Below are 42,380 nucleotides of genomic sequence, written 5' to 3' on the forward strand. Positions count from 1 at the left end.
GTGCAGGGCAGGGCGGGCGCGGCCGATGCCGCCCGCGAGGGCGATGTCGCGGTGGTGCCGCTGGCGATGCCGATCATCGTCGGTCCGGCCACCACGGGCACGCTGCTCGTCATGGGGGCCGAGCTGAACACGGTGGCGGCCAAGGCCGTCGGCAGCCTGGCGCTGTTCGCCGCCGTGCTGTGCATGGCGGCGGTACTGCTCGCGGGTTCGTTTTTTCAGCGCCTGATGGGCGTCAGGGGTATCGCGGTCCTCAGCAAGCTGACCGGACTGATCCTGGCGGCACTGGCCGCGCAGATGATCATGACGGGGATCCAGGGATTCATCGGCGTTCAGCCGTGACATCACCTCGAATCAAGCATCCAGGATAAAACGGCTTTATTGCCCCGTCGACTCGGGCAGCGAAAAATCCAGCGCCGCGACGATCCGGTTCAGGCGCCCCTGCTCGCCGCCGCCCAGCATCAGCTCCGCGTTGGCGGCGCCCGCGTTGCGGATCGAGAGTTCGATTTTCTCGATGAACAGCCGGCTGCACTCCGCGACCTTATCCTTGAGCAGTGCCAGCAGTAACGGGATATCCTCCGGCTTCTTCACCCACGCCTCGATGAAAAGGCCCTCCTTGACCTTGATCTTTGCGTTGGAGGCGTGTTTTCCCAGCAGGACATTGAAGATGGAGCACCAGTCCCCGGGGGCCTGGTGCGATAACCTGAAAAAGAGATCGATATAGGGTTCCTTCCTGATCCTTGGCGGCCGTTTGTCATCGATGCCGACGATCTGAATGTCACTGATACCCTCCATTGCCTTGCCTCCATCGTGCGCCTGTGTGAATCAGGCCATCATCGTGCCGGATCGGCACCCATGCCATCGGGAAAACAACGAACAGTCGTGGAGAGGGGCGGGGTAGAGCCGGAGTGTCCATCGCCCCCATGTTAGCGGCCGCTGCGATGGGTTCAGCAGCGCTGTTTGCCGATATTCCGGGCCCGCCCAAAAGGCTCTTGCAGATGATAAGCATTGTTGCGTGGATCCCAAATCGGAGAATCCGGACAGGGGAATGTGCTTTCGCTATAATCCGACGAGCCTTGGCCGGAACATTCAAGGCGTCAGTACCCGTTTTTCTTCTGCGTTGATCAATCAAATCGAACCCGGGATCCAGATGAGCACCTTGCCCAAATGTCCGCAATGCAGTTCCGAATACACCTATGAAGACGCGGGCATGTATATCTGCCCCGAATGCGCCCATGAATGGTCGCCGCAGGCCGCGGCGGAGGCGGTGGATGAGAAGCGCGTCGTGCGCGATGCCTACGGCAACGAACTGAAGGACGGCGACTCGGTGACGGTGATCAAGGACCTGAAGGTGAAGGGATCCTCCGCCGTGGTCAAGGTCGGCACCAAGGTGAAGAACATCCGCCTCGTCGACGGCGACCACGACATCGACTGCCGCATCGACGGCGTCGGCGCGATGGGCCTGAAGTCGGAGTTCGTGAAGAAGGCCTAGGCTCCATTTATGTGTTAGGGGACAGATTTTAAATCTGTCCCCTTGTAGTCGTGTCCCCCTGTGGTCACGAATGATCTGGAGCGGAATTCAAGCGCGTAGGCATTGTGGGCAAGCGTTTGTTCGTGTTCCTGTCGGTCATGCTCCCGGTGGGGTGCTCTGCCCAGGCCGCTGAACAGGCATCCGGGCAAAGGCTCGATGAGGTCGCCGAACGCGGCGCAGCCGTGGCAGATCGACATCGCATATAGGGAACTGCCCGATGGCGCAGGCTCGACTACCCGGCCCGCGATGCGAAGCCGGTCGCCGCCATACACAAATCGCCGCTAACTGTTGTACCCGCGAGCCTGTGTTATCTGTGAAAAAAAAGCCCCTGCCACCGGGCGGTGACAGGGGCTCTGTTGCGGATGGACCCGCCGCCTACTTGAACTTCGCCAGCTTGTCGCGCCAGCCCGGGAAGAGCATGTCGGCGTCTTTCGGGAACGAGTAGAAGGCGCGCGCGAATTCGCGGTGCTCCTTGGCGTACTCGACCGGGTTGGCGCCGGCCTTCCAGCACTCATAGGACTGCCGCAGCGAGATGGCGCCGGCGGCCGGGCTGTCGATGTGGCCGTAGGAGCCGCCGCCGGCGGTGTTGACCAGGTTGCCGTGGCCGAGGTTCTGGAAGAAGCCCGGCAGGCGCAGCGCGTTCATGCCGCCGGAGATGATCGGCGTCGTGGGTTTCATTCCGTACCACTTCTGCAGGTACACCGGGCCGCGGCTCTCGTCGCGCTCGATCATGTAGGCAATGATCTTGTCGTCGCCTTCGCCTTCCATCTTGCCGTAGCCCATGGTGCCGACGTGGATGCCGGAGGCGCCCTGCAGACGGCTCATCTTTGCCAGTACGAACGCGGTGTAGCCGCGCTTGGACGAGGGCGAGGTGACGGCGCCGTGGCCGGCGCGGTGGTAGTGCAGGTACTGGTCGGGGTACTGGCGACGCGCTGTCGTCACCATGCCGGGGCCGCCGACATAGCCGTCCACCAGGAAGGCCAGCTTGTCCGCGTCGGAGCCGAAGGTCTCCAGCGCGAAGTCGGCGCGGGCGCACATCTCGTAGTGGTCGTCGGCCGTGATGTTGAGGGAGAACAGCTTGGCCTCGCCGGTCTTGTCCTGCGCACGCTTCAGCGAATCGTAGACCAGCGGCAGCGTCTTCTTCAGAGGAGAGAACACCTGGTTGCCCTGCGGCTCGTCGTTCTTGATGAAGTCGCCGCCGAGCCAGAACTCGTACGCAGCCTTCGCGAAGGGCTCGGGACGCAGGCCCAGCTTGGGCTTGATGATGGTGCCGGAGATGTAACCGCCGTCCTTGATCGGGCGGCCGAGGATGCGCCACAGGTCGGAGATGTCCTTGGACGGGCCGTCGAACAGCTGGATCGCGCGCGGCGGCACGTGGAAGTCGATCATTCTGCCGTATTCGATGTCGCCCATGCCCTGGTTGTTGCCGATGGTCAGGGTCAGGAAGGACACCATCATCATGCGGCCGTCGGTGACGTTGCGGTCGAACAGGTCCAGCGGATAGGCGATGCGCATGTCCTCGTTCTGCTCGTCGATGTAGTAGACGAGCGCGTCGACGCCCTTGGTGAAATCGTCGGTCGTGCTGACTTCCACGTTGGTGCCGGTGGACGATTCGGCGGCGAAATGCGCGGCGGCCTCCAGATAGCCATGGCCGGCCTTCGGCTTCATCTTGTAGGCGACCAGGATATGATTACCCTCGTTGATCAGGTCTTGTTCTTTGAGGGCAAGGTTTGCGTAACGTTTGGACTGGATCCATCTGATTCTCCCAATGACGATAAATGACCGACAAAATGTGCGATTATAGGCGATCGGGAAAATCCAAGGAAGTCTGTATGGTTATTTATACTTACTCCAGGTCCGGATATGGCAACTGGGGTATGCGCTAGCTGATTGATTTACAACGTACTCTTCATGCAGTTCGCCCCGAGCATAGGGGATGAATGAGCCGGATTGCGGGTACGTTAGCGCCGGACAGGGCGTGAGATGCCGACCGTGCGTACACGCTGATTCAAATCGTAAGGAGCAGTGTGAGCAGTCTGCCTGAATGCCCGCAGTGCAATTCCGGATACTCCTAATTAAGACTCGGGCAAATACATCTGCCCAGAATGTGCCCATGAATGTGGCCGCGGGGGGCGGTGAATGACAAGGGCGTGCGCGTGCCGCGGCAACAGCTGAAGGACGGCGACTCGGTGACAGTGATCAAGGTCCTGAAGGTGAAGGGCACGTCCACCGTGGACAAGGTCGGCACCAGGGAGAAGAACATCCGCCTCGTCGACGGCGATCACGACATCGACTGCCGCATCGACGGCATCGGCGGTATGGGCCTGATGTCGGAGTTCGTGAAGAAGGCCTGGCCGTAATATATTTGGGGTCAGAGTAAAAACCCCTTCCGGAGCTGCGTGGCTGAAGCCAGGCGCCGGGCTGGTGGGTGGCGAAGGTTTTTACTCTGACCCCAAATATGATTGGTAGATACCCTGTGAGGCAGCCATGAAACTCGGCGTCATCATCGAGACGAACGAACCCGAAACGGCCTGGAACGGCGTGCGCTTCTGCAACGCAGCGCTGAAGAAGGGTCATTCCGTGAAGCTGTTCCTGATGAGCGCAGGCGTCGAGATCGAGAATATCCGGGGCGGCAAGTACGACATTGTGCTCCAGCTCGAGGAGTTCTCCGTCAACGGCGGCAAAGTGCTCGCCTGCGGCACCTGCATGAAATCGCGCAACCAGTCCGAATCGGATGTCTGCCCGACCTCGACCATGAACGACTGCGTGGAAATGGCGGAGTGGGCGGACAAGGTAGTGACGTTCTGAGCTGCCCCGGGCATGGCCTGAGACATGTCCCCGTGATGCTCACTGTTCAGCCTCCGGATAAGCCATGACGTTTCCATGGATTCTGTTCCGCAGCGCGATGTTGCGCCGCCCGGCGCGCGGTATGGCAGGTTTTCCGGGCGGTCGATGATGCCTGTATAATCTGCCTCCGGTTCCTGTTATCACACGAGAGGCCGCATGATCGAGCTGTTGTCCGACCCGAATGCCTGGATCGCCTTTATTACGCTGACCGCCCTCGAGCTCGTGCTCGGGATCGACAACATCATCTTCATCTCGATCCTGGTCGACAAGCTGCCGGAGGCGCAGCGCGCGCTGGCACGCCGTCTCGGGCTGTTCTTCGCGATGTTCACGCGCATCGGCCTGCTGTTCCTGCTGGCGTGGATCGTCGGCCTGACGGCCCCGCTGTTCACCGCGCTTGAGGAGGAGATCTCCGGGCGCGACCTCATCCTGATCACCGGCGGCCTCTTCCTGCTGTGGAAGAGCACGATGGAGATCCACCAGTTGCTGGAGGGCGAGCCGGGCCATTCTTCCTCGGCGGTGCGCGCCACGTTCACGTCCGTCATCGTACAGATCGCGATCATCGACATCGTGTTCTCGCTCGATTCCATCATCACCGCCGTGGGCATGGTCGATCACGTCGAGATCATGGTCGCGGCGGTGGTTGCCTCGGTCGCCCTGATGATGTTCTTTGCCGGCCCCATCAGCCGCGTCGTCTCAGCGCATCCGACCATCAAGGTGCTGGCGCTCGCCTTCCTGTTCGTCATCGGCGTAGTGCTGGTTGCCGACGGTTTCGACCACCACATCCCGAAGGGCTACGTCTACTTCGCCATGGCCTTCGCGGTCGCGGTCGAGATCATCAACCTGCGCATGCGCAAGCGCGCCGCCAGGCCGGTCGAACTGCGCGAACCCTACACGCGGGACGGTGAATGAGGCGGGCGTGAGACATCCGCCGCCGGGAATGCGTCCGACATCGAGATAAGCACGGATGATGCGCCTGCTGCCGTTGATTCTGGCGCTGGTCTTTCCGGCGGCGGCCGTTCCGGCCCCCGTCTGTCATATCCACCCTCCGGCATCGGAGAGTGATGCCGCTCCGCCGGCCATCGTCGGACCGTACGGCTCGATCAATGCGTGCGAACAGGCAAACGCCCTGCTCTACTCAGGACAGGGCCGCTGCCATTGCGCATTCGACGGCGCGGGCTGGCAGGACCGGCCGATGCTGCCGGAACTGCCGCAGGACCCGGCGCAGGCCCCGTTTTTTGACCGGAATAATTGAGATCGGAAGGCGAGTACGGCCCGGTCAAGTTGCTGTGGCGTGGCGTGTCTCCGGTGGAGCCGGGCCAGGCAGCCGGAACAGGAATGGCAGTTGCTGCGGGCCTTCATCGGTTATTTCGACCGGCACACCGGCGAGCAGATCCAGACCGTCACCATCACAGAACTCTTATGCCGCCGTCACCCGGGGACCAGGCCGAGGTGCCCTGCGACATTATGTCGCAGGCGTACACAGACCCGGGCCGAATATACTGGCCGTGACTGTCGAGACCGGGGCCAGGCACCGTCCCCGCGTCCCGGACTTCGCTGCAATGACTCAACAAGGAAGGAGATATTCATGAAACTGATTTCCCGATGGGCGCTGCTGCTCGCCCTGCTGGCCGCGGCAGCCGTTTCCCCTGTCATGGCGGGAGACACGGACCCGCTGTTCATCAATCTGACGACCGATGACCCGCACCGTGCCGAGATGGCCATCTCTTTCGGCAAGAATCAGTTCGAGCGCGGCCATCCCCTGACGATCTTCCTGAATGACAAGGGCGTGCATATCGGATCCAGGGCCGACGCCGCCAAGTTCGCCAGCCATCAGAAGGTGCTGGGAGAGCTGATCGGCAAGGGCACCGTGGTGCTGATCTGTCCCATGTGCATGAAGCATTACGGCGTGGATGAGGGCGATCTGCTGCCGGGATTGAAGGTCAGCAATCCCGAGCTCAGCGGCGCCGCGCTGTTCGAGGACGACGCCCGGACACTCACCTGGTAGAGGGTGCCGGGGTCATTCCCCGGCGTGTACCGCGGGACCGGATAGTTGACCGGAGGCCTCGGTTTTTTCTGCATCACTGCCTGTCACCCGAATCGTTTTAACACCCGCCTGCGCCAGGCTCCCTGGCCTTGCCATGAGGTGGATACCTCCGGGTCCGCTGGACTATGCTTTATATGCGCCCGTCCGCGAGCGGCTTTTGTGGCGCAACTACCTGTCCAGTGGAGATCCGAGCATGAAAACAACAAAGCGATTCCGGGTGGTGTTGGCAGTGCTGGTTATCGGAGCGGTATTCCTCGGCATGTCGGCCTGCGGTGGCGACGACGACGGCCTGGGTGAAACGAATACGGAGACAAGGACCGCGACGCTGGGCAACGACATGAAAAATATCCCGCTCGTCGCGAATCAGCAGACGGAGATCAGTTTCACCTACCTGATCCCCGGGGCGATCACGTCCAAGGGCGATTACACGATCAATTTCACCGAGACGCTCAAGAACGTCTCCCTGAGTTCCGCGCCGATCGCGAAGAATACCAACAGGCTGGAGACGCTCAGGATGCTGGCCGCGGTGCTGATCAAGGACGCCTTTGCGCAGGAGGAGTCGCAGGTCACCGTGTTCGTCTCCTACCCGGACGATCCGGACGTCTGTTCCAGCCCCAATGTATTCGGGCCGTATACCATCCTCGGCGCGATCGGCACCGCGTTGACGAGCAACACCCAGACGGCCGCCCCGACGGATGCCGTGATCAATATCTCGAACCTGGGCAGTGTCGAGGTGTGCGTGGTGACCACGCCGCCCATCAACGCGTTCCTGACGGTGACGGGCGTGGCTGTCGACCTGGAGGACTGTGCCGCGCCGACTGTCACCATCGCCAACACCGACTGGTCCGGGACGTACACCTGCGACAATTTCGGCGCGGGAGACGAAGGGGGCGACGTCGACCTGACGATCACCCGGAACCAGGACGGCAGCTATCACTACACGGACGGATCGGCGGAATACGACGGCCACCTGTGCGGGAACAAATTCAAATTCAGCGGCGGCGTCGCCAGTTCCTACACGGAGAGCGGCACGCTGGTATTCAGCAGCAATACGGCGGCGACGAAGACCTCCACCTGGAACAGCATCCCGCCCGGATTCAGCGGCGGCAACTGTTCCGATACGCTGGAACGCCAGTAGGGAGTCGGTTCCGAAGCGGCGCCTCAGGCAGCATCGTCCCCGGGTTCTACGGCGGGGGCCGTGCGGCCATGCAGGTGCCGGATCGCCTGCACGCTGGCGAAGGTCGAGACGCAGTAGGGCACGAGGAAGGTCAGCCCGATCTTGACCCATTCCGTCAGCGTGACCGACCCGGACAGCAGCTTGTCGCCGTGGTTGATCAGGGCGAGGATGCAGCCGACGAAGGCCGCGACCTTCAGAGCACGCGCGGCGACCGAGCGTTGCAGTGCGATGTCGAACCAGTCGCGCATAATGAATGGGGACAGATTTCGGTGGTATCGGGGACAGATTTAAAATCTGTCCCCGTATTGCCGCAAGGGGACGGATTTGAAATCCGTCCCCATTCCTTTCCTAGAACTTCCAGGCGTAACTGGCCGCGAGCTCCCACTCGTCCATGCGCAGCGTGATGGTCTGGCCGGGGTCGAGCGGATTCGCGCCGCTGACCTCCTTCTCCGGCGCGTACATGGCGGCGAAGCTCCATTCGCCGGCATCGCCGAGACGCCGGGTGAATCCGGCGGTGAGATGCTGCTCCATCACGCCGGGCGCAAGGATGTTGAACAGCACTTCGCTGTCCGGGATCGGCTGGTCGCAGCGGCTGTAGCCGACGCGCCAGGTCCAGTCCTCGTCGCGCACCCACTGGTAGCCGAGTTTGAACACCGTGACGTCTTCCCAGCCGAAGCCGGCACCGCCGTCGTTGCCGAGCTGCGCGGTCTGCAGGTTCGGCAGCATCGGCGCGCCGACCGACTCGATGTCGCTGTACCAGATGCGCTGCACGTCGAGCAGCAGCATCGTGGCCGGGCTGGTCTCCCAGGCCAGGCCGAGAGCCATGGTCGCCGGGATATTGAAGCCGCCCTGCTCGGCGAACAGGCCGCGGTACTGGTCGAACTCGTCCATCCGCATCTCGGTCTGGTAGGCGGCGCCGAGCGTGAGCCCGGTCTGCACCTCGCTGGTGATTCCGATGCGGGCGCCGTAGCCGATCGAGGTGTCGTGGCCGTTGTCGGTCAGATTGTCCGGATCGCTGGAGAAGCCTTGCGCGCCGAAGGCGGCGAGGCCGGTGGCCTCGAAGCGCTGGTAGGCGAGGATCGGGCTGACGCCCCAGGCGGTCGAGTCGTTGAGCCGCTGAGCGTAGCTGACGTTGACGAAGAGCTGCGCGAGGTCGACGCCGGTCCCGGCCTCTCCGCCGAAGAAGCCGCCGAAGTACGTCCCGGCGCCGCCGCCGGCGCTGTCCGGCCAGTCGGTGTTCATGCCGCCGTTCGCATAGACGCTGACCCCGAGTGCACGGTCGTCGTCGAGCATGCGGTTCCAGCCAAAGTGCGGGATCAGGAAATATTCGCTGTCGCTGTCCACCGTTTCCGGCGTCAGGCCGAAGCTGTTCGGTGCACCCGAGGGCGCGCCACTCACGGTATACGAGCGGTGCGGGCTGAACAGCGCCACGCCGGCATCGATCCGGTTGCCGACATTGACCATGCCGGCCGGATTGGCGGCCGCGGCCAGGCTGTCCTGCGCCAGCGCGGTGCCCGCGCCGGCCAGTCCCTTTTCCTTCACGCTGTACGCGTGCGAGAAATAACCGTTGGTGGCCGCGGCGTCGCCCGCGGCGAACAGCGCGGTGAACGCGCCCGCCAGGGCGAGATTCCTGTTCTTGTGCATGTGCATCCCCTCGGTGTGTTGTTATGGTGGCGACCGGCTGCTCTCACGGCGTCCGGGTAAAGGTCCGGAGTATAACCTCTGGCGGCGGCACGGCCCTATCCCCCTCAGGCGGCGCTCCCCGGCCCATTAGTTGACCGGAACTGTAAGGTATTCGGCCGGCGCCTGACGGGTCAGGCGCGGCAGCATCGACTTCGGGCGGTTTCTGCGCCCAGGTTTTAATTGCCAATCCGGGGCGGGGTCTGGGCTGGCGGCTCCGGAGGGTGCGAATCCGATATAATCGGGAGTCCCGGCGGGTCGCGTTTCCGGTCGATCCCCGGGTTCCCAAGTGAAACTGTCGGAGCGGGGATGGATTTGAACGAAGTGTTTCCCAGCGGTTACCTGCACTATCTGGCGGGCGGACTGCTGATCGGCGGCGGGACGGCCCTGTTGTTCATCGGCGCCGGACTGATCGGCGGCATGAGCGGCATTTACTCGTCGGTCTGGTCCTGGTTTTCGCGCGCGCCCCATTTCCAGCAGGAGCGCATCCGGGGCAGCCGCGACTGGCGGCTGGTCTACTCGATCGGGCTGATCCTGGGGGCATTCCTCTGGCTCATTACCGGCGGTACGGCCTGGAGCACGGGCATCGGCGCGTGGCAACTGCTGCTCGGCGGGTTCGTCGCCGGATTCGGCGCGCGGCTCTCGAACGGCTGTACCTCCGGCCATGGCATCTGCGGTGTGGCCGCGCTGCAGCCGCCGTCCCTGCTGGCGGTGATCATCTTCATGGCGACCGCGATCGCGACCGCGAACATTATGCGCGCGATGGGTGGCGCATGAGCGGGGGATGCACAAACCTGAAGTCCTATGGTTGCCTGTTCGTGCTCGCCGGCGGCCTGATGGCGGGTTATGGGCTCAGCCTGTCGGGCATGGTGCGGCCCGAGGTCGTGCTGAGTTTTCTGCGCTTCGAGGATATGGGATTGCTATTGGTGCTGGCCGGGGCCTCCGGGACGGCGTTGCTGGCCTATCAGGTGGCGCCGCGCGTCATGCGCCAGCCGCTGGCCGCCCCGGTCTTCAGCGTATACTCATCGGTACTGAACGGGCGCACGCTCGGCGGCGCGGCCATCTTCGGCGTCGGCTGGGGCATCTGCGGCGTATGCCCGGGGCCCGCGATGGCCGGTCTCGGTGCGGGCGACGGGTCCCTGCTGTTCTCGCTGCTGGGCATGCTGGCGGGCGCCTATGTGCAGGGCCGCTATTTCGGCGAGGTGCCGCTGGAGGCTGCGCGAAACCGGAGTTGAACAGCTGACGGGCGCGGAGGTAAATGGGGACAGATTTACCTGCATGGGGACTACCTGCTGCTTGGGGACAGATTTGAAATCTGTCCCCGTCTGCCCGTGATAAATCTGTCCCGGCATCCCCGCCATGACCCCCCTCCCCATCGACGAAGTCCTTCCCGATCTCCGCGCGGCGCTGGCGCATCACCGCGCGGTGGTGCTGCAGGCGCCGCCGGGTGCGGGCAAGACCACCGGCGTGCCGCCGGCGCTGCTCGACGAGCCCTGGCTCGCGGGCGGGACCATCCTGATGCTGGAGCCGCGCCGGCTCGCGGCGCGCGCGGCGGCGGCGCGCATGGCAAAGCTGCGCGGCGAGGACATCGGCGGCACGGTCGGCTACCACATCCGCTTCGAGAGCCGGACGTCCAGGCGCACGCGCATCAAGGTGGTGACCGAAGGCATCCTCACCCGCCACCTGCAGACCGACCCCGGACTGAAGGACGTCGGGCTCGTAATCTTCGACGAATTCCATGAGCGCCACCTGCACGCGGACCTCGCGCTCGCGCTGTGCCTCGACGCCCAGCGCGGCCTGCGCGAGGACCTGAAGATCCTCGTCATGTCGGCGACGCTGGATGGCGAGGCGGTGTCGCGCCTGCTCGGCGGTGCGCCCATGGTCACCAGCCGCGGGCGCAGTTTCCCGGTGGACCTGCGCTATCTGCCGCGCGATCCGGCCGGACCGCTGCCGTCCGTCGTGGCCGATGCGATCGCGGGCGCGCTGGCGCGCGACGAGGGTGATGTGCTCGCCTTCCTGCCCGGTGCGTGGGAGATCCGCCGCGCGCAGGGACTGCTGGAGCAGCGGCTGAACGGGACCGCGGAGGTGTTTCCGCTCTACGGTGACCTGCCATGGGAGGCGCAGGACCGCGCCATCCAGCCGGCCGTCGGGCGGCGGCGCGTGGTGCTGGCGACGCCGATCGCCGAGACCAGCCTGACCATCGAGGGCATCCGCATCGTGGTGGATTCCGGCTTCGCGCGCGCGCCGCAATACGATCCCGCGACGGGACTGTCGCGCCTGACCACGCATCGCATCTCGCGCGCCTCGGCTGACCAGCGCACCGGGCGCGCCGGCCGCCTGGCGCCGGGCGTGTGCTACCGCCTGTGGGGCGAGGCGACGCAGCGCGGCCTGCTGGCGCACTCGCTGCCGGAGATCCGCACTGCCGACCTCGCGCCGCTCGCGCTGGAGCTTGCGGCCTGGGGCGTGCGCGACGCGAACGCGCTCGACTGGCTCGACCCGCCGCCCGCCGCCGCGTTCGATCAGGCGCGCACGCTGCTGACGGAACTCGACGCGCTGGACGGCGCCGGCCTGATCACCGGGGCGGGCCGCGCGATGGTGCGCCTGCCGCTGCATCCGCGCCTCGCGCACATGCTGTTCGCGGCCGAGCGGCTCGGCCTCGGCGCGCTGGCCTGCGCGGTCGCGGCGCTGCTCTCCGAACGCGACATCTTCACCGGCGAGGCACGGCGTGCGGCCGACTTTGCGCAGCGCCTCGATGCCTTGCGTGCATTCCAGCGCGGCGGGCGCCAGGCCGCGCTCGCGAGCGGGGCGGACGCCGGCGGCTGCGCGCGCGTCACGCAGGCCGCGCAGCAGTACCGGCGCCTGCTGTCCGCCGCCCAGGATGAGAACGCCGATGCCGCCCGGGCGGGCCTGCTGCTCGCGCTTGCCTACCCCGACCGCGTCGGCCTGCAGCGGGCGCCGGGCGACAACCGCTACCTGCTGGCCTCCGGCCGCGGTGCGCGCCTGCACGAGTCCGAGATGCGGCTGCGCCAGCCGTGCCTCGTCGCGGCGAGCCTCGACGCGGGCGAGATCGAAGGACTGATCCATCTGGCCGCGCCGCTCGATGTCGGCGTGCTGCGGGAGCACTTCGGCGCGCACATCCGCAGGGAAGACGTCGTGCGCTGGGACGCCCAGCAGCAGGCCGTGATCGCGCGCCGCGAGGAACGCTTCGGCGCGCTCGTGCTCGAGGCGCGGCCGCTGCAGCGGGAGGCGGACGCGGAACAGGTGCGCGCGGCGATGCTGGACGGCATCCGTCGCCTCGGCCTCGACGCGCTGCCCTGGACGCGCGAGGCGCGCGAGTGGCAGGCGCGCGTGCTGTCGCTGCGCGCATGGCTGCCGGACGAGGCGTGGCCGGACCTGTCCGATGCGGCGCTGCTCGCGACGCTCGGGGAGTGGCTCGGTCCGTACCTGGACGGCGTCACGCGCCGCGAGCATCTGGCGCGGCTCGACCTGTCGTCCATCCTGAAGGCCCGGCTCGACTGGGACGCCGCCCGGCGTCTCGAGGAGGGCGCGCCCACGCATATCGCGGTGCCGAGCGGTTCGCGCCTGCGTCTCGAGTACGCCGCCGGCGAACCGCCGGTGCTGCGCGTCAAGCTGCAGGAGATGTTCGGCTGCGCCGACACGCCGCGCGTCGCCTTCGGCCGCGTGCCGGTCACCCTGCACCTGCTCTCGCCCGCGCAGCGCCCGATCCAGGTCACGCAGGACCTGCGCGGCTTCTGGGAGCGCACCTACGCGGAGGTGAGGAAGGAGCTGAAGGGCCGCTACCCCAAGCACCCCTGGCCCGACGATCCCTGGAGCGCCACGCCCACCGCGCGCGCCAGGCCCCGCAAGTGACCGGGCAGGAACGCGGGGATGGATCGTTTGCCGATGACTGCTCATGGTTCGATGGGTCTGACAGCGGTGATCCCGGCAAGATTTACACGGCATGAGCACGCGCTATACAATTTTGCATCGCTGTACCATCCACACAGATGCCGCGAATGATCGCGGTAAATCCCATCCGCCTGCCCGGTTACGCACCCTTGCGGGCAAGGATCCAGGATCTTCATGCATCAGAAGCATCTGCAGATAGCCGCGCAGTTCCATCAGGCGGGCGAGCTCGAAAAGGCCGAGGCACTCTATCTCCAGATACTGCAGCAGTCGCCGCGCGACCCGGATGTCATGCAACTGCTCAGCCTGGTGGCGAGCCAGACCGGGCGGCACGGGCTCGCGGCTGAATATATAGAGCAGGCGATTGCAATAACGGGCGGAACCCCGGCGTCCTGCTTTCATCTCGCACAATCCTTCGAGGCGCTGGGTCGGCTCGATGATGCCGTGTCGGCGTACCGCCGGTCCCTCGCGCTGAAGCCGGACTTCATCGAAGCCTTGTCCAGGCTCGCCTGGCTGCAGGGAAGCCGGTCGGAAGACAGTCGTGAACTCCTTGGGCGCGGCCTGGCCGCGCATCAGGCCGGGCAGCGCGTGCAGGCGCTCCGGTATATCGGACAGGCCATCGAGACGGCGGGCGGGGCTCCCGCATCCCGCTATCACCTCGCCCGTGCCCTGGAATCGCTGGATCAGGTCGAGGAGGCCCTGTCATCGTATCGCATGGCTCTCGCGTCAGACCCGGGCCTTGCAGAGGCATTGTTCAGGCTCGCACTGCTGCTGGGGAAACAGGCGCGGGAAGGCCGCGAACTGCTCGAGTGCTACACGAATCTTGCACGACACTTCCTGGCGCAGGGAAAGCTGGCGGCGGCCGAGGTTTTTTGCCGGGAGGTGCTCGACAGGGACGGGAGCAATGCGGGCGCAACGGCGACCCTGGAGGCGATCTTCAGTAAGCTCGGCTTGTACGATGACGGGCATGGATCGAAGCCGGATCCCCGGGCAGGCGACGCGGCCGGCCCCCGCTACCTGCTGGTAAAAAGCTGGGGCAGCGGATTCTGGAGTGACGTCAGCTCCGTGCTTGGCGCATTGCTGCTCGCCGAGGTCACCGGACGGACTCCGGTTGTCCACTGGGGAAGCAACAGCCTGTTCAGGGACGACAGCGGCCGGGATGCCTTCGGGTTGTACTTCAGCCCCGTTTCCCGCTGCACCCTCGACGATCTGGTGCAACTCGGCGGCGCGGATGTCTTTCCGCCGAAATGGAACCAGGCGAACCTGTCCCGGGAAGACCTGTCCCGGTGGGTGGGCGCGTACTCCCGCCTGTCGCCCATGTACTACGTGAATCGGAAGGAGACGATCGTCGTCTGCGATTTCTACGTCAACGTCGCAGACGTGGTGCCATGGATACCCGTCCGGCATCCGATGCACGGCCGCAGCGTCCCCGACGTGTTTCGCTGGCTGATACAGAAGTATGTGGTCCCGCGCCAGCACATCGTCGAGCAGGCGGATGCGTTCTGTCGCGCGCACCTGGCCGGGCGCCCCTTTGTCGCGATACATCTGCGCGGCTCGGACAAGATCCGGGAGTTCGGGGAGCTGGAGGCCATCAATGAGTCACTGATCCGGCAACTTGACGCGATCGACCCCGGCTGGCCGATCTTCGTGTTGACGGATGACGAGCACTGGTTGCGGGCCCTGAGGGAGCGATTCGGTGAGCGGGTGGTGGCGACATCCTGCACGCGCTCCGGCACGACGCAGGGCGTGCACTTCGCCGCCGAGGGAAATGATCGGGTGAGGGTCGGAACGGAGGTCATGGTCGACTCCCTTATCGCTCTGCGCGCCACGCGGTTCATCGGCGCCGGGGCGTCCAATGTGTCGGGGTTTATCTCCCTGATGAAGGACTGGGCCGCAGCCGACTGCATGATGTCGAGCCTTCCCGTGATATTGCAGCGCAATCTGTACATCTATTCCTATTTTGAATGACCCGCCCGGCGCTTCGGGCTGCGACATGGCCTGCCGCCGGCCGTGTGTAAACCGCGCATCCCGTGTATACCCTTCTCCCGCGCCCGAAAATAAATCTGTCCCGGGTTTTGTAGTACAGTTTAGGGGCGTCCCGGCGTGGCAGGGGCGCGGAAGGGATGCTTTGATCACAACCGGTTCAGGGGGCGGCATCATGTACGGACGTTCGCGCGCGGCGGGTATCGCGCTTTGCATGGCGGCCATCGGCGCGCTCGCGGGTTGCGCGAGCGGTCATCCTGCGTTCCACGGGGCGCATTCGATGGCCGGCCACGCGGCGAAGCCGGCGGATTCCGGCCAGCCCGCCGCGGAGGTCCCGGTCCTGGACCTCAGTCACCTGTCCGCGCTGCAGGACATCCTCCCAGCGCTCGCGGACAGGCGCGTGGTCTATGTCGGCGAGACCCACGACCGCTACGCGCATCACCTGACCCAGCTCGAGATCATCAAGGCCATGCACGCGTCGAATCCTCGCCTCGCGATCGGCATGGAGATGTTCCAGCAGCCGTTCCAGGGTTACCTGAACGATTACATCGCCGGCGTGCTGAGCGAGAGCGAGATGCTGGTCGCGACGGAATACTTCCGGCGCTGGCGCTACGACTACCGCCTCTACGCCCCGATCCTGCGCTACGCGCGCGACAACGGGCTGCCGGTGGTGGCCCTGAACGTGGCGGGCGACCTGGTCGAGAAGGTGCGCGCGCAGGGCATCGACGGGCTGGACGCGGCGGATCGCGCCCGCCTGCCGGCGGACATCGAGCGCGGGAACGCGGAGTACGAGGCGCGCCTGCGGGCCATCTATGAACTGCATCCGCACACCGAGGGGCGCGGCTTCGAGCGCTTCCTCGACGGCCAGCTGGTGTGGGACGAAGGGATGGCCGAGCGGGCGGCGCGCTATCTGGAGGAGCATCCCGGTCACGCGATGGTGGTGCTGGCAGGCAGCGGCCACCTCGCCTACGGCGACGGCATCCCGCGGCGCCTCGAGCGCCGCGTGCCGGTGCAGGGTGCAATCGTATTGAACGGCTGGGAGGGAGAGATCGCGCCCGGGGTGGCGGATTACCTGCTCATGCCGGCGGAGCGGACCCCTGCCCGCCGCGGGCCGCATCGGCGCGCTGCTCGCCCCGGACGGCGACGGCCTGAAGGTGGACTCCTGCACCGCGGACAGCGCCTGCGCCGCGGCCGGCATCGAACGTGGCGACCGCCTGCTCACGATCGACGAGGTGCCGGTTGCGGATCTCGCCGACGTGAACGCCGTGATGTGGGACCGCAAGCCGGACGAGACGGTCACGCTGTCGCTGCGGCGCGAACGCTGGTTCGCCCCGGCGGAGGAGAGGACGGTCGAGTTGAAATTGCGTTGAGCGCGGCCCGCCTGCAGGCGCGGGACGGGGCCTTGCGCGCTCAGGGCTTGGGGAGCAGGAACTCCACGCCGATCCGGTAGTGCTCGTTGGCCTTGCGCACCCAGCGTACCTTGGCGTCGCGCGGCTCCGCCCAGTCGTCGTATCCTTCCAGGCGCAGCGTCTGGTTCAGGCTGAGCGGTTCCTCCAGCGACAGGCCGGCGCCGTTTCCGCTGACGTCGAGCAGGGTGCCCTTCTTGCCGCCGCCCGCCGCGTTCGCGGTGGTGTAGGTGATGTCCATGTTGATGCTGATGCGGAGATTCTTCCGCAGCTCGATGTGTTCGATCTGCACGGCACTTCCCCCCTGGCGGACTATATAGATCTGACTTGGGGCAGATTTATACATCTGTCCCCTTATTATGGGTTCAGCATAGCATCATCGGGGGGCGGGGGAGAAGCCGGGAGAGGCGGGGTGTAAGGCGTGAGGGGTGAGGAGGGAAGGTTAAAAGCCTTGTTTCCGCGGTAAGTCATTAGCCGGGGACAGATTTACAAATCTGTCCCCTTTGTGTCGTGTCTTGTCGCCTCGCCCCTCACGCCTTCAGGGTCTGCCGCAGCACGTAGGGCAGGATGCCGCCGTGGCGGTAGTACTCGATCTCGTTCGGGGTGTCGATGCGGACGAGGGCGCTGAACTCGTTGCGCCTGCCCCCGGCGTCCACGGCGATGATCGTGATCAGCATGCCGGGCGAGAGGCGGTCCAGTCCGTTGATGGTGTAGAGCTCCTCCCCGTTCAGGCCGAGCGATTCGCGGTCCTCGCCGGGCAGGAACTGCAGCGGGAGGATGCCCATGCCGACCAGGTTGGAACGGTGGATGCGCTCGAAGCTCTCCGCGATCACCGCCCGGATGCCGAGCAGCTTGGGGCCCTTGGCGGCCCAGTCGCGCGAGGAGCCGGTGCCGTATTCCTTGCCGGCGAGGACGATCAGCGGCACGTCTTCCTGCGCATACTGCATCGCGGCCTCGTAGATCGAGGTCTGCGCGCCGTCGGGCAGGTGGCGTGTGATGCCGCCCTCGGTGCCGGGCGCGAGCTGGTTGCGCAGGCGGATGTTGGCGAAGGTGCCGCGCACCATCACCTCGTGGTTGCCGCGCCGCGCGCCGTAGGAGTTGAAGTCCTTCGGGTCGACGCCCTGCTCGATGAGGTATCTGCCCGCCGGGCTGTTTTTCTTGATCGATCCGGCCGGCGAGATGTGGTCGGTGGTGACCGAGTCGCCGAGCACGGCCAGCACGCGCGCGCCCTCGATCGCCGCGACCGGCTCGGGCTCCGGGCCCATGTCGTGGAAGAACGGCGGCTCCTTGATGTAGGTCGAGCCGGCGTTCCACTCGAACAGGTCGCCCTGCGGCACGTCGAGCTCGTTCCACTCGCGGCTGCCCTCGGAGATGCGCGCGTAGATGCGGTTGAACTGGGCATCGCTGACGTACTTGTGCACGCAGTCCTCGATCTCCCGGCGCGAGGGCCAGAGATCCTTCAGGTAGACGTACTTGCCGTTGGGATCGATACCGACCGGGTCGCGCGTGAGGTCGATGCTGAGGTTGCCGGCCAGCGCGTAGGCGATCACCAGCGGCGGCGATGCCAGGTAGTTGGCGCGCACGTGCGGATTGACGCGGCCCTCGAAGTTGCGGTTGCCGGACAGCACGGCGGAGGCCACCAGGTCGCCGTCGCGGATCGCCGCGACGATGTGGTCCGGCAGCGGTCCGCTGTTGCCGATGCAGGTGGTGCAGCCGTAGCCGACCAGGTGGAAGCCGAGTCCTTCGAGATAGGGCATCAGGCCGGCGGCCACCAGGTAGTCGGTGACCACGCGCGAGCCGGGCGCGAGGCTGGTCTTGACCCAGGGCTTGGTCTTGAGGCCGTGGCGCACGGCATTGCGCGCGAGCAGGCCCGCGGCGAGCATCACCGCGGGATTCGAGGTGTTGGTGCAGCTCGTTATGGCGGCGATCACCACCGAGCCGTGGCACAGGTTGTAGGTGACGCCGTCCGGGTTGCGCACCGGCACGTTCTTGGTGAACGGGTCCGGGTCCCCGTTCGGCAGCGGGTGGGCGAGCTCGGGCGCGACCATCATCGGGTTGCCGCCCTCCTCGAGCCAGCTGCTCAGCGCGTCCTGGTCGATGTGCTCGTTGCCCGCCTTCAGGTGCGTGGCGAGCGCCTTGCGGAACGAGCCGCGCGCCTCGGGCAGCGTCACCCGGTCCTGCGGCCGGCTCGGGCCGGCGAGGCAGGCCTGCACGGTCCCGAGGTCGAACTCGAGGACCTCGGAGTAGATCGGTTCGGTCTGGCCCGGGGTATACCACAGGTCCTGCGCCTTGCAGTAGGCCTCCACCAGCGGGATATGCCTGCCGCGGCCGGAGAGGCGCAGGTACTCGATCGTCTTCTCGTCCACCGGGAACAGGCCGCAGGTCGCGCCGTACTCCGGCGCCATGTTGGCGATGGTGGCACGGTCGGCGAGCGACAGGTGCGCGAGGCCCGGCCCGAAGAACTCGACGAATTTGCCCACCACGCCGTGCCTGCGCAGGAGCTCGGTGATGGTCAGCACCAGGTCGGTCGCCGTGGTGCCGGGGCCGGGTTCGCCGGTCAGGCGGAAGCCGACCACCTGCGGGATCAGCAGCGAGGACGGCTGGCCGAGCAGCGCGGCCTCGGCCTCGATGCCGCCCACGCCCCAGCCGAGCACGCCGAGCCCGTTGATCATGGTGGTGTGCGAGTCGGTGCCGATCAGGGTGTCGGGATAGGCCCACTGCCTGCCGTCGCGCGCGCCGGTCATGACGACGCTCGCCAGGTATTCGAGATTGATCTGGTGCACGATGCCGCTGTCCGGCGGCACCACGCGGAAATTGTTGAAGGCGTTCTGGCCCCAGCGCAGGAACTGGTAACGCTCGCGGTTGCGCGCGAGCTCGACGATGGCGTTGACGCGGAAGGCGGAGTCGCTGCCGTAGCTGTCGACGACCACCGAGTGATCGATGACGAGGTCCGCCGGCGTGAACGGGTTGATGCGGTTGGGATCGCCGCCGAGCCGGCGCAGCGCCGCGCGCATCGCCGCGAGGTCGGCCACCGCGGGGACGCCGGTGAAGTCCTGCAGCAGCACCCGTGCCGGCATGAAGAAGATCTCCTTGTCCGGCACCGCGTGCGGATCCCAGCGGCACAGCGCCGCGATGTCGTCGGCCTTGACCGTCAGGCCGTCCTCGTGGCGCAGCAGGTTCTCCAGCAGGATCTTGTGGGCGAACGGCAGCCGCGCCGCCTCGCCGAGCCCGGCCTTGGCCAGCGCCGGCAGCGAATGGTAATGCAACTTCACGCCGCCGATCTTGAGCGTGGCCTGGGTCTTGAAGCTGTTGGTCTTCTTCGCGGTCATGATGTGCGTGTAATTTGGCGTGTCCCTGATTATTGTTTTGATGTCATTCCCGCGTCAGCGGTAATCCGGCATGTGCTGAATCAGCACCACTGGATTCCGGGTCTCCGCTGCACTGCGCCCGGAATGACGGATTGATCCGGCCGCCTCGGATGCGCGGGCCGCGCGGGCGCAGCAGAGGGCGATTATAACCGATGGCGGCGGATTTTCAGCGATTTTCACCCGCGCTGATGCGCAGCAGCACGCGGTCGAGCAGGCGCTGGGGCAGCAGGCGGCGCGCCCAGGCGAACAGCCGGGTCGGCACGGTGACGTGGTAGCGCGCGCGCGGGCGCGGGCTCTCCAGCGCGGCGATCAGCCGGTCCAGCACCGCCTCCGGCGGCAGCGTGAAGGGCGCGGCGGGCCCGGGTTTGGAGAGGCGCCGCTCCATGCCCTCGTAGCGCGCGCGGTGGACGCTGCGCGCGGGGTCGATGTGGCGGTAAAACGCCGCGCGCGCGTTGGCGCGGAAGCGGCTCGCGATCGGCCCCGGCTCGATCAGCACCACGTGGATGCCGCTCCCCGCCAGTTCGAGGCGCAGCGTGTCGGTCAGGCCTTCGAGCGCGAACTTGCTGGCGTTGTAGGCGCCGCGGTAGGGCAGGGCGACCAGGCCGAGCAGCGAGCTGTTGTTGACGATGCGGCCGTGGCCCTGCGCGCGCATCACCGGGATGACGCGGTTGATGAGCTCCAGCGTGCCGAACAGGTTGGTCTCGAACTGCGCGCGGATCGCCGCGCGGCTGAGGTCCTCGACCGCGCCCGGCTGGCCGTAGGCGGCATTGTTGAACAGCGCGTCGAGCGTGCCTCCGGTGGCGGTGAGCACCGCGTCCACCGCGGCATGGATCGAGGCCGGATCGTCGAGGTCCAGCCGCAGGCTCTCGAATCCTTCGTCCGCCAGCCGTGCCACATCCTCAGGCTTGCGCGCCGTCGCGAACACGCGGTAACCGCGCGCCTTCAGCCCGCGCGCCGCACACTCGCCGATGCCGGAGGAGCAGCCGGTGATGAGGATGGATTGGGGCATGCGATGCTTCATGTCAGAGGTGAGGCGTCAGGCGTGAGGTGTGTGGCGGGAAACACAACGCTTGCAACGATGTTGATGATAGATATTACTTTCCTCACTCCTCACTCCTCACTCCTCAATCCTCACGCCAGGAGAACCGCCACGATCCCCGTCAGGAAAATCCCGTCGAACGTGCCCGCGCCGCCGATGGAGGCGACCGGCACGCCCATGCGGCGGATGTTGCCGAGGCGCAGCAGGTCGGCACCGATGAGCACGCCCAGCGTGCCGCAGATGTAGGCCAGCGGCGCGCTCTGCTCGCTGTTGATCAGCAGCGCGACGATCGCGGCCGTGAGCGGGGCGATGAAGATCGGCATGCCGATTCCGATGCCGGCGACCGGGCGGCTGAAGGCGTGGCACACCGCGGTGACCAGCGCGGTCGCGATCAGCACCTGATGCACCGGCAGGGGATGGTGGTTCATCAGGTAGAACGAGAACATCACCGGGATCAGGCCGCCGCCGACGTTGATCGCGATCATGGTGCGGCCCTTGAATTCCTTCATCGCCCGCTGCAGCAGGCCGCGCAGCCGCTCCGGCACCTGCTCCAGCGAGGCGGCCTCGGCGCGCACGCTGAACAGCGGCAGGTTGATCGCGCTGCCGAACAGCGAGCTGAACAGCAGCAGGATCGCGGAGTGCTGCGACAGGCCGAGCTTCTCGAACGCGATGGTGAGCGCGCCAACCTGCACGAAGGCGACCAGGAAGGCGATCAGCAGGATGAAGCCGAACAGATAGGGCGGCGAGAACGGGGATTTCATGCCCATGGCGGTGGAAAGGATAGGACTAAGGACTTAGGACTGAGGACTGAGTAAAAACCCAAAATACAAATTCTATGGGTGGGCATGGGTATTTACCCACGTGAACCGCGACGTTTATTTTCGCGTGGGCGCGAACTTCGCGCTCACCCCGCGATTCACAGGTTTTGATTTTCACTCAGTCCTCAGTCCTTAGTCCTAAGTCCTGTGTTATGCGCTCGCGCTGGCGCTGCTCCTGCTGCAGCGCCCACATCCTGGCGTACACCCCGGCGCCGGCGAGCAGCTCGCGGTGCGTGCCCTGCTCGACCAGACGGCCTTGTTCCATCACCAGGATGCGGTCTGCGTCGACGATGGTCGACAGGCGGTGCGCGATGACCAGCGTGGTGTGGTCGGCCGCGACCTCGCGCAGCGCGCGCAGGATCGCCTGCTCGGATTCCGAGTCGAGCGCCGAGGTGGCCTCGTCGAACACCAGGATGCGCGGCTGCTTGAGGATGGCGCGTGCGATCGCGATGCGCTGTTTTTCGCCGCCGGAGACCTTGAGCCCGCGCTCGCCGACGACGGTGTCGAAGCCGTCGGGCAGGTTTGCGATGAAGCGAGTCAGGTGCGCCATCTCCGCCGCGCGCTCGATCTCCGCGCGGTCCGCCTCGGGGCGCGCGTAGGCGATGTTGTAATAGATGGTGTCGTTGAACAGCACCGTGTCCTGCGGCACGATGGCGATGGCCGCGCGCAGGCTCTGCTGGGAGATGTCGCGGATGTCGGCGCCGTCGATGCGGATCGCGCCCCGGTCGACGTCGTAGAAGCGGAACAGCAGGCGGACCAGGGTGGACTTGCCGCCGCCGCTCGGGCCCACCACCGCCACCTTCTGCCCGGGCGTGATCTCGAAGCTGATATCGTCGAGGATGCGGCGGCGGTCGTTGTAGGCGAAGCCGACGCGGTCGAAGACGACATGGCCGCGCCCCGCGGGCAGCGCGGGCGCGGCATGCCTGTCGTTCACGTCACGCTGCTCGGCAAGCAGCCGGAACATGCGCTCCATGTCCGCCAGCGAATGCTTGATCTCGCGATACACGAAGCCGAGGAAGTTCATCGGGATGAACATCTGCATCATGTAGACGTTGATCATGACGAGGTCGCCCAGCGTCATGCCGCCGTTGGCGACGCCGCGCCCGGCCAGCAGCAGCATCCCGGTCATGCCGAAGGTGATGATGGCGCCCTGGCCGATGTTGAGCGAGGCGAGCGAGGTCTGGCTCCTGATCGCGGCGCCCTCCCAGTCGCGCAGGTTGGCGTCGTAGCGGCGCGCCTCGTAGTCCTCGTTGCCGAAGTACTTCACGGTCTCGTAGTTGAGCAGGCTGTCGATCGCCCGGGTGTTGGCCTTCGAGTCCATCTCGTTCATCTCGCGCCGGAACTTCATGCGCCATTCGGTCACCAGCAGCGTGAAGGCGATGTAGATGACGGCGCAGCCGAGCGGGATGAGGGCGAACCAGGCGTCGTAACTGATCAGCAATATGACCGCGATCAGGCCGATCTCGATCAGCGTCGGCAGGATGTTGAACACCATGAAATTGAGCAGGAAGCTGATGCCGCGGCTGCCGCGTTCGATGTCGCGTGACACGCCGCCGGTCTGGCGGTCGAGGTGGAAGCGCAGCGACAGCGAGTGCAGGTGGCGGAACACCTGCAGCGCGATGCGGCGGATCGAGCTCTGGGTGACCTTGGCGAAGATGGCGTCGCGCAATTCGCCGAACACCACACCGGCGAGGCGCACCGCGCCGTAGCCGAGGATCAGCCCGAGCGGGACGAGGATGACCGGCTGCAGGCTGGCGTCGAGGGCATCGACGATGTGCTTGAGCACCAGCGGGACGCCGACGTTGGCGACCTTGGCCAGGACCAGGCAGAACAGGGCGAGCAGCACCCGCGGCTTGTGTTCCCACAGGAAGGGGAGCAGGGTCTTCAGGGTGTGCCAGTCGTTGCGCTCGGGCGGGGTCATGACACGCCCAGCTTACCGGGGGGTTGCCGCACAGGCAATGAAGGTCCGCCCGCCCGTTTATGCCCTCGGCTTGAATTTTCCCGGGAAAAGCCCCATCGTCTGGTGTGGTTTGTAACAGAAGGGGTACGCGAATGCCGATTTACGAATATTCCTGCGGCGCCTGCGGGCACGCACTGGAAGCGATGCAGAAGATGAACGACCCGGCGCTGACCGACTGTCCCGCCTGCGGCAAGCCGGCGCTGAAGAAGCAGATATCCGCCGCGGGCTTCGTGCTCAAGGGCGGCGGCTGGTACGCCACCGATTTCCGCGACAAGGGCAAGAAGAAGGACGACACCCAGAAAGACGACACCCAGAAAGACGACGCCAAGAAAGACTCCAAGTCTGCCGCTGCGGGCGATGCCCCCGCGCCGGCCGCCGCCGGGTGTGGCTCGGGCGCCTGCGACGCCTGCGCGGACTGACCCGGCCGCCGCATGGCATTGTTTCGCAAGTATCTCATTGCCGGGCTCATCGTCTGGGTGCCGGTGGTCGCGACCCTGTTCGTCATCAAGGTGGTCGTCGACCTGCTCGACCAGGTGCTGCTGATCCTGCCGGGGCGCTTCCACCCCGACACGCTGCTGGGATTCCACCTCCCCGGCCTCGGGGTGCTGCTCTCGATCTTCGTCGTGCTCGCGACCGGCGTGGTCGTCGCCAACCTGTTCGGGCGCCAGCTGGTGGCGGCCTGGGAGGCGCTGATGGCGCGCATTCCGCTGGTACGCACCATCTATTCGAGCGTGAAGCAGCTCACCGAATCGGTGTTTACCACCACGGGGATGTCCTTCCGCAAGGTGCTGCTGATCCAGTTCCCGGGTCCGGGCATGTGGACGCTCGCCTTCTATACCGGCGAACTGTCGGGCGAGGTGAGCGAGCGCCTGGAGCAGGAGCTGATCAACGTGTATGTCCCCACCGTCCCGATACCGACCACCGGCTATTTCATCATGATGTCGCGCGCCGACGTCATCGAAATCGACATGTCGGTGGACGACGCCCTCAAGATGATGCTCACACTGGGCGTGATCATCCCGGAGTGGAAGAAGCGGGAGCTGACCGGTAGCTGACGGAGGCGGTTTCCCCAACAGGGGGACAGATTTCAAATCTGTCCCCGAACACCGTTGTCCCCGACCGCCGACGGATGAGCTTGAGATAAATCGGGGACAGACTTCAAGTCTGTCCCTTTCCGTCATGGGGACGGATTTGAAATCCGTCCCCGAATATGCGGAAAGTGATAGAATACCCCGCTCAACCGGCCGCGGCCGGTTCGTGCTTCGTTTCCGACATCCAACTTTCAACTGAATCTATGCGCACCCACTACTGCGGTCACGTCACCGAGGCCCTGGTCGACCAGGAGGTTGAACTCTGCGGCTGGATGCACCGCCGGCGCGACCACGGCGGCGTGATCTTCGTCGACCTGCGCGACCGCGAGGGCCGGGTGCAGGTGGTGTTCGATCCGACGGTGCCCGACAGCTTCCTGGTCGCGGAGAAGGTGCGCAGCGAATTCGTGCTGCGCGTCAAGGGTCGCGTGCGGCCGCGCCCGCCCGGCACCGTGAACCCCGACCTGCCGACCGGCCGGGTCGAGGTGCTGTGCCGCGAACTGGAGATCCTGAACCCGGCGGAGACGCCGCCGTTCGTGCTCGACGAGGACAGCGAGGTGAACGAGGACGTGCGCCTGCGCTACCGCTACCTCGACCTGCGCCGGCCGCTCATGCTGCGCAACCTCACGCTGCGTTTCCAGGTGGCGCGCACGCTGCGCCGCCACCTCGAGGACCAGGGTTTCATGGAGATCGAGACCCCGATCCTGACCAAGTCCACGCCGGAGGGCGCGCGCGACTTCCTGGTGCCGAGCCGCAACAGCCCGGGCGAATTCTATGCCCTGCCGCAGTCGCCGCAGCTGTTCAAGCAACTGCTGATGGTGGCGGGCATGGACCGCTATTACCAGATCGTGCGCTGCTTCCGCGACGAGGACCTGCGCGCCGACCGCCAGCCCGAATTCACCCAGCTCGACATCGAGACCTCGTTCCTCGACGACGAGCAGTTGATGACGCTGATGGAGCGCATGATCCGCGAACTGTTCGCGGAAGTGCTCGAGGTGGCGCTGCCCGACCCGTTCCCGCGCATGACCCACGCCGAGGCGGTGGCGCGCTTCGGCATCGACCGCCCGGACCTGCGCATCCCGCTCGAGCTGACCGAGGTCACCGACCTGATGAAGGCGGTCGATTTCAAGGTATTTGCCGGCCCGGCCAACGACCCGCACGGCCGCATCGCCGCGCTGCGCCTGCCGCGCGGCGGCGAACTGACGCGCAAGGAGATCGACGACTACACCCAGTTCGTCGCCATCTACGGCGCGCGGGGGCTGGCCTACATCAAGGTCAACCAGCGCGCCGGCGGCCGCGACGGCCTGCAGTCGCCGATCCTCAAGTTCCTGCCCGACGACGTCATCGCGGCGATCCTCGAGCGCACCGGGGCGGAGGACGGCGACCTGATCTTCTTCGGCGCCGACAAGGCCAAGGTCGTCAACGAATCGCTCGCCGCGCTGCGCGTGAAACTCGGTCATGACCGCGGCCTGGTCGCGCACGGCTGGCGCCCGCTGTGGGTGGTCGATTTCCCGATGTTCGAGTGGGACGACAAGGGCAACCGCTGGGCCGCGCTGCACCACCCGTTCACGCGGCCGCGCGTCCGGGACGCCGCCGAGCTGGAGGCCAGCCCGGGCCAGGCCACCTCGTTCGCCTACGACATGGTGCTGAACGGCACCGAGGTCGGCGGCGGCTCGATCCGCATCCACCGCAGCGAGATCCAGTCGGCGGTGTTCCGCCTGCTCGGCATCAGCGACGAGCAGGCCGAGGCCAAGTTCGGCTTCCTGCTGCGCGCCCTCAAGTTCGGCTGCCCGCCGCACGGCGGCATCGCCTTCGGCCTCGACCGCCTGGTGATGCTGATGACGGGCTCGCCGTCGATCCGCGACGTGATCCCCTTCCCCAAGACGCAGACCGGCGCCTGCCTGATGACCGATGCGCCATCGCCGGTCGACGAGGAGCAGTTGCGCGAACTCGGCCTCCGCATCCGCAAGGCGGCGCCGTAGCGGGATGCGCGGCGCAAGCCGCGGTGACGCAACGGGTTTTTATCCCGTGACCGTGTCATTGCGGCGCTGCTTTGTTAACATGGATGCCAGCCGCCTCTTGATATTCAGACTGACCGCAGCAAAGTTGTTCCAAACAGGCATGTAGCCCGGATGGCGCGCAGCACCTCCATCCGGGCTACGATTCTGATCCGACCTGCGATTTTGATTGATTGAGTGAGGTTGTAGCGCCATGACCGCGAACGCCGCCGTCGTTCCGACCGCACCGGACGTCACCGGTGAGGAGTGGGAGGCCCGCATCCGCGCCGCCAAGGCCGCGCTGGGCGAGCGCCTGCTCATCCTCGGCCACCACTACCAGCGCGAGGAGGTCTACCGCCACGCCGATGTGAGCGGCGACTCGCTCAAGCTGTCGCGCCAGGCGGCGGCCTCGCGCGCCGAATTCATCGTGTTCTGCGGTGTGCACTTCATGGCGGAGGTGGCCGACATCCTGACCCGGCCGGAACAGCGCGTCATCCTGCCCGACCTCAGCGCCGGCTGTTCCATGGCCGACATGGCGAACCTCGCCAAGGTCGAGCGCGCCTGGCGCGAGCTGGCCACCGTGCTCGCGCCGGACGAGACCGTGACGCCGGTCACCTACATCAATTCCGCCGCCGACCTCAAGGCCTTCTGCGGCCGCCACGGCGGCATCGTCTGCACCTCGTCGAACGCCGGCCGCATCCTCGAGTGGTCGTTCGCGCGGCGCGCGAAGGTGCTGTTCTTCCCCGACCAGCACCTCGGCCGCAACACCGGCCACCGCATGGGTATCCCGCTCGACGAGATGGTGGTATGGGACTTCAACCAGCCGCTCGGCGGCCTGACGCCGGAGCAGATCCGGAATGCGCGCATCATCCTGTGGAAGGGCTTCTGTTCGGTGCACCAGATGTTCCGCCCCGAGCACGTCGACCGCTTCCTCGCGCAGTACCCGGAGGCGAAGGTCATCTCGCACCCGGAATGCTCGTTCGAGGTGTGCCAGAAGTCGGACTTCGTCGGCTCGACCGAGTACATCATCCGGACCGTCGCCGATTCGGCGCCCGGCACGCGCTGGCTGGTCGGCACCGAGCTCAACATGGTGCAGCGCCTGCACGAGCGCCACCGCCACGAGGGCAAGTCCGTGCACTTCATGTCGCCGACGATCTGCATGTGCTCGACCATGTTCCGCATCGACCCGCCGCATCTGTGCCGGGCGCTGGAGGCGCTGGTCGAGGGTCGCGTGATCAACCAGATCTCGGTGCCGGCGGACGAGGCCGCCGAGGCGCGGCTGGCGCTGGAGCGGATGCTGGACCTGCCGTAGGGGGACAGATTTCAAATCTGTCCCCTTCTCCTTTCGGTAAGGTATGGGGACAGACTTAAGTCTGTCCCCATGTCCTATGACGGTCATCTTCCTCCACGGCATCTGGATGACCGGCCCCGACATGGCGGTGCTGCGCCGCCGCGTGCGCGCCTGCGGTTTCCCGGTCCGGCAGTTTTCCTATCCGAGCGTACGCATCCCCCCGCGCGAGAACGCCGCGCGCCTGCAGCGCTGGCTCGCGGGCGTCGAGGCCGACACGGTGCATTTCGTCGCGCACAGCCTGGGCGGGCTGGTGCTGCGCTGGCTGCTGCACGATTTCCCCGCCCAGCGGCCCGGCCGCGTCGTCACCCTCGGCACGCCGCACGCCGGCAGCCGGGTCGCGGCGGCCTGCGTCCGGCGGCCGGTGCTGCGCCGGGTGCTGGGCGCGAGCGTGGAGCGGGGCCTGCTCGGCGACCTCCCGCCCTGGGACGGCACGCGCGAGCTCGGCGTCATCGCCGGTACGCGCGAATTCGGCATCGGGCGCTTCGTCACCCGCCTGGCGCCGCCCCACGACGGCACGGTGGAGGTCGGCGAGACCTGCCTCGACGGCATGACGGATTTCGTCACCGTCCGCGCCACGCATCTGGGGCTGCTCTATTCCGCGGCGGCCGCGCGGCAGGTGTGCGCCTTCCTCGCCGGCGGGCGTTTCCAGGGTGGGTAGGGGACGGATTTGTCGGATAAGGGGACAGACTTAAGTCTGTCCCCTTGCTTATGCTTATATATATGGATGGCGAGTTACAAGCGGCGGAAAAATCGCTACACTGCAACCAATTCCGCTCCGTACCCGTCCCCACGGGGATGACACTCATTTTATGGCACGCATACTCGGCATAGACCCAGGTTCGCGCGTGACCGGTTTCGGCGTGATCGAGACCGGCGGCCGCAAGCCCGTGTACATCGCGAGCGGCTGCGTCCGCAGCGACGACGACGACCTGGCGCGGCGCCTGAAGACCATCTTCGAGGGCCTGTGCGCGGTCATCGCCGAGCACCGACCGGACGAGGCGGTGATCGAGAACGTGTTCGTCAAGCGCAACATCGAGTCCGCCCTGAAGCTGGGCCAGGCGCGCGGGGCCGCGATCACCGCCCTCGCGATCCACGGGCTGAGCGTCCACGCCTACAGTCCGGCCCAGATCAAGCTCGCCGTCGCCGGCAAGGGCAACGCCGCCAAGGAGCAGATCCAGCACATGGTGCGCGCGCTGCTCAGCCTCCCCGCGGCGCCGCAGGCCGACGCCGCCGACGCGCTTGCCTGCGCGCTGTGCCACTGCCACACCGGCGCAACGCTCGCGCACATCGCGCGCGCCGGCGCGCTGGCGCGGGAACAGCGGCTGTGATCGGGCGCCTGCGCGGCACGCTGGTCCAGCGCCAGGCCCCGTTCCTGCTGCTCGACGTGAACGGCGTCGGCTACGAGCTCGAGGCCACCATGAGCACCTTCAGCGACCTGCCCGCGCCGGGCGCCGAGTGCGTGGTCTACACCCACCTGATCGTGCGCGACGACGCCCACCTGCTGTACGGTTTCGCCGACCTCGCCGAGCGCGCGCTGTTCCGCGAGCTGATCAAGGTCAACGGCGTCGGCGCGCGCATGGCAATGAACGTGCTGTCCGCCATGCCGGTCGGAGAGTTCGCGCGCAGCATCCACGAGGGCGACACCGCCGCGCTGACCCGGGTGCCGGGCATCGGCAGGAAGTCGGCCGAGCGCCTGATCGTCGAGATGCGCGACCGCCTCGGCGAAGATCACCCCGCCGGCGCGCCGGCGCTTGCCGCCGCCCGCCCCGGCGCGCCGGCCGATCCGGTGCACGACGCGGTGAGCGCGCTCGCCGCGCTCGGCTACAAGCCGCACGAGGCGAGCCGCATGGTGCGGGGCATCGACGCCACGGGCAAGAACAGCGAGGAGATCATCCGCTCCGCGCTGCAGGCGGCGGTGAGATAGCGCATGATCGAGACCGACCGCATCATCATGGCGGAGGGCCTCCGCGGCGAGGACGTGGTGGATCGCGCGGTGCGCCCGGCCCGGCTCGCCGACTACGTCGGGCAACTGGCCGTGCGCGAGCAGATGGAGATCTTCATCCGCGCCGCCGGGGCGCGCAACGAGGCGCTCGATCACACCCTGATCTTCGGGCCGCCCGGCCTCGGCAAGACCACGCTCGCCCACATCATCGCCAACGAGCTCGGCGTGAACCTGCGCCACACCTCGGGTCCGGTGCTGGAGCGCGCCGGCGACCTCGCCGCGCTGCTCACCAACCTGGAGCCGAAGGACGTCCTGTTCATCGACGAGATCCACCGCCTGAGCCCGGTCATCGAGGAGGTGCTCTATCCGGCGATGGAGGACTACCAGCTCGACATCATGATCGGCGAGGGCCCGGCGGCGCGCTCCATCAAGCTCGACCTGCCGCCCTTCACGCTGGTCGGGGCGACCACGCGCGCCGGCCTGCTCACCTCGCCGCTGCGCGACCGCTTCGGCATCGTGCAGCGGCTGGAGTTTTACACGGTGGAGCAGCTGACCGCCATCGTGACGCGCGCGGCCGGCATCCTCGGGGTGCCGATCGACGCGGCGGGGGCGGGCGAGATCGCGCGCCGCTCGCGCGGCACCCCGCGCATCGCCAACCGCCTGCTGCGGCGGGTGCGCGACTACGCCGAGGTGCGCCAGGACGGGCGCGTCACCGGCGCGGTCGCCGACCAGGCCCTGCGCATGCTCGACGTGGACGCCGGCGGCCTCGATGCCATGGACCGCCGCCTGCTGCTGACCATCATCGAGAAGTTCGAAGGCGGCCCGGTCGGCGTGGACAGCCTGGCGGCCGCAATCGGCGAGGAGCGCGGCACCATCGAGGACGTGATCGAGCCGTTCCTGATCCAGGAGGGCTACCTCATGCGCACCGCGCGCGGCCGCATGGTGATGCGCGGCACCTATCAGTACCTCGGGCTGACCCCGCCGGACCGGGCGGCGCCGGCACCGGACCTGTTCGGGGTGCAATGACGGGTTTTCCGCGGTTTTTCCGCGCCACGCGCGGAAAATGCGCCGCAATCTCCATGACATGACGTCCGATTTCCTCTAATATTCCCGACTTTGTGACACGTGACGATGGCGCGATCGCCCATGTTTTACTGGCCGGTGCGGGTGTATTACGAGGATACCGACAGCGGCGGCGTGGTTTACTACGCCAATTACCTGAAATATATGGAGCGTGCGCGCACGGAATGGCTGCGGAACCTGGGCATCGAACAGGATGTCCTGGCCAGGAGCGAGGGAATCATCTTCGCGGTGCGCTCGCTGGCGATCGACTACCTGCGCCCGGCCCGTTTCAACGAGCAGCTGTATGCCGGCGCCGAGGTGCGCGCGCGCCGCGCGGCGAGCCTCGAGTTCGCGCAGCGCGTGGTGCGCGCCGACAGCCGGCCGGCCGCGGAGGCGGTGCGGGAGGGCGGCGCGGAGGAACTGTGCACGGCGCGTGTGCAGATCGTGTGCGTGGACGCGGCGGGGCTGCGGCCGCGGCGCATACCGGAATACCTGATGGCGGAGACACTGAGTGAAGGTTGACTTGTCGTTGTTCCACCTGGTGACGAACGCCAGCTTCCTGGTGCAGATGATCATGCTGCTCCTGCTGCTGGCCTCGGTCGCGTCCTGGACCCTGATCTTCCGCAAGTGGCGCGAGCTGAAGACCGCGCGCCTGACCATGGACCAGTTCGAGGACCGCTTCTGGTCGGGCGGCGACATCGCCGAGCTGCACCAGAAGATCTCCGCGCGCAAGCAGGTGATCCAGGGCGCCGAGCAGCTCTTCAACGTCGGCTTCACCAGCTACCTGCACATCCTGAAGAAGAAGGGCGCGAGCACGGCCGAGGTGCTGGACGGCACGCGCCGCGCGATGCGCGTGGCGCTCAACCGCGAGGCGGACAAGCTCGAGACCCACCTGCCGTTCCTCGCCACCGTCGGTTCGATCAGTCCCTTCGTCGGCCTGTTCGGCACGGTGTGGGGCATCATGAATTCCTTCCGCGCGCTCGGCAACGTGAGCCAGGCGACGCTGGCGATGGTCGCCCCCGGCATCGCCGAGGCGCTGATCGCCACCGCCATGGGCCTGTTCGCGGCCATCCCGGCCGTCATCGCCTATAACCGCTACGTTCACGAGGTGGAGCGGATGATCAACCGCTACGACAACTTCCTCGAGGAATTCACCGCCATCCTGCAGCGCCAGACGCCGAGCGGCCTCGGCGGCGGCAGGTCCGCGGTCGTCACGGAGGAGGCCGACTGATGCTGCGCCGGGTGCATCGGCGTCCGATGTCCGAGATCAACGTGGTGCCGTACATCGATGTGATGCTGGTGCTGCTGGTGATCTTCATGATCACGGCCCCGCTGCTGACCCAGGGCGTGCAGGTGGAGCTGCCCAAGGCGGCGGCCAAGCCGATGAAGAGCGAGCAGCCCGAGCCGCTGGTCGCCTCGGTCGATGTGCAGGGCCGCATCTACCTCAACATCGGCGGCAACGAGGATCAGCCGATCGACGCCGACACGCTGGTGCAGCGCACCGCGGCGGTGCTGCGCAACAAGCCCTTGACGCCGGTGATGGTGCGCGGCGACAGCAAGGCCGACTACGGTTCGGTGGTGGCGGTGATGACGCTGCTGCAGAAGGCGGGCGCGCCGAGCGTCGGGCTGGTGACTGAGTCGCCGGAGACGAAGCGGCGGTAACCCGATGAAGCGACCGAATCTGCTGGCGGAGATCGCGTCCGGCCTGGGGGGATGGTTGCGGGGGCTGGCCGCGCAGCCGCGCTACCTCATCTATGCCGTGCTGGTGCACGTCGCCTTCTTCATCGTGCTGGTGATGAGCTTCGAGTGGACGCCGACCCCGACCGGATCACCCGCCCCGGAGGTCGATATCATCGAGGCCGTCGTCATCGACGAGACCAAGGTGCAGCAGGAGCTCGACAAGCTCAAGCGCGCCGAGGCGCAGCAGAAGGCGGACGAGGCGCGCAAGCGCGATCAGTTGCGCAAGGCCGAGGAGGCCCGCAAGCGCGAGGAGCAGCGCCTGACCCAGTTGAAGCAGGAGCAGGAAGAGGCACGCAAGGCGGCCGAGGTCGCCGAGAAACAGGCTGCCGAGGCCAAAAAGCAGGCGGAGACCGCCAGGCAGCAGGCGGAGGCGACGCGCAAGGCCGAAGATGCGCGCCGGGCGGAGGACGCCCGCAAGGCGGAAGAGGCGCGCAAGGCGACCGAGACGGCGCGCAAGGCCGCGGAGGCGAAGAAGGCGGAAGAGGCGGCACGCCAGGCGGCCGCCGCGCGGGAGCGTTCCGCGCGCGAACAGAGCGAAGTGGACAAGTACGTCGTGATCATCAAACAGAAGGTCGAGCGCAACTGGATCAAGCCGGTGCAGTGGCAGAACCTGCGCTGCCGGGTGCGGGTGAACCTTATCCCGGGCGGCGACGTCATAAATGTCAAGATCGTGACCGGCAGCGGGGACCCCCTGTTCGACAGCTCGGTCGAGGCAGCCGTGCGCAAGGCCTCGCCCTTGCCGGTGCCGTCGGCCAGCGATCCGCTGTTCGACCGTTTCCGTGAACTGGAGTTTGTCTTCAACCCCCAGGGTTAATCATGCAGCCATTGCTCAGGACACTTGCCCTCATCGCCTGCCTTTCGTGCACCATGAACGCGCAGGCCGTATTGACCATCGAGATCACGCAGGGCGCCGCCGGCGCGCTGCCGATCGCGATCGTGCCGTTCTCCTGGACCGGCGCGGAGCCGCTGCCGGTGGATGTCGCCGGAATCATCTCCGCCGACCTGCAGCGCAGCGGGCGCTTCTCCCCGCTCGCGGTCAAGGACATGGTGTCGCGCCCGACCGAGGCCGCGCAGGTCAATTACCGCGACTGGCGCATGGTCGGTATGGACAACCTGGTGGTGGGGCGGGTGACCCCCCAGGCCGACGGCTACATGGTGCAGTTCCAGCTGCTCGACGTCGTCAGGCAGACCCAGCTCGCCGGCTACACCGTCAACTCCGACCGCGCGAAGCTGCGCTGGACCGCACACCAGATCGCCGACATGATCTACGAGACCCTGATCGGCGAGCCGGGGGCGTTTGCGACGCGCATCGCCTTCGTGTCGGAGATCCTGGAGGCGGGCAAGCGCAAGTATTCCCTGCAGGTGGCGGATTCCGACGGCTTCAATGCGCGCCCGATCCTGAAGTCCGCCCAGCCCCTGATGTCGCCCTCGTGGTCGCCGGACGGCAACCGCCTGGCCTATGTCTCGTTCGAGACCGGGGCAGCGGCGATCTACGCCCAGGACATCAATACCGGGCGGCGCGAGATCATCTCCTTCGCCAAGGGGCTGAACAATGCGCCGTCCTGGTCGCCGGACGGCAGAAAATTGGCGCTCGTGCTGTCCAAGGACGGCAATCCCGAGATCTACGTGCTCGACCTGGCCGCCAAGCAGCTGCGCCGCCTGACCAACAACTTCGCCATCGACACCGAGCCGGTTTGGACCCCCGACGGGGCTGCGATAATATTTACCTCCGATCGGGGCGGCGCGCCGCAGATCTACCGGGTGGCGGTGGGTTCCGGCGAGACCACGCGGCTGACCTTCGAGGGCAAGTACAACTCGCGGCCCGCGCTCTCCCCGAACGGGAAATACATGGCGTTCGTGCACGGGACGGGCAACCAGTTCAGCATCGCGACGATCGAACTCGCGAACGGAAACATGCAGGTGCTGACGAATTCGCAACTCGACGAGTCGCCAAGTTTTGCACCCAATGGTAGCATGGTCATCTATGCGACCAAGGAGAAGGACAGAGGATTCTTATCCGCAGTGTCGGTCGATGGCCGCGTGCGCCAGCGGCTGATACTGCAGGAAGGACAGGCACGCGAACCCGCCTGGTCACCCTATGTAAGGTGAGTAATGGGCGTTTTGGCAATTTGAACATCGGGACCAAGAAAAGACACTAAGGAGACCATCATGAAATGTTTTACCAAGTTGACTTTTGCAATACTTCCGCTGACCTTGCTTGCCGCCTGCGCCTCGACGCCGGATGAGCAGGCCGCGTCATCGGACACCGGCGCGCAGACGCAGCCGATGACGTCGGGCGGCGGCGCCCAGAGCATGGGCGCGGACGGCTCCGGCGGCACGCAGATGAACCCGCTCAACGACCCGAACAGCCTGCTGTCGAAGCGCGTCATCTACTTCGATTTCGACAAGGCCGACATCCGGCCCGAGTTCCGCGACATCGTGCAGGCGCACGCCGCCTACCTGGGCCAGAACGCCAACGTCAGCGTCACCCTCGAGGGTCATGCGGACGAGCGCGGCTCGCGCGAATACAACATCGGCCTCGGTGAGCGCCGTGCCATCGCGGTCAAGAACGTGCTGACGCTGCAGGGCGCCGGCAGCAGCCAGGTCGAAACGGTAAGCTACGGCGAGGAACGCCCGGTCGCAATGGGCCACGACGAGCAGTCCTGGGGCCTGAACCGCCGCGTCGAGATCGTCTACCGCTGATCCATCCCGCGACTTAGGGTATGGGACGCGCAACATGGGCGGTCGCCACGGCGGCCGCGTTAACGCTGATCACGGTCAACGCGCGCGCGGCCTCCGCGCTGCCGCCCATCGTTGAATCCCGGCCCGTCACGTCTTCGGGTTCACCATCCGTGCAGGGCCCGGCAGGCGCCGGGTCCGCACCACGACCTCAGAGCCTGGAAGATCGCGTCGCTCGCATCGAACGCCAGCTCGACAACCAGACCCTCGTCGACATGTACACCCGCCTCGATGCCCTGACACAGCAGGTGCAGGAGCTGCGCGGCACTGTCGAGGAACAGACCCACCACATGCAGGGCGTGGAACAGCGCCAGCGTGAGATCTATCTCGACTTCGACCGCCGCCTGCGCCAGCTCGAGACGCAGCTCGCCGATATGCAGGCGTCCGCAACGCCGTCCGCGCCGGCACCGGACGCGCCGGAGTCCGCCGGCACCGCCGCCTCGGCGGGAGAACAGGCCGCCTACCAGCAGGCCGTGGACACCCTGCGCGCCGGGCGCAACCAGGAATCGATCACCTCCCTGCAGGATTTCCTCACACGCTATCCGGAGAGCCAGTACGCCGCCAATGCGCAGTACTGGCTGGGCGAGGCCAACTACGTCATGAAGCGTTACCCGGAGGCGGTCGCCGAGTTCGAGAAGGTGGCCAGACTCTACCCCGACAGCGGCAAGGTGCCGGACGCCATGCTCAAGCTCGGCTACAGCCAGTACGAGCTCGGCCAGTACGACCAGGCCGGCGCCACGCTCAACGCCATCATCGACAAGTACCCCAAGAGCACCGCCGCGCAGCTCGCGCGCAACCGGCTGCAGCGGATCAATACACGGTAAGGTGTAAGGTGTAAGGCGTGAGGGGTGAGGGGGTAACCTCTTTCTGCCGCCATGCGCCTCACCCCTCACGCCTCACCACAGGCGGGAGTGATAACATATCCCCATCCGTACGCAGTCCCGTGCCCGCATGAATGCCTTGACCGCACAATCCGCCGAGAAAACCCTGCGCATCACCGAGATCTTCTTCTCGCTGCAGGGCGAGTCGCGCACGGTGGGACTGCCGACGGTGTTCGTGCGCCTGACCGGCTGCCCGTTGCGCTGCGACTACTGCGACACCGCCTATGCCTTCACCGGCGGCGAGACCATGACGATCGGCGACGTGCTGGCCGCGGTGCGCCGCCATCCGGCGCGCTACGTCACCGTCACCGGCGGCGAGCCGCTGGCGCAGAAGGACTGCCACGTGCTGCTGGCGGCGCTGTGCGACGCGGGCTACGAGGTCTCGCTCGAGACCGGCGGCGCGCTCGACGTCGCCGCGGTCGATCCGCGCGTTGTGAAGGTGCTGGACCTCAAGACGCCGGGCTCGGGTGAGTCCGCGAAGAACCGCCTCGAGAACCTCGCGCACCTGACGCCGCGCGACCAGATCAAGTTCGTGATCTGCGACCGCGCCGATTACGACTGGACGCGGCAGATGATCGCAAGCCACGGCCTCGCCGCGAAATGCGAGCTGCTGCTGTCACCGGCCTGGGGCCGCCAGGATCCGGCGCAGCTCGCGGAGTGGATCCTCGCCGACGGCCTGCCGGTGCGACTGCAGGTGCAGCTCCACAAGATCCTGTGGGGCGAGGCGCGGGGGCGCTGAGCATGAACGCGGCGACCCCCGCCCGCCCGCGCGCCGTCGTGCTGCTCTCCGGCGGGCTCGACTCCGCGACCCTGCTCGCGCTCGCGCACGAACGCGGCTTCGCCTGCCACGCGCTCTGCTTCTCCTACGGCCAGCGCCACGGCGCCGAGACCATCGCCGCCGCGCGGGTCGCCGACGCGCTGGGCGCGGTCGAGCTGCGCGTCATGAGCCTGTCCGGTCTCGGCGACCTCGGCGGCTCGGCGCTCACCGACACGAACATCGCGGTGCCGGAGGCGCCGAGCGCGGGCATCCCGGTCACCTACGTGCCCGCGCGCAACACCGTGTTCCTCGCTCGCGCTCGCCTGGGCCGAGGTGCTCGGCGCGTGCGACATCTTCATCGGTGTCAATGCGGTGGACTATTCCGGCTATCCCGATTGTAGGCCCGAGTTCATCGCGGCCTTCGAGAAGACGGCGAACCTCGCGACCAGGGCCGGGGCCGAGGGCGGGCATTTCCGCATCCACGCCCCGCTGATCGAGCTCGGCAAGGGCGACATCGTCCGCGAGGGCCTGCGCCTCGGCGTGGACTATGCGCTCACGGTGTCGTGCTACCAGGCGGACCCGCACGGCCGCGCCTGCGGGCGCTGCGACTCCTGCCGCCTGCGCGCCGAGGGTTTCCGCGCCGCCGGCGTCCCGGACCCGACGCGCTATCGCTGATACGGCGGGAATTCCGCCGGGATTTGGATTGGCGCGGGGGGAGTTTTGCGGCTAAAATGGCCCATTCCGCCGGGCCGCGGGTAAGACACTGGCCCGGGTCGAACAATCCAGCAGCAAATCAGATTACCGCATTGGGCCGTTAGCTCAGTTGGTAGAGCACCGGACTTTTAATCCGTTGGTCCCGCGTTCGAGCCGCGGACGGCCCACCAAACATCTCAGTCTTTCAGTAACCCGATCGTGGGAACCGCGTGCAGGAGCGCGTCAAGGCAGTCGTTGTCGATGGCGATGCCGCGCTGTCGCTGCATGATCTCGATGGATTCCTCAACCGGAATAGCCGCGCGATAGGGGCGGTCGGCGGTGAGCGCATCGAAGATGTCGCACAGGGTGATAATGCGCGTCTCGAGCCTGATCTGATCGGCGGGCAGGCCGCGGGGATAGCCCTTGCCGTCGAGGCGTTCGTGGTGGGCGCCTGCGACCAGAGCCAGTTCCGCGAAGGGGCTCAGGCGCATCAGTATCTCTTCGGTGTGCTGGGGGTGGCGTTTTACCGCGGACCATTCCTCCGCGGTCAGCCCGGACGGCTTGTCGAGGATGGAGTTGCTCACGCCGAGTTTTCCAAGGTCGTGCAGGAAGGCACCGCGGCGCAGCCAGCGCCGGCGCTCGGGCGACAGTCCGAGGTGCTGGGCGATCAGGCTGGAGTATTCCGCGACGCGTGTGCTGTGACCATAGGTGTAGGGGCTTTTGGCGTCGACCACGCGGCCGAACGCCGAGGAGATGGCGTCGAGATAGTCGTCGTCGACGATCATGCCCTTCGAGGCCGGTTCCAGGTCTGCGACCCGCGCCTCGAGCTCAGGTGATTTCAGGGTCTCCCAAAGCGCGCCAAACCGTCCGGCACTCTCGAAGGCGCGCACGACCTCAGGATCGAACCAGGTGTGGCTGCGGCCCGCCACCTCCGCCAGCGCCCGCTGCGGCCCGCCGATCGAATGGAACACGTCGGCCACCTGCGACAACAGGGCGATGCGCGAGTTGAGCGGGATCGCCGCGCCGCTGATGCGGAAGGGCCGCCCCTTGCCGTTCCAGTGTTCGTCGAGGCAGCGGATGCCGTTGGCGATCCGGTCGTTGAAGCCGAGTTGCTGCGCGATCTCCGCCCCGCGCTCGCACCGCGTCATGATGAGTTCGGTCGCGAGCTGTTCGCCGTGTTTCGCGAGATGCATGATGTGGCGGATGCGCTCGCCCAGTTGCTTGCCGAGCGCAGTGTGCCGGAGCACGAAGCTCGTGATCTCGACCAGCCGCTGCGAATCGACGAGCTTGAAGTCACGCTTGGTGGTGTGGTCGTCATAGCCGTAGAGTTCGCACAGGCGGGCGGCGTTGCTGCTGCAGCCCGCGTCCTTCAGCAGCAGGGTGTAATAGAGGTCCCACAGGTGCTCGGTGTCCAGTCCGAGCGTCTTGCCGACGTGGACGCCGATCCAGCAACTGCGCAGACAATGGCCTGGCGGCTGTCCCTCCGTCAGGTCTAGCGCATAGCTGAGGGCGCCGATCACTTCGGAAAGCAGGATGTGCTCCTGCGCATGAATCAGTCTTCCTGTGATGCGGGCGGTCATAATCCCTTCCTCGCCGCGAGCCTATGTCTGAAGAATCGCAACCAGCTGACAAGTAGCACGCCATGCAGCCGCGCATTTTCATCAGAAAACAAAGGGATATACGGTGTAATAGCCGCGGTGGGAATCGCCGCATGCAACGGCAAGCAACGAAACGGCGGATGCGGGGCTGCAGGGCCGCATCTGCAGCCGGCGGCTAACGGTTTTTAAACGCGCTCAGGCCGAGATTGAGCAGCCGCTGGATGAACTGCGCATAGGTCATGCCGGCCTTCTCGGCGGACAGGGGCCATCTCTTCGGTGCTGGACAGGGCGGCGTTGGCGTTGACGTCGAGCACGTAGACCTTTGCCGTCCTGGTTCAGGCGCAGGTCGATGCGCGTAACCGCTGAGGTCGAGGGTGCGGTAGATGCCGGCACAGCTTCGGGATTGCCCTCGGTCATGCCGGCGGGCAGGGGTGCGCACGAACTGGTAGTCGATGCCGTGGCGCTCGCGGTATTTCTCGTCCCACTTCACCTTGTAGGTGGCGATGCGCGGCCGCCTTCGTCCCTGGTCGCCGAACACCAGCTCGCGACCAGCGCAGCCACCTGCAGCCGGTTGTTGCCGATCACCGTGGCGTAGAGCTCGCGTCCTTCGATGAACTGCTCAGCGATGACGTCTCCGCCGCTCATCTCCTGCACCTGCACGACACGGTGGATGAGCTCGTCGGCGTCGTCGACCACCGAGGCCTGGGAGATGCCGAACGAACCCTGCTGCAACTGCTTCACCAGCATCGGAAAGGGGGCGGGTCGCGCCCCGCGCGCCGTAACGATCCCCCGCGGAAGGTGCCGGAATAAGGCACCGGGACGCGGTGGTGGCTCAACAGTTTCTTGGAAAGCGCCTTGTCGCGCGACAGCAGCAGCCCGCGCGGGTTGCAGCCGGTGTAGGGCAGCTAGAGCATCCCAGGTAGCTGACGATGTAGTCCAGCGCGACATTGCCCGCGAACCCTCCAGCAGGTTGAACGCGATGTGCGGCTTCCACTCGTCGATGGCGTTCCTCACCGGCGTCAGGTCGTCGCCGACGCCGACGATGCGCGCCTCGTGCCCGAGTGTGAGCAGCGCCTGGCGGACGTCGTGTTCGGTCTGGTACCCGGGCATGCGCGGATCGTTCCGGTCCGGGTCGTCCGGCGGCACCAGGTCGAAGTGCGTCAGCATCATGACCCGCAGTTTTTTATTGCTCATAGGTAGATGCGGAACCCGCCGCTGTAGAATTTCTGCAGTACGACCGAGGGGAGCAGCGCCGCCTCCGGCTTCATCTCCTGCTCCGCGCGCGACGCGCAGGCCGGGTTCGTCGCAGCGCCGCTCCATGCCCCCTCAGCACCTCGCTGATGCGGTAACTGTACTCCGCCGTCCAGCGCTCGACGATGTCGATGATATCGCGCCGCGCGGCGCATGTATGCGCGAGGCCTTTGTTCGTTACGGGCGTGCGCCGGATCGGCCGGAGAACATCTTCAGCAGGTCGCGGTCGGAAAACTCCGGGCCGTCCGAGCCGTAGCGGGCGACCTTGGCGGCGTAGTGCCCGCGCAGGGTCATGCGTATCCGGTCCGTCGGGCGGTCCTCGCGGCGGTTGCTGAGCCGGGGGCGCTGGGCGCGGACGTCTCTCGCGCATCAGCGCGTCGACGTACTCGGGTTTCCAGGCCGGCCAGTAGCGGTAGCGCCGCCGCCAGTCCGACTCAGGGCCGCCAGACGGCGAAGGTATCCGCCCAGTCCTCGTGGGCATGTGCCCGCGCATACCAGTGGAAGGCAGGTCGTGCACGAAGCGCTTGCTAGGGGCTTGGGCAGGTAGGTGTCGGGATAGCCGCGTTGGGGCGGCCGAGTGGCCCTCCAGTCGCGCCGCTCGTCCAGCCGGTAGGCGTTCAGCAGGGCGTGCGGTCTCTTGGCGCAGCAGGGCGCATGCACCACTCGGGCGTGCCGCCCTCCCACCTCCAGAGCGCCTCCGTGTTCCAGGACGCAGCCGCGAGTGGGCGAGGTAGAACGGGATGGCGCGCCGGGCGGCACGCCGTCCGGGCAGTACCACTCGTCCGACAGCCAGAAGCGGCCGGAAGAGCAAGCCGCGCTGCTCGAGCTCGCGGTAGAGCTGCCGGATGCGCGGGTCCAGCGGCGATCCTTCGATGCGCAGGCCGAGTCGCAGATGCGCAGGTCCAGCAGCCTGTCCTGGGCAGGCGCGCCCAGCGCGGTACCAGGCACGCGCGGCGGCCTTTTCGGTTTCTTCCGCACCGCCATCGCGCGATAGGGAAAACGGGTGCGATGGAAAATCCGGACCGGTTCATTCCGTCCGGCCGTTGGATGATGAATCGCGCCAGGGTAAAAGATGCTTCGGCCGGAGCGGGGCCATGGGCCAGGACAGCTTCAGCTCACCCCGCGGAAAAGATCGTTCCGTCAATGGCGCGGTGTCCGTGGAAAAAGCTCCCCGCCCGGAACGGACGGATGCCAGTGATCGGCCGCTTTTTCACCGCCGGGGCAATACGGCATAAGTGTTACGCCCTGCCGTTTCCCGGCCTGGAAAGCGGCGGGGATTCCCGTGAAAATCAGCCGTTTCCAGGCCGCAGCGCCGGTCGCTTGGCCGGGCCCGTCCCGGCTGATATTAATACCGACGTCCTCACCGTTTCACCGGGTCGGAGCATGCTGGGAAGAAAGAAGAAGAACGAGCAACGGATCCAGTCGCTCGGGAAGATCGACCAGTTCCTTGCCATCTACGACGAGGACTACGCTACCTTCCTCGGGCGGGAACATAATCTGGAGCGAGAGCGGCATGTGTGTTCTG

At 66.5% G+C, this 42,380-nt stretch carries 43 protein-coding genes, 1 tRNA gene and 2 pseudogenes (1 of these 46 only partly in view); 33 read left to right on the forward strand and 13 right to left on the reverse strand.

The features are described from left to right. Nucleotides 1-339, forward strand: the 3' portion of a protein-coding gene (locus tag IPK65_11685; protein MBK8163764.1) for a MarC family protein. Its footprint begins 261 nt before the window's first position; the window shows 339 of its 600 coding nt (coding positions 262-600); its start codon lies off the left edge, out of view; the stop codon is at nt 337-339. Between the two features lie 36 nt (nt 340-375). Here the strand turns inward: IPK65_11685 and IPK65_11690 are convergent, their stop codons facing one another. Continuing rightward, complete coding sequence (locus IPK65_11690; protein ID MBK8163765.1) at nt 376-792, reverse strand: hypothetical protein; 417 nt, start codon at nt 790-792, stop codon at nt 376-378. A 355-nt stretch (nt 793-1,147) separates the two neighbouring features. Between IPK65_11690 and IPK65_11695 the strand changes: the two genes are divergently transcribed. Beyond that, nucleotides 1,148-1,489, forward strand: coding sequence for an alkylphosphonate utilization protein (locus tag IPK65_11695; protein ID MBK8163766.1), 342 nt, complete (start codon nt 1,148-1,150; stop codon nt 1,487-1,489). 414 nt (nt 1,490-1,903) lie between these two features. Here IPK65_11695 and IPK65_11700 read toward each other — a convergent pair whose 3' ends face one another. After that, a complete protein-coding gene (locus IPK65_11700; protein MBK8163767.1) occupies nt 1,904-3,289 on the reverse strand; it encodes a ribulose-bisphosphate carboxylase in 1,386 nt (461 codons plus the stop codon). A gap of 266 nt (nt 3,290-3,555) precedes the next feature. On the opposite strand from IPK65_11700, the pseudogene IPK65_11705 reads away from it, so the two are divergent. The 6 genes and pseudogenes from IPK65_11705 to IPK65_11730 all read left to right on the forward strand — a co-directional run bounded on the left by IPK65_11705 (nt 3,556) and on the right by IPK65_11730 (nt 7,557). Continuing rightward, nucleotides 3,556-3,888, forward strand: a pseudogene (locus IPK65_11705) (alkylphosphonate utilization protein). A 127-nt stretch (nt 3,889-4,015) separates the two neighbouring features. Continuing rightward, nucleotides 4,016-4,336: a DsrE family protein gene (locus tag IPK65_11710; GenBank protein ID MBK8163768.1), complete on the forward strand. Its 321-nt coding sequence runs from the start codon at nt 4,016-4,018 to the stop codon at nt 4,334-4,336. A gap of 195 nt (nt 4,337-4,531) precedes the next feature. Next, the gene (locus tag IPK65_11715) at nt 4,532-5,284 is read left to right on the forward strand and encodes a TerC family protein (GenBank protein MBK8163769.1); all 753 of its coding nucleotides are present in this window, start codon (nt 4,532-4,534) and stop codon (nt 5,282-5,284) included. Between the two features lie 58 nt (nt 5,285-5,342). Then, on the forward strand, nt 5,343-5,627 hold the full coding sequence (locus tag IPK65_11720; protein MBK8163770.1) for a hypothetical protein: 285 nt from the start codon (nt 5,343-5,345) through the stop codon (nt 5,625-5,627). A gap of 333 nt (nt 5,628-5,960) precedes the next feature. Continuing rightward, entirely contained in the window at nt 5,961-6,380 is a 420-nt protein-coding gene (locus IPK65_11725) for a DsrE family protein (protein MBK8163771.1), read from the forward strand. A gap of 232 nt (nt 6,381-6,612) precedes the next feature. After that, entirely contained in the window at nt 6,613-7,557 is a 945-nt protein-coding gene (locus IPK65_11730; GenBank protein ID MBK8163772.1) for a hypothetical protein, read from the forward strand. 23 nt (nt 7,558-7,580) lie between these two features. Here the strand turns inward: IPK65_11730 and nrtS are convergent, their stop codons facing one another. Together nrtS and IPK65_11740 are read right to left on the reverse strand one after the other, a co-directional pair. After that, complete coding sequence (gene nrtS, locus IPK65_11735) at nt 7,581-7,844, reverse strand: nitrate/nitrite transporter NrtS (protein ID MBK8163773.1); 264 nt, start codon at nt 7,842-7,844, stop codon at nt 7,581-7,583. A 100-nt stretch (nt 7,845-7,944) separates the two neighbouring features. Next, nucleotides 7,945-9,246 carry an outer membrane protein transport protein gene (locus tag IPK65_11740; protein MBK8163774.1) on the reverse strand — a complete coding sequence of 434 codons (1,302 nt, stop codon included), beginning with the start codon at nt 9,244-9,246 and terminating at the stop codon, nt 7,945-7,947. 339 nt (nt 9,247-9,585) lie between these two features. Here IPK65_11740 and IPK65_11745 point away from each other — a divergent pair, with 339 nt between their 5' ends. The 5 genes from IPK65_11745 to IPK65_11765 all read left to right on the forward strand — a co-directional run bounded on the left by IPK65_11745 (nt 9,586) and on the right by IPK65_11765 (nt 16,615). Continuing rightward, on the forward strand, nt 9,586-10,053 hold the full coding sequence (locus IPK65_11745) for a YeeE/YedE family protein (GenBank protein ID MBK8163775.1): 468 nt from the start codon (nt 9,586-9,588) through the stop codon (nt 10,051-10,053). Next, complete coding sequence (locus IPK65_11750; GenBank protein ID MBK8163776.1) at nt 10,050-10,511, forward strand: YeeE/YedE family protein; 462 nt, start codon at nt 10,050-10,052, stop codon at nt 10,509-10,511. Before IPK65_11745 ends, IPK65_11750 begins: the two co-directional genes overlap by 4 nt. Nucleotides 10,512-10,635: 124 nt before the next feature. After that, on the forward strand, nt 10,636-13,146 hold the full coding sequence (gene hrpB, locus IPK65_11755; protein ID MBK8163777.1) for an ATP-dependent helicase HrpB: 2,511 nt from the start codon (nt 10,636-10,638) through the stop codon (nt 13,144-13,146). Between the two features lie 213 nt (nt 13,147-13,359). After that, entirely contained in the window at nt 13,360-15,150 is a 1,791-nt protein-coding gene (locus IPK65_11760) for a tetratricopeptide repeat protein (protein ID MBK8163778.1), read from the forward strand. 190 nt (nt 15,151-15,340) lie between these two features. Then, nucleotides 15,341-16,615 carry a ChaN family lipoprotein gene (locus IPK65_11765; GenBank protein MBK8163779.1) on the forward strand — a complete coding sequence of 425 codons (1,275 nt, stop codon included), beginning with the start codon at nt 15,341-15,343 and terminating at the stop codon, nt 16,613-16,615. Here IPK65_11765 and IPK65_11770 read toward each other — a convergent pair. The 5 genes from IPK65_11770 to IPK65_11790 form a co-directional block, all read right to left on the reverse strand. After that, complete coding sequence (locus tag IPK65_11770; GenBank protein ID MBK8163780.1) at nt 16,576-16,863, reverse strand: PilZ domain-containing protein; 288 nt, start codon at nt 16,861-16,863, stop codon at nt 16,576-16,578. The two genes, IPK65_11765 and IPK65_11770, sit on opposite strands and share 40 nt — an antisense overlap. 238 nt (nt 16,864-17,101) lie before the next feature. Next, nucleotides 17,102-19,900 (reverse strand): aconitate hydratase AcnA, encoded by a 2,799-nt coding sequence (gene acnA, locus IPK65_11775; protein MBK8163781.1) that lies wholly within the window; start codon nt 19,898-19,900, stop codon nt 17,102-17,104. Nucleotides 19,901-20,105: 205 nt separating this feature from the next. Continuing rightward, nucleotides 20,106-20,960 carry an SDR family oxidoreductase gene (locus tag IPK65_11780; protein MBK8163782.1) on the reverse strand — a complete coding sequence of 285 codons (855 nt, stop codon included), beginning with the start codon at nt 20,958-20,960 and terminating at the stop codon, nt 20,106-20,108. 110 nt (nt 20,961-21,070) lie between these two features. After that, nucleotides 21,071-21,739, reverse strand: a complete 669-nt coding sequence (locus IPK65_11785) for a DUF1614 domain-containing protein (GenBank protein ID MBK8163783.1) — start codon at nt 21,737-21,739, stop codon at nt 21,071-21,073. A gap of 175 nt (nt 21,740-21,914) precedes the next feature. Then, entirely contained in the window at nt 21,915-23,717 is a 1,803-nt protein-coding gene (locus tag IPK65_11790; protein MBK8163784.1) for an ABC transporter ATP-binding protein/permease, read from the reverse strand. A gap of 131 nt (nt 23,718-23,848) precedes the next feature. On the opposite strand from IPK65_11790, the gene IPK65_11795 reads away from it, so the two are divergent. The 18 genes and pseudogenes from IPK65_11795 (at nt 23,849) to IPK65_11880 (ending at nt 38,197) form a co-directional block, all read left to right on the forward strand. After that, nucleotides 23,849-24,175, forward strand: coding sequence for a zinc ribbon domain-containing protein (locus tag IPK65_11795; GenBank protein ID MBK8163785.1), 327 nt, complete (start codon nt 23,849-23,851; stop codon nt 24,173-24,175). Between the two features lie 12 nt (nt 24,176-24,187). Next, the gene (locus tag IPK65_11800; GenBank protein MBK8163786.1) at nt 24,188-24,811 is read left to right on the forward strand and encodes a DUF502 domain-containing protein; all 624 of its coding nucleotides are present in this window, start codon (nt 24,188-24,190) and stop codon (nt 24,809-24,811) included. A 239-nt stretch (nt 24,812-25,050) separates the two neighbouring features. Next, nucleotides 25,051-26,826: an aspartate--tRNA ligase gene (gene aspS, locus IPK65_11805; GenBank protein ID MBK8163787.1), complete on the forward strand. Its 1,776-nt coding sequence runs from the start codon at nt 25,051-25,053 to the stop codon at nt 26,824-26,826. A 229-nt stretch (nt 26,827-27,055) separates the two neighbouring features. Further along, on the forward strand, nt 27,056-28,153 hold the full coding sequence (gene nadA / locus IPK65_11810; protein MBK8163788.1) for a quinolinate synthase NadA: 1,098 nt from the start codon (nt 27,056-27,058) through the stop codon (nt 28,151-28,153). Nucleotides 28,154-28,229: 76 nt separating this feature from the next. After that, nucleotides 28,230-28,850 carry an alpha/beta hydrolase gene (locus IPK65_11815; GenBank protein ID MBK8163789.1) on the forward strand — a complete coding sequence of 207 codons (621 nt, stop codon included), beginning with the start codon at nt 28,230-28,232 and terminating at the stop codon, nt 28,848-28,850. Nucleotides 28,851-29,001: 151 nt separating this feature from the next. Continuing rightward, nucleotides 29,002-29,520 carry a crossover junction endodeoxyribonuclease RuvC gene (ruvC, locus tag IPK65_11820; GenBank protein MBK8163790.1) on the forward strand — a complete coding sequence of 173 codons (519 nt, stop codon included), beginning with the start codon at nt 29,002-29,004 and terminating at the stop codon, nt 29,518-29,520. Beyond that, nucleotides 29,517-30,116 carry a Holliday junction branch migration protein RuvA gene (gene ruvA, locus IPK65_11825; protein ID MBK8163791.1) on the forward strand — a complete coding sequence of 200 codons (600 nt, stop codon included), beginning with the start codon at nt 29,517-29,519 and terminating at the stop codon, nt 30,114-30,116. The genes ruvC and ruvA overlap by 4 nt, the downstream gene beginning before the upstream one ends. 6 nt (nt 30,117-30,122) lie before the next feature. Then, complete coding sequence (gene ruvB / locus IPK65_11830) at nt 30,123-31,160, forward strand: Holliday junction branch migration DNA helicase RuvB (protein ID MBK8163792.1); 1,038 nt, start codon at nt 30,123-30,125, stop codon at nt 31,158-31,160. Nucleotides 31,161-31,265: 105 nt separating this feature from the next. Beyond that, a complete protein-coding gene (gene ybgC / locus IPK65_11835) occupies nt 31,266-31,718 on the forward strand; it encodes a tol-pal system-associated acyl-CoA thioesterase (GenBank protein MBK8163793.1) in 453 nt (150 codons plus the stop codon). Continuing rightward, nucleotides 31,708-32,427, forward strand: coding sequence for a protein TolQ (gene tolQ, locus IPK65_11840; GenBank protein ID MBK8163794.1), 720 nt, complete (start codon nt 31,708-31,710; stop codon nt 32,425-32,427). The genes ybgC and tolQ overlap by 11 nt, the downstream gene beginning before the upstream one ends. Further along, nucleotides 32,427-32,858 (forward strand): protein TolR, encoded by a 432-nt coding sequence (tolR, locus tag IPK65_11845; protein ID MBK8163795.1) that lies wholly within the window; start codon nt 32,427-32,429, stop codon nt 32,856-32,858. The genes tolQ and tolR overlap by 1 nt, the downstream gene beginning before the upstream one ends. 4 nt (nt 32,859-32,862) lie before the next feature. After that, nucleotides 32,863-33,750, forward strand: coding sequence for a cell envelope integrity protein TolA (tolA, locus tag IPK65_11850; GenBank protein MBK8163796.1), 888 nt, complete (start codon nt 32,863-32,865; stop codon nt 33,748-33,750). A 2-nt stretch (nt 33,751-33,752) separates the two neighbouring features. Next, on the forward strand, nt 33,753-35,045 hold the full coding sequence (gene tolB / locus IPK65_11855; GenBank protein MBK8163797.1) for a Tol-Pal system beta propeller repeat protein TolB: 1,293 nt from the start codon (nt 33,753-33,755) through the stop codon (nt 35,043-35,045). A gap of 60 nt (nt 35,046-35,105) precedes the next feature. Beyond that, nucleotides 35,106-35,639: a peptidoglycan-associated lipoprotein Pal gene (pal, locus tag IPK65_11860; GenBank protein ID MBK8163798.1), complete on the forward strand. Its 534-nt coding sequence runs from the start codon at nt 35,106-35,108 to the stop codon at nt 35,637-35,639. 20 nt (nt 35,640-35,659) lie between these two features. Continuing rightward, a complete protein-coding gene (gene ybgF / locus IPK65_11865) occupies nt 35,660-36,499 on the forward strand; it encodes a tol-pal system protein YbgF (protein MBK8163799.1) in 840 nt (279 codons plus the stop codon). A 127-nt stretch (nt 36,500-36,626) separates the two neighbouring features. Continuing rightward, nucleotides 36,627-37,295 carry a 7-carboxy-7-deazaguanine synthase QueE gene (gene queE, locus IPK65_11870; protein ID MBK8163800.1) on the forward strand — a complete coding sequence of 223 codons (669 nt, stop codon included), beginning with the start codon at nt 36,627-36,629 and terminating at the stop codon, nt 37,293-37,295. Nucleotides 37,296-37,297: 2 nt separating this feature from the next. Next, nucleotides 37,298-37,988 (forward strand): annotated as a pseudogene (queC, locus tag IPK65_11875) (7-cyano-7-deazaguanine synthase QueC). 133 nt (nt 37,989-38,121) lie between these two features. Next, nucleotides 38,122-38,197 (forward strand) — tRNA-Lys (locus tag IPK65_11880). Nucleotides 38,198-38,203: 6 nt separating this feature from the next. Here the strand turns inward: IPK65_11880 and IPK65_11885 are convergent. From IPK65_11885 to IPK65_11900, 4 genes are all read right to left on the reverse strand, one after another. Further along, nucleotides 38,204-39,586: an HD domain-containing protein gene (locus IPK65_11885; protein ID MBK8163801.1), complete on the reverse strand. Its 1,383-nt coding sequence runs from the start codon at nt 39,584-39,586 to the stop codon at nt 38,204-38,206. A gap of 193 nt (nt 39,587-39,779) precedes the next feature. Beyond that, nucleotides 39,780-40,094 (reverse strand): hypothetical protein, encoded by a 315-nt coding sequence (locus IPK65_11890; protein MBK8163802.1) that lies wholly within the window; start codon nt 40,092-40,094, stop codon nt 39,780-39,782. Beyond that, complete coding sequence (locus IPK65_11895) at nt 40,091-40,798, reverse strand: hypothetical protein (protein MBK8163803.1); 708 nt, start codon at nt 40,796-40,798, stop codon at nt 40,091-40,093. Before IPK65_11895 ends, IPK65_11890 begins: the two co-directional genes overlap by 4 nt. Further along, a complete protein-coding gene (locus IPK65_11900) occupies nt 40,795-41,010 on the reverse strand; it encodes a hypothetical protein (protein ID MBK8163804.1) in 216 nt (71 codons plus the stop codon). Before IPK65_11900 ends, IPK65_11895 begins: the two co-directional genes overlap by 4 nt. Before the next feature lie 566 nt (nt 41,011-41,576). On the opposite strand from IPK65_11900, the gene IPK65_11905 reads away from it, so the two are divergent. Both IPK65_11905 and IPK65_11910 read left to right on the forward strand, forming a co-directional pair. Beyond that, nucleotides 41,577-41,849, forward strand: a complete 273-nt coding sequence (locus tag IPK65_11905) for a hypothetical protein (protein MBK8163805.1) — start codon at nt 41,577-41,579, stop codon at nt 41,847-41,849. A 14-nt stretch (nt 41,850-41,863) separates the two neighbouring features. Continuing rightward, on the forward strand, nt 41,864-42,380 hold a 517-nt coding region (locus IPK65_11910; GenBank protein MBK8163806.1), incomplete at its 3' end, for a hypothetical protein.

It is taken from the genome of Gammaproteobacteria bacterium (assembly GCA_016712635.1).
Lineage (GTDB): Bacteria > Pseudomonadota > Gammaproteobacteria > SZUA-140 > SZUA-140 > JADJWH01.

What these genes read in the sequence shown, in the direction of transcription:
- IPK65_11695 (MBK8163766.1), top strand. Translation starts at nt 1,148, where the DNA reads ATGAGCACCTTGCCCAAATGTCCGCAATGCAGTTCCGAATACACCTAT.
- IPK65_11785 (MBK8163783.1), bottom strand. Translation starts at nt 21,739, where the DNA reads ATGAAATCCCCGTTCTCGCCGCCCTATCTGTTCGGCTTCATCCTGCTG.
- IPK65_11710 (MBK8163768.1), top strand. Translation starts at nt 4,016, where the DNA reads ATGAAACTCGGCGTCATCATCGAGACGAACGAACCCGAAACGGCCTGG.
- IPK65_11795 (MBK8163785.1), top strand. Translation starts at nt 23,849, where the DNA reads ATGCCGATTTACGAATATTCCTGCGGCGCCTGCGGGCACGCACTGGAA.
- acnA (MBK8163781.1), bottom strand. Translation starts at nt 19,900, where the DNA reads ATGACCGCGAAGAAGACCAACAGCTTCAAGACCCAGGCCACGCTCAAG.
- IPK65_11815 (MBK8163789.1), top strand. Translation starts at nt 28,230, where the DNA reads ATGACGGTCATCTTCCTCCACGGCATCTGGATGACCGGCCCCGACATG.
- tolR (MBK8163795.1), top strand. Translation starts at nt 32,427, where the DNA reads ATGCTGCGCCGGGTGCATCGGCGTCCGATGTCCGAGATCAACGTGGTG.
- aspS (MBK8163787.1), top strand. Translation starts at nt 25,051, where the DNA reads ATGCGCACCCACTACTGCGGTCACGTCACCGAGGCCCTGGTCGACCAG.
- IPK65_11740 (MBK8163774.1), bottom strand. Translation starts at nt 9,246, where the DNA reads ATGCACATGCACAAGAACAGGAATCTCGCCCTGGCGGGCGCGTTCACC.
- IPK65_11730 (MBK8163772.1), top strand. Translation starts at nt 6,613, where the DNA reads ATGAAAACAACAAAGCGATTCCGGGTGGTGTTGGCAGTGCTGGTTATC.
- tolB (MBK8163797.1), top strand. Translation starts at nt 33,753, where the DNA reads ATGCAGCCATTGCTCAGGACACTTGCCCTCATCGCCTGCCTTTCGTGC.
- IPK65_11715 (MBK8163769.1), top strand. Translation starts at nt 4,532, where the DNA reads ATGATCGAGCTGTTGTCCGACCCGAATGCCTGGATCGCCTTTATTACG.
- IPK65_11900 (MBK8163804.1), bottom strand. Translation starts at nt 41,010, where the DNA reads ATGCGCCGCGCGGCGCGATATCATCGACATCGTCGAGCGCTGGACGGC.
- ruvC (MBK8163790.1), top strand. Translation starts at nt 29,002, where the DNA reads ATGGCACGCATACTCGGCATAGACCCAGGTTCGCGCGTGACCGGTTTC.
- IPK65_11895 (MBK8163803.1), bottom strand. Translation starts at nt 40,798, where the DNA reads ATGAGCAATAAAAAACTGCGGGTCATGATGCTGACGCACTTCGACCTG.
- IPK65_11750 (MBK8163776.1), top strand. Translation starts at nt 10,050, where the DNA reads ATGAGCGGGGGATGCACAAACCTGAAGTCCTATGGTTGCCTGTTCGTG.
- IPK65_11760 (MBK8163778.1), top strand. Translation starts at nt 13,360, where the DNA reads ATGCATCAGAAGCATCTGCAGATAGCCGCGCAGTTCCATCAGGCGGGC.
- IPK65_11765 (MBK8163779.1), top strand. Translation starts at nt 15,341, where the DNA reads ATGTACGGACGTTCGCGCGCGGCGGGTATCGCGCTTTGCATGGCGGCC.
- IPK65_11790 (MBK8163784.1), bottom strand. Translation starts at nt 23,717, where the DNA reads ATGACCCCGCCCGAGCGCAACGACTGGCACACCCTGAAGACCCTGCTC.
- ybgC (MBK8163793.1), top strand. Translation starts at nt 31,266, where the DNA reads ATGGCGCGATCGCCCATGTTTTACTGGCCGGTGCGGGTGTATTACGAG.
- pal (MBK8163798.1), top strand. Translation starts at nt 35,106, where the DNA reads ATGAAATGTTTTACCAAGTTGACTTTTGCAATACTTCCGCTGACCTTG.
- IPK65_11885 (MBK8163801.1), bottom strand. Translation starts at nt 39,586, where the DNA reads ATGACCGCCCGCATCACAGGAAGACTGATTCATGCGCAGGAGCACATC.
- IPK65_11780 (MBK8163782.1), bottom strand. Translation starts at nt 20,960, where the DNA reads ATGAAGCATCGCATGCCCCAATCCATCCTCATCACCGGCTGCTCCTCC.
- hrpB (MBK8163777.1), top strand. Translation starts at nt 10,636, where the DNA reads ATGACCCCCCTCCCCATCGACGAAGTCCTTCCCGATCTCCGCGCGGCG.
- IPK65_11690 (MBK8163765.1), bottom strand. Translation starts at nt 792, where the DNA reads ATGGAGGGTATCAGTGACATTCAGATCGTCGGCATCGATGACAAACGG.
- IPK65_11800 (MBK8163786.1), top strand. Translation starts at nt 24,188, where the DNA reads ATGGCATTGTTTCGCAAGTATCTCATTGCCGGGCTCATCGTCTGGGTG.
- IPK65_11745 (MBK8163775.1), top strand. Translation starts at nt 9,586, where the DNA reads ATGGATTTGAACGAAGTGTTTCCCAGCGGTTACCTGCACTATCTGGCG.
- nrtS (MBK8163773.1), bottom strand. Translation starts at nt 7,844, where the DNA reads ATGCGCGACTGGTTCGACATCGCACTGCAACGCTCGGTCGCCGCGCGT.
- IPK65_11720 (MBK8163770.1), top strand. Translation starts at nt 5,343, where the DNA reads ATGCGCCTGCTGCCGTTGATTCTGGCGCTGGTCTTTCCGGCGGCGGCC.
- nadA (MBK8163788.1), top strand. Translation starts at nt 27,056, where the DNA reads ATGACCGCGAACGCCGCCGTCGTTCCGACCGCACCGGACGTCACCGGT.
- IPK65_11725 (MBK8163771.1), top strand. Translation starts at nt 5,961, where the DNA reads ATGAAACTGATTTCCCGATGGGCGCTGCTGCTCGCCCTGCTGGCCGCG.
- queE (MBK8163800.1), top strand. Translation starts at nt 36,627, where the DNA reads ATGAATGCCTTGACCGCACAATCCGCCGAGAAAACCCTGCGCATCACC.
- ybgF (MBK8163799.1), top strand. Translation starts at nt 35,660, where the DNA reads ATGGGACGCGCAACATGGGCGGTCGCCACGGCGGCCGCGTTAACGCTG.
- tolA (MBK8163796.1), top strand. Translation starts at nt 32,863, where the DNA reads ATGAAGCGACCGAATCTGCTGGCGGAGATCGCGTCCGGCCTGGGGGGA.